The 57,671-nt window shown below is 44.2% G+C and carries 47 protein-coding genes, 2 riboswitches and 1 other annotated feature (2 of these 50 cut by a window edge); of the genes, 27 read left to right on the plus strand and 20 right to left on the minus strand.

What is annotated here, in order from left to right; all coding sequences use genetic code 11:
• From BUA78_RS13305 to BUA78_RS13315, 3 genes are all read left to right on the plus strand, one after another.
• Positions 1-604, plus strand: partial view of a methyl-accepting chemotaxis protein gene (locus BUA78_RS13305; protein WP_072915394.1) — the 3' portion only. 959 nt of this gene lie to the left of the window's left edge; only the last 604 of its 1,563 coding nucleotides appear in the window; the start codon falls outside the window, past its left edge; its stop codon occupies positions 602-604.
• Between the two features lie 211 nt (positions 605-815).
• Positions 816-1,835 carry an HD-GYP domain-containing protein gene (locus tag BUA78_RS13310; protein ID WP_072915507.1) on the plus strand — a complete coding sequence of 340 codons (1,020 nt, stop codon included), beginning with the start codon at positions 816-818 and terminating at the stop codon, positions 1,833-1,835.
• A gap of 91 nt (positions 1,836-1,926) precedes the next feature.
• Entirely contained in the window at positions 1,927-2,319 is a 393-nt protein-coding gene (locus tag BUA78_RS13315; RefSeq protein ID WP_072915396.1) for a transcriptional regulator, read from the plus strand.
• Between the two features lie 37 nt (positions 2,320-2,356).
• Here the strand turns inward: BUA78_RS13315 and BUA78_RS13320 are convergent, their stop codons facing one another.
• Entirely contained in the window at positions 2,357-3,715 is a 1,359-nt protein-coding gene (locus BUA78_RS13320) for an ATP-binding protein (protein WP_072915401.1), read from the minus strand.
• A 63-nt stretch (positions 3,716-3,778) separates the two neighbouring features.
• Positions 3,779-5,848 (minus strand): thioredoxin domain-containing protein, encoded by a 2,070-nt coding sequence (locus tag BUA78_RS13325; RefSeq protein ID WP_072915402.1) that lies wholly within the window; start codon positions 5,846-5,848, stop codon positions 3,779-3,781.
• 838 nt (positions 5,849-6,686) lie between these two features.
• On the opposite strand from BUA78_RS13325, the gene BUA78_RS13330 reads away from it, so the two are divergent.
• The 3 genes from BUA78_RS13330 to BUA78_RS13345 all read left to right on the plus strand — a co-directional run bounded on the left by BUA78_RS13330 (position 6,687) and on the right by BUA78_RS13345 (position 11,587).
• On the plus strand, positions 6,687-8,525 hold the full coding sequence (locus tag BUA78_RS13330) for a methyl-accepting chemotaxis protein (RefSeq protein ID WP_072915404.1): 1,839 nt from the start codon (positions 6,687-6,689) through the stop codon (positions 8,523-8,525).
• Between the two features lie 883 nt (positions 8,526-9,408).
• On the plus strand, positions 9,409-9,816 hold the full coding sequence (locus tag BUA78_RS13340; protein ID WP_072915407.1) for a winged helix-turn-helix transcriptional regulator: 408 nt from the start codon (positions 9,409-9,411) through the stop codon (positions 9,814-9,816).
• A 298-nt stretch (positions 9,817-10,114) separates the two neighbouring features.
• Positions 10,115-11,587: an aminotransferase class I/II-fold pyridoxal phosphate-dependent enzyme gene (locus tag BUA78_RS13345; RefSeq protein WP_238456822.1), complete on the plus strand. Its 1,473-nt coding sequence runs from the start codon at positions 10,115-10,117 to the stop codon at positions 11,585-11,587.
• A gap of 238 nt (positions 11,588-11,825) precedes the next feature.
• On the opposite strand, the gene BUA78_RS13350 is transcribed toward BUA78_RS13345, so the two are convergent.
• A complete protein-coding gene (locus BUA78_RS13350; RefSeq protein ID WP_072915412.1) occupies positions 11,826-12,320 on the minus strand; it encodes a hypothetical protein in 495 nt (164 codons plus the stop codon).
• 488 nt (positions 12,321-12,808) lie between these two features.
• Here BUA78_RS13350 and BUA78_RS13355 point away from each other — a divergent pair, with 488 nt between their 5' ends.
• The 9 genes from BUA78_RS13355 to BUA78_RS13395 all read left to right on the plus strand — a co-directional run bounded on the left by BUA78_RS13355 (position 12,809) and on the right by BUA78_RS13395 (position 23,583).
• Complete coding sequence (locus BUA78_RS13355) at positions 12,809-13,285, plus strand: (2Fe-2S)-binding protein (RefSeq protein WP_072915414.1); 477 nt, start codon at positions 12,809-12,811, stop codon at positions 13,283-13,285.
• A 1-nt stretch (position 13,286) separates the two neighbouring features.
• Positions 13,287-14,138, plus strand: coding sequence for an FAD binding domain-containing protein (locus BUA78_RS13360; protein WP_072915416.1), 852 nt, complete (start codon positions 13,287-13,289; stop codon positions 14,136-14,138).
• A 128-nt stretch (positions 14,139-14,266) separates the two neighbouring features.
• Positions 14,267-14,366, plus strand: a riboswitch (purine riboswitch).
• 174 nt (positions 14,367-14,540) lie between these two features.
• A complete protein-coding gene (ade, locus tag BUA78_RS13365; protein ID WP_072915419.1) occupies positions 14,541-16,307 on the plus strand; it encodes an adenine deaminase in 1,767 nt (588 codons plus the stop codon).
• Between the two features lie 11 nt (positions 16,308-16,318).
• A complete protein-coding gene (locus BUA78_RS13370) occupies positions 16,319-18,430 on the plus strand; it encodes a xanthine dehydrogenase family protein molybdopterin-binding subunit (RefSeq protein ID WP_072915421.1) in 2,112 nt (703 codons plus the stop codon).
• An 84-nt stretch (positions 18,431-18,514) separates the two neighbouring features.
• Positions 18,515-19,549 carry a BMP family protein gene (locus BUA78_RS13375; RefSeq protein ID WP_072915424.1) on the plus strand — a complete coding sequence of 345 codons (1,035 nt, stop codon included), beginning with the start codon at positions 18,515-18,517 and terminating at the stop codon, positions 19,547-19,549.
• Between the two features lie 57 nt (positions 19,550-19,606).
• On the plus strand, positions 19,607-21,139 hold the full coding sequence (locus BUA78_RS13380) for an ABC transporter ATP-binding protein (RefSeq protein WP_139257380.1): 1,533 nt from the start codon (positions 19,607-19,609) through the stop codon (positions 21,137-21,139).
• Positions 21,133-22,227: an ABC transporter permease gene (locus BUA78_RS13385; RefSeq protein ID WP_072915426.1), complete on the plus strand. Its 1,095-nt coding sequence runs from the start codon at positions 21,133-21,135 to the stop codon at positions 22,225-22,227. Before BUA78_RS13380 ends, BUA78_RS13385 begins: the two co-directional genes overlap by 7 nt.
• Positions 22,172-23,113, plus strand: a complete 942-nt coding sequence (locus tag BUA78_RS13390; protein WP_072915430.1) for an ABC transporter permease — start codon at positions 22,172-22,174, stop codon at positions 23,111-23,113. Before BUA78_RS13385 ends, BUA78_RS13390 begins: the two co-directional genes overlap by 56 nt.
• Before the next feature lie 17 nt (positions 23,114-23,130).
• A complete protein-coding gene (locus BUA78_RS13395; RefSeq protein WP_238456823.1) occupies positions 23,131-23,583 on the plus strand; it encodes a hypothetical protein in 453 nt (150 codons plus the stop codon).
• A gap of 266 nt (positions 23,584-23,849) precedes the next feature.
• On the opposite strand, the gene BUA78_RS13400 is transcribed toward BUA78_RS13395, so the two are convergent.
• Positions 23,850-24,098: a DUF2164 domain-containing protein gene (locus tag BUA78_RS13400; protein WP_072915432.1), complete on the minus strand. Its 249-nt coding sequence runs from the start codon at positions 24,096-24,098 to the stop codon at positions 23,850-23,852.
• Positions 24,099-24,355: 257 nt separating this feature from the next.
• Positions 24,356-24,625 (plus strand) — a binding site (T-box leader).
• A 103-nt stretch (positions 24,626-24,728) separates the two neighbouring features.
• On the opposite strand from BUA78_RS13400, the gene trpS reads away from it, so the two are divergent.
• The gene (gene trpS, locus BUA78_RS13405; protein ID WP_072915434.1) at positions 24,729-25,742 is read left to right on the plus strand and encodes a tryptophan--tRNA ligase; all 1,014 of its coding nucleotides are present in this window, start codon (positions 24,729-24,731) and stop codon (positions 25,740-25,742) included.
• A gap of 149 nt (positions 25,743-25,891) precedes the next feature.
• Here trpS and BUA78_RS13410 read toward each other — a convergent pair whose 3' ends face one another.
• From BUA78_RS13410 to BUA78_RS13465, 12 genes are all read right to left on the minus strand, one after another.
• Positions 25,892-26,809, minus strand: a complete 918-nt coding sequence (locus tag BUA78_RS13410; RefSeq protein ID WP_072915436.1) for a DMT family transporter — start codon at positions 26,807-26,809, stop codon at positions 25,892-25,894.
• Positions 26,810-26,811: 2 nt separating this feature from the next.
• On the minus strand, positions 26,812-27,663 hold the full coding sequence (locus BUA78_RS13415) for an AraC family transcriptional regulator (protein ID WP_072915438.1): 852 nt from the start codon (positions 27,661-27,663) through the stop codon (positions 26,812-26,814).
• 159 nt (positions 27,664-27,822) lie between these two features.
• The gene (locus tag BUA78_RS13420; RefSeq protein WP_072915515.1) at positions 27,823-28,548 is read right to left on the minus strand and encodes an ABC transporter permease; all 726 of its coding nucleotides are present in this window, start codon (positions 28,546-28,548) and stop codon (positions 27,823-27,825) included.
• 5 nt (positions 28,549-28,553) lie between these two features.
• Positions 28,554-29,390 (minus strand): ABC transporter ATP-binding protein, encoded by an 837-nt coding sequence (locus BUA78_RS13425; RefSeq protein WP_338011622.1) that lies wholly within the window; start codon positions 29,388-29,390, stop codon positions 28,554-28,556.
• Between the two features lie 49 nt (positions 29,391-29,439).
• Positions 29,440-30,855, minus strand: coding sequence for an ABC transporter substrate-binding protein (locus BUA78_RS13430; protein ID WP_072915441.1), 1,416 nt, complete (start codon positions 30,853-30,855; stop codon positions 29,440-29,442).
• Between the two features lie 68 nt (positions 30,856-30,923).
• A complete protein-coding gene (locus BUA78_RS13435; RefSeq protein ID WP_072915442.1) occupies positions 30,924-31,844 on the minus strand; it encodes a sirohydrochlorin cobaltochelatase in 921 nt (306 codons plus the stop codon).
• A 12-nt stretch (positions 31,845-31,856) separates the two neighbouring features.
• On the minus strand, positions 31,857-32,624 hold the full coding sequence (locus tag BUA78_RS13440; protein ID WP_072915444.1) for an ABC transporter ATP-binding protein: 768 nt from the start codon (positions 32,622-32,624) through the stop codon (positions 31,857-31,859).
• An 11-nt stretch (positions 32,625-32,635) separates the two neighbouring features.
• Entirely contained in the window at positions 32,636-33,694 is a 1,059-nt protein-coding gene (locus BUA78_RS13445; protein ID WP_072915445.1) for a FecCD family ABC transporter permease, read from the minus strand.
• Positions 33,681-34,406 carry a precorrin-2 C(20)-methyltransferase gene (cobI, locus tag BUA78_RS13450; protein ID WP_072915447.1) on the minus strand — a complete coding sequence of 242 codons (726 nt, stop codon included), beginning with the start codon at positions 34,404-34,406 and terminating at the stop codon, positions 33,681-33,683. Before cobI ends, BUA78_RS13445 begins: the two co-directional genes overlap by 14 nt.
• Before the next feature lie 140 nt (positions 34,407-34,546).
• Positions 34,547-34,728: riboswitch (cobalamin riboswitch) on the minus strand.
• A gap of 210 nt (positions 34,729-34,938) precedes the next feature.
• A complete protein-coding gene (locus BUA78_RS13455) occupies positions 34,939-36,105 on the minus strand; it encodes an MBL fold metallo-hydrolase (RefSeq protein ID WP_175549022.1) in 1,167 nt (388 codons plus the stop codon).
• Positions 36,106-36,355: 250 nt separating this feature from the next.
• Positions 36,356-37,645 carry a B12-binding domain-containing radical SAM protein gene (locus tag BUA78_RS13460; RefSeq protein ID WP_238456824.1) on the minus strand — a complete coding sequence of 430 codons (1,290 nt, stop codon included), beginning with the start codon at positions 37,643-37,645 and terminating at the stop codon, positions 36,356-36,358.
• A gap of 202 nt (positions 37,646-37,847) precedes the next feature.
• Positions 37,848-38,984: a PRK06851 family protein gene (locus BUA78_RS13465; RefSeq protein ID WP_072915450.1), complete on the minus strand. Its 1,137-nt coding sequence runs from the start codon at positions 38,982-38,984 to the stop codon at positions 37,848-37,850.
• A gap of 390 nt (positions 38,985-39,374) precedes the next feature.
• Here BUA78_RS13465 and BUA78_RS13470 point away from each other — a divergent pair, with 390 nt between their 5' ends.
• The 4 genes from BUA78_RS13470 to BUA78_RS13485 all read left to right on the plus strand — a co-directional run bounded on the left by BUA78_RS13470 (position 39,375) and on the right by BUA78_RS13485 (position 46,700).
• The gene (locus BUA78_RS13470; protein WP_072915451.1) at positions 39,375-44,582 is read left to right on the plus strand and encodes an S-layer homology domain-containing protein; all 5,208 of its coding nucleotides are present in this window, start codon (positions 39,375-39,377) and stop codon (positions 44,580-44,582) included.
• Positions 44,583-44,705: 123 nt separating this feature from the next.
• A complete protein-coding gene (locus tag BUA78_RS13475) occupies positions 44,706-45,758 on the plus strand; it encodes an FAD:protein FMN transferase (RefSeq protein ID WP_072915453.1) in 1,053 nt (350 codons plus the stop codon).
• Between the two features lie 21 nt (positions 45,759-45,779).
• On the plus strand, positions 45,780-46,160 hold the full coding sequence (locus tag BUA78_RS13480; RefSeq protein WP_072915456.1) for a NusG domain II-containing protein: 381 nt from the start codon (positions 45,780-45,782) through the stop codon (positions 46,158-46,160).
• Positions 46,161-46,187: 27 nt separating this feature from the next.
• Entirely contained in the window at positions 46,188-46,700 is a 513-nt protein-coding gene (locus BUA78_RS13485; RefSeq protein WP_072915458.1) for a Gx transporter family protein, read from the plus strand.
• Positions 46,701-46,837: 137 nt separating this feature from the next.
• On the opposite strand, the gene tatA is transcribed toward BUA78_RS13485, so the two are convergent.
• The gene (tatA, locus tag BUA78_RS13490) at positions 46,838-47,029 is read right to left on the minus strand and encodes a twin-arginine translocase TatA/TatE family subunit (protein WP_072915461.1); all 192 of its coding nucleotides are present in this window, start codon (positions 47,027-47,029) and stop codon (positions 46,838-46,840) included.
• 193 nt (positions 47,030-47,222) lie between these two features.
• Here tatA and BUA78_RS13495 point away from each other — a divergent pair, with 193 nt between their 5' ends.
• Positions 47,223-48,530, plus strand: a complete 1,308-nt coding sequence (locus tag BUA78_RS13495; RefSeq protein WP_072915464.1) for a TrkH family potassium uptake protein — start codon at positions 47,223-47,225, stop codon at positions 48,528-48,530.
• A 16-nt stretch (positions 48,531-48,546) separates the two neighbouring features.
• A complete protein-coding gene (locus tag BUA78_RS13500; RefSeq protein WP_072915466.1) occupies positions 48,547-49,221 on the plus strand; it encodes a potassium channel family protein in 675 nt (224 codons plus the stop codon).
• A gap of 31 nt (positions 49,222-49,252) precedes the next feature.
• Here BUA78_RS13500 and asnB read toward each other — a convergent pair whose 3' ends face one another.
• On the minus strand, positions 49,253-51,100 hold the full coding sequence (gene asnB / locus BUA78_RS13505; protein ID WP_072915469.1) for an asparagine synthase (glutamine-hydrolyzing): 1,848 nt from the start codon (positions 51,098-51,100) through the stop codon (positions 49,253-49,255).
• A 326-nt stretch (positions 51,101-51,426) separates the two neighbouring features.
• On the opposite strand from asnB, the gene BUA78_RS13510 reads away from it, so the two are divergent.
• From BUA78_RS13510 to glnA, 4 genes are all read left to right on the plus strand, one after another.
• Positions 51,427-52,005 carry an ANTAR domain-containing response regulator gene (locus BUA78_RS13510; protein WP_072915472.1) on the plus strand — a complete coding sequence of 193 codons (579 nt, stop codon included), beginning with the start codon at positions 51,427-51,429 and terminating at the stop codon, positions 52,003-52,005.
• Positions 52,006-52,210: 205 nt separating this feature from the next.
• Positions 52,211-53,509: a glutamine synthetase family protein gene (locus BUA78_RS13515; protein ID WP_072915474.1), complete on the plus strand. Its 1,299-nt coding sequence runs from the start codon at positions 52,211-52,213 to the stop codon at positions 53,507-53,509.
• A gap of 54 nt (positions 53,510-53,563) precedes the next feature.
• Positions 53,564-55,141 (plus strand): FMN-binding glutamate synthase family protein, encoded by a 1,578-nt coding sequence (locus BUA78_RS13520; protein WP_072915477.1) that lies wholly within the window; start codon positions 53,564-53,566, stop codon positions 55,139-55,141.
• Between the two features lie 283 nt (positions 55,142-55,424).
• Entirely contained in the window at positions 55,425-56,759 is a 1,335-nt protein-coding gene (glnA, locus tag BUA78_RS13525; RefSeq protein WP_072915480.1) for a type I glutamate--ammonia ligase, read from the plus strand.
• 89 nt (positions 56,760-56,848) lie between these two features.
• On the opposite strand, the gene BUA78_RS13530 is transcribed toward glnA, so the two are convergent.
• Entirely contained in the window at positions 56,849-57,154 is a 306-nt protein-coding gene (locus BUA78_RS13530) for a DUF2508 domain-containing protein (RefSeq protein ID WP_072915482.1), read from the minus strand.
• 202 nt (positions 57,155-57,356) lie between these two features.
• Between BUA78_RS13530 and BUA78_RS20275 the strand changes: the two genes are divergently transcribed.
• The gene (locus BUA78_RS20275) at positions 57,357-57,500 is read left to right on the plus strand and encodes a hypothetical protein (RefSeq protein ID WP_175549023.1); all 144 of its coding nucleotides are present in this window, start codon (positions 57,357-57,359) and stop codon (positions 57,498-57,500) included.
• A gap of 98 nt (positions 57,501-57,598) precedes the next feature.
• Here the strand turns inward: BUA78_RS20275 and BUA78_RS13535 are convergent, their stop codons facing one another.
• Positions 57,599-57,671 carry the final stretch of a hypothetical protein gene (locus BUA78_RS13535; protein WP_072915485.1) on the minus strand. 215 nt of this gene lie beyond the right edge of the window, so the window shows 73 of its 288 coding nt (coding positions 216-288); its start codon lies beyond the right edge, outside the window — the gene reads right to left on this strand; the stop codon is at positions 57,599-57,601.

Raw genomic sequence — 57,671 nt, forward strand, 5'->3', positions numbered from 1 at the left:
GATAGGTAATCAGGCCGTTAAGCAAGCTGTGGAAAAAATGAGCTCCATTGTGATGCGAGTGGATAAGAGTTCCGGGCAGGTATCGCGGTTAGGTGAAAGATCCCGTGATATTGGTAAAATATCGGAGGTTATTACCGGCATAGCCGATCAAACGAATCTGTTGGCCCTTAACGCAGCCATTGAAGCTGCCAGAGCCGGCGAGCAGGGTAAGGGCTTTGCTGTGGTGGCGGAGGAAGTAAGGAAATTGGCTGAACAATCCTCCCAGGCAGCCAGGGAAATTGGCACTATCATTAAACAAATTCAGCAGGAAACTGCGCAGGCAGTACAGGATATGAACCTAGGCGTACAGGAAGTTCACGAAGGTACCCAAGTAGTTCAGACCGCCGGGCAGGCCCTACAAGAAATCTTAGAGCAAGTTCAACACACGGTAAGTATTATAGATGAAATTGCCAAAGGGGCAGAGATGAACAGCCAAGGTACTCAAAATCTGGCAGCCGCCACAGAGCAGGCCAGTGCCTCGGTACAGCAAATTGCCAGTGCCTCGCAAGATCTGGCCAAGATGGGAGGGCAATTCCAAAGTCTGGTTATTCATTTAAAAGTATAGTTATTTAGAGAAACGAAGCCTCCGCCAAGTTTTTAGATGTACCCTACCCGGGTATAAGTCGGCGGAGGTTTCGCTTGCGCTGACAACTAATTCACAACATCGTTTCAGTGTGCAACGGCTCCTTTTATAACGTAAAGATATTATTGTAATGTTTTGCAACAACCGTTAAAATTTTAATAGTAGATTCCCTGGGAGGAGTTCTTTGCCAAATATGAGTTATAGTAAAATTCCCCAGTTAGCTAATTTCACCAAAATGATTATGGCATCATCCGATGATTTAATCACTGTCGTTGATAAGCAGGGGATCATTATTGCCATGAATCCGGCCGTCGGCCGACTTCTGCGTGTAAATGTAGAGAAACTAATTGGTTTGCCAATTATTCAGACGGTTTACCAGGGGAGAAAGTTTGATTACCAGGGTAAATACCTAAGCCCAATCATAGAAACCTTAGAGACAGGCAGAGAGTTTAAGGATAAAGAGGTTGGTATTCAGGCCCCTTTACTGCTAAGTGATTTTATCTGTCGTACTACCACGGGCATTCTTCGGGACAGCTCAGGGAAATTGGCTGGCGTTTATTGCTATGATAAAGACATTACCAAGTGCCGCAGCTTGGAACGGAAAAATGAAAACTTACTCGATAAAATCAATACACAGCAACTTCAGACGGTGTTGGCCTTTTCAGAGGCCATTGGGGCCAGAGATGATTACACCAGGGGCCATTCGGAAAGGGTGGCAGAATATGCTCAAATGATTACGGCAGCTATGGGATTACAAGAGCTTAATGAGCTGGTTTATGTGGCCTCTCTGGTGCATGACGTGGGTAAAATCGGCATTCCGGAGCACATTCTAAACAAACCCGCAAGACTAAGCGAGGAGGAGTTCCAAAGGATCAAAGATCACCCGATAATCGGAGCCAATATCTTAAAACAAATAGATACTTTTTCATACCTAGTCTCTATTGTGCGTGCCCATCATGAGCGTTTTGATGGCAGCGGCTATCCAGACGGTCTAATTGCCGAGGAGATCCCCTTGATCAGTAGAATTATCGCGGTGGCCGATGCCTTTGAAGCCATGACCTCGGATCGTAGTTATCGGGAGCGCTTTTCTATTGACTATGCGGTGGAGGAATTAAAGCGTTGTGCCGGTAGCCAATTTGACCCGAGGATTGTGAGTCATTTTGTTACGTTAGTTTGTGGTAATGGGTTGGAAAAAGGCTTTACGCAACCATAGGATAAATGATGCAGGGTATAATAACCCACAGATCATAAGCTGTGGGTTTTAGAATGTGATACTACATATTGAATTTAGGAGGTTTTTGACCTTGGCCAAGAATGTTTATACGAAAGTACAAGAAATGCTTGATTTAAGAAAAATCAGTGTGGAGGAATTAGCCAAGAGGACCATGTTGGAGATTTCTGATATTGAAGGGTTGAAACAGTTTAATCCCAAAAAAGCTTCTCACCTTGCCATTGTACAAGCCATTTCCTTGGCTGTGGGCATCAATGTTTATTATTTCTTGGGGGATGATGTGGTGGGTCCCAAACAAATTCTCTCCCGTCTGAATGTATTTGATCAGCAAAAGATAATGAACGGTGATTTAGCTCCTTTCCTTCGCATTAGTAAAGAGCAAGCTAAACGAGGTATCACTGACCAAGAACTGGATAGTTTAATTCAGGTAATGTTAGAACAAGAAAGACATCTGGACGCCAAATAAGCGAGGCCCTTACACCGTTGTAAGGGCTTCGCTACTTTTACAGATTTTCCAGGTTGTCCCGATCCTTTAGGTGATCGATAAACTGGCGGGCCGTACGTCCCGAACGTTCATTATGCCAGAGAGTCCATTGAAGGGCCATTTTTTCTAAAGTCTCGGCATCTAGAGAGAGGTTTTCCTGCATGGCCAGTTCCCGAACAATCTTGAGAAAGGCTTCTTTATCTGGAGAAATAAAGGTAATTTTAAGGCCAAAGCGGTCTGCCAGAGAAAGTTTTTCCTGCATGGTATCGCCGGCGTGAACCTCTCCGTTATCCAACAGTCGATTTTCTCTTTCACCAAAGTATTCTTTAATCAGATTACGTTGGTTGGAAGTGACATAGATACACAAATTGGTCGAAGGTTGCTCCAGACTGCCTTCCAGTTGTGTTTTAAATTCTTTGTAATCGACCTCATTTTCTTCAAAGGAGAGGTCGTCGATAAAAATAATAAACTTTAAGGGCAGGGAACTTAAATAGCCGGTTAATTCCTGCAATCCCTCCAGGTTTCTTCGGGGTACTTGGATCAGCCGTAATCCCTGGTTACCATACTCATGCAATAACGCTTTGACAGTGGAAGACTTGCCAGTACCTCGATCTCCATAAAGTATCAGATTATGGGCAGGACGACCCAGTAGTAGGCGTTCAGTATTATCTAGTACTTGATTTCTCTGCCGCTCATAACCAATAAGCTGATGTAAACGGATCGGATCTGGCTGGGCAATTCCCTTCAAGTTGTAGCCGTCGGCTTCGGCCTCATAACGGAATGCCCGGTATAAGGCAAACTGCCCGAAACCGTTAGAATGATAAAAATGAAGCAGGGCAGGTAACTGCTCACGCCAGTCGGCAGACTGTTGCAAGCGTTGCTTTAGCTCAAGAATTTGCTTGCCTGCCGGATGAGAGCAGTCCTTAGCAGAGGAAGCAGCCGTTGTACCTGGCAATTTAAATACACCGGGCAAGTTGCCAAAAATCCGGGCTAAGCCAGCGAAGCCCTCTTGGTAGAGTACCTGGAGTTGGTTTAAATCGTGCAGGCAGGCGGCAAGCCACAACTGGGGCATTTCCTCCTGAGCGGTAGCCTGCCGGGCAAACCAGTTATCATCAAATAAAAGCAAATTTATTAAATGATCTTGCCAAGGATCTCCGATAGCAGGCAGTGAGCTTTGAGTAGTACGCTGCAGCAGTAGGCCCAAAAGTCTATGGTATTCGGATACTAGATGAATTGGTGACTTCGGTTTTTCGTCGTTCATTGCCGCTATGATTTGCGTAAAGGATTGGCATACTTCATCCTGCTTAATCCCTTGAAAGAGCACTAAACTATTCAGTGCTTGGTAAATCTTGTCCAATGTACATTCTTCTGTAAACATTTCCATCCCTCCGGTTGACTGGTAACGAATAAATTCTACATTATTCGCACAAGCCCCTTCCGGTTAGGCCGTAATTACTTTTTTTAGTTCGGCCAAGTCGCTAATTGGTGGTTGGCAAGCAAAGTTTTTACAAATATAAGCGGCGGCTTTACCTGCCACGGATGTTTTTCCCTGCAGCAGAGGGAGCACTGTCTCTAGCTGGGTATTATCTACATCATCATCTTTTACCAGCAGCACAGCGTTGGGAAGAAATTGCTGCTGGAGCAGTGAGATCATTTGCTTCAGTAAAGGGTCTTGCTTACTGCCGGCTAAAACAATCTCCAAGGGAGGTTCCTTATCTAGATAGGCTGCCATCATCAAGAAGGAGTGCCCGGGAGGGTAATGGCTTACATCTCCGGCAAAGGTGGTTAGTATTTTTTTAGCTAACTTTTCATAGGAACTATTTCCAGTAAGCCGACCTAGACGTAACAAATTTACTGCTGCGACTGAATTACCCGAAGGGATGGCCCCGTCGTAAACTTCCTTGGGCTGACTGATAAGCTGTTCACTGTCTTTACCGTAGAAAAAGAATCCTCCCTGTTCTTTATCCCAAAATAATTCAATCATTTGTTGTGTTAATTCTAAAGCGTGTTCCAAATAGCGGGTTTCAAAGGTAGACTCATACAGTTCTAACAAACCCCAAGCTAAAAAGGCGTAATCCTCCAAATAAGCCGGGTAAGCAGCATCACCCTCCCGGTAACGAGCCAATAGGCGACCATCCTCCCGGCGAAGTTTCTGCCAGATAAACTCTACGGCTAGGGCAGCAGACTCACGGTATCGATCGCTCTGGAACACCCTAGCTCCTTTGGCTAAAGCGGCAATCATTAAACCGTTCCAAGATGTCAGGATTTTATCATCCTTATAGGGGTGGATCCTGTTTTCCCGCTCCAGAAATAATTGCTGGCGGCACTTCTCCAAACCCTCCACTAACTCTGCCAGAGAAATATCCAGCTCCTCGGCAAATTTTAAAGGGTCTTGACCAATGAGATTCGGGATACTGGCCCCTTCAAAATTACCCTCCGGGGTGATGTCGTAATAACGGCAAAACAGCTCTCCATCCACAGGACCCAGGATATCCATGATTTCCTCCGGCTGCCAAACATAAAATTTACCTTCTTCTCCCTCGGAATCGGCATCCTCTGCGCTATAAAAGCCTCCTTCAGGAGACGTCATGTCTCGTAATACGTAATTAAAAATCTCTTTGGCAATCCGGCCAAACCTGGGGTTGTTAGTGATCTGATAGGTTTCCAGATAAGCAATAGCCAGTAGGGCATTGTCGTAGAGCATTTTTTCAAAATGGGGTACCAGCCATTTCTTGTCGGTGGAATATCGGGAGAAGCCAAAACCAATATGGTCGTATAGGCCGCCTCGATGCATGGAATCCAAGGTTTCCGCTACCATCGTGAGGGCCTTATCTTGCTTCGTTTTATCCCAATACCGCAAGAGAAACAGCAAATTGTGTGGGGTGGGAAACTTGGGTGCCGAGCCAAAACCACCGTAAGTCTGATCAAAACTGCGCTGGAACATCTGGTAGGATGTAGCCAAGATATCCGGCGGTAAATCACCGGGCTGGCTCTTCACGTTTTGCTGCAGATGAGAAGTCAGTTTCTCACCAATTTCAAGTAAGCGATCCCGATCTGATTTCCAGAGCTCGGCAATTTGTTCTAAAATTTCTATCAGACCGGGTCTGCCGTAATTAGCCTGTTTAGGAAAATACGTCCCGGCAAAGAAAGGTTTTTGCTCCGGCGTCATAATAATGGTTAAGGGCCAACCGCCAGAACCGGTTAAAGCTTGACAAACATTCATATAAATGTGGTCAATATCCGGTCGTTCTTCCCGGTCTACTTTAATTGACACAAAATGTTGATTTAAGATAGCGGCTACATCTTCAGATTCAAAACTTTCCCGCTCCATGACGTGACACCAATGGCAGGTGCTGTAACCGATTGAAAGGAAGATGGGCTTATCCTCTTGCTTGGCTTTATCGAAAGCCTCCTGCCCCCAGGGGAACCAATCCACGGGGTTATGGGCATGCTGCAACAGATAGGGGCTTTTTTGATTAAAAAGCCTATTGGGCTTCTCTGTGAGTTGCAAGGGCGCACCTCCAAAAGATATATTTTTAATATAATACCCTTGAAACATATTGCCTTACTATAGTTTGGCTAAAGTTTTTCGTAGCTAACGTCGAATTTTTGATCGTCAGACCAGGATTTTAGAGCAACTCATCATCTCTTTGACGGTAGCATATCAGTCCAAAGGGTAACAAAAGTGCAATAAAATAAAAATGTAAACATGCCGCTTTGCGGCACCACTGATAAATGAAAATCTGTTTAATTTTCAGGGCAGGACTATGGGCATGTTCTAGTAAACATGGGTCCATAATATTATGTTATCCGAGCAGCAGATTATAAATAAGCCGTTATGTGCAATAATCCTATAAATTTGTTCATTCACTACCTTTTTTGAAGGCCAAATGGAGAAAAAGGAAACCAGGATTTCTGTAGAATAATCGAGGAATAGTTTACCGTTTTATGGGTGATTTTGGTAAAGTCTTTCATAACACTTAAGGAAGACTTAACAAAATCTTACATTTTGCTGCAATTCTTGTAAACATTTTAGGTATATACTATAAAAGGTCAAAGCCTATAGTAACACATAAGAAATTTTGCATGGTTTTGAGGCTTTAAAAAATATCTTCTAGTCAGTAAAGTGGAACCACAGCGATAAACCCAATAATGAGGGGTGGGCAATACTACAAAGGAGGTTGTTATTAGTCCAAACGATTTTATTTTCAAAGAATTCAGTCTATGATCAATTGTGAAAGAATGAACAGGAAAATTAAGGTAATTGGCTATTGGTCCGTTCTAGGCGATCGTTAGATTTGGCGAACAAGATTTTAGGGTTTTCGTGTTTAGTAAGGAGTGATATTAAAATGATTAAATTTAATAGTCTTAAATTTAAATTAACCTTATTTGTGTTAACGATGCTGATGATTAGTATTTTTAGTGTAGCAGCCGTATCTATAACCTCTTTTGAAAAAGGGGTAAAAGAAGATAAAATTCAAAATTCTGCCCTTGCCAATAGCTTAATTGATGAAAATATAAGTACATTTTTGAATAATGCCAAGGCAAGCGTATCTATTTTAGGGTCTTCAGAACAAGTGCAAGCCCTAGACTTTCCGGCAATGATGCGTATTTTTGAACAAACCAGAAAGGAAAATGGATTCCTTTATACATATATGGGTACCATCGATGGAAAGATGATTGACCCTGCGGAAGACGTAGACAACAACTATGATCCACGGACAAGGGATTGGTACAAAGACGCAATTGAAAAGGGTGAAATGGTTGTGTCTGATGTTTATCCCGATATTGTGACCAAAGAATCTTGCATCACAATATCAATGCCCGTAAAAGATAAGAATGGCCAAATTCTTGGTGTTTTAGGGGTTGACCTAACCCTCAACAAATTAGGGGAATTTACTAAAAAACATAAATTTGGCAATACTGGGTATTTTTATGTGGTATCTAATGGCAAGATCATTGTTCACCCGGACAGTAAAAAACTAAGCATGGATTTATCTAAAAGGCCCTATGTGATAGATGCAATGGCCGGAAAACAAGGACTTACTGAGTATGTGAATAGCGATGGTAATAATATGGCGATCTATTATTCCAAGATGAAATCTACAGGATGGGTCATTATTACCCAACAAACGGTTTCAGAGGCTTACGGCCAGGTTTATTCAACAATTAATAAGGTTATCCTTATTTCTATCATTATTGGAATACTGATTTCATTGTTGACAATGTGGCTAATTAAAAAACAGATAAAACAAATTGATTTCTTAGAGAAGGGTGCTAAATTAATAGCCGATGGTGATATGCGAAATAGCATAGCGAAGCTCAGTAATGATGAAATGGGAAGTTTGACCGAGGCTATTAACGTAATGATCTCTAATCTAAAACAAATGATCGAGAAAATTAGGGATTCTGCTAATACCTTAAACGGAACTAGCAAATCCTTGGATAACTATAGTTTAAATATCCAAAAATCTGTTCATAAACGGACAGAAGAGATTACTCAAATAGCAGCAACGGTAGAGCAAATCTCAGCATCCTCGCAAGAAGTGACGGCTTCTTCAATAGAAATGACTAATTACACAAAGGGTGGCAAGGAAAAGATCCAAGAGGCTGTTTATGCCATGAATAATATCACTCAATCAACTAACGAAATATCGGAAGCAGTAAATAATATTAACCAAAAGGGACAGGAAATTGGAAGAATTATTGACATCATCACTAAAATAGCAGACCAAACAAACTTACTAGCACTAAACGCAGCCATCGAAGCTGCCAGGGCTGGAGAGCATGGGCGTGGCTTTGCTGTGGTGGCCGAGGAGGTTAGAAAGCTATCCGATGAAACCACCTTAGCCTCACAGAATATAACTCAATTAGTACATGATATCCAACAAAGTACAAATTCTGCAATTGGGTTAGTGAAAGAAAATACATCTAAGGTGGAGATAGGCGATTTATCAATCAGTGAAACAGGGGTGCTGTTGGATCATATTTTTAATGTTATTGTTTCCCTAAATGAACAATTCCAACAAACTAACGAGGCAACCCAGGCAATGGCTGGAAGTGTTCAACATGTAGCTTCAATGTCGCAAGAACAATTAGCTGTAATTGAGGATATGCAGGCTATGGTCAATAAGCTCTCTTTAATGGCGGAAGACTTAAAGGTCTCTGTTCAAGTATTTAAATTATAATAAGTAAATTTCCTAAAGATTTGACAAAAGTAAATCGCGGTAAACTTCATTCCATTTTAAAATGGGGTGATAACTGTATGATAACTGCATCCTAAGGAAGGAACGTACTAAGTTACCCAAAGAACGCAACGAGTTGGACCTGTTAATAAATTGCAGAATATTAGCCAAATTGGCCAATGCTCCGCAATTTGTCAACAGGTCCAATTTTTGTATTGCAAATTGGCATTTGCGTGTAGATATTCAGCCCTAATCTTAATGTAAATCCACTAAGTTTTTAAGCCACAAAAAATATTGTCCGAGTGTTTTGGGGTCGCCCTTTTTCACAAAAAGAATAGTAACCAGTTGTTCCTCCGACGGATTGAGAATAGGCTGCTCTCTGATTATTTGATTAATATCTGAACGTAATCCTCGGCGTACTATTTTTTTTGTTTCCGAACAATCTATTTGTGATAAAACAATGCTAATATATTCTTCTACATTTCTGCACATAACCACACCCCAAACTTAGTTATTGGCTTAACACCTCATTTGTGTTCAGTTTTTCCGCAGTAATGTTTTGGTTAGTTAAAAATGGATTTGGCTACATTAAATACACCTACTCTGTTAAGAAAACCGCCGGTCACTTTTCATAATATAACCTCCCTCTTGCGCTGCCAGTGTGGGCATGGCAAACTCATCCTTGATCTACGTTACACTACAAAGCATGGCGAGTAGTAGGTTGTTATTTTTAGATTTAAAATAGCTTTAGCAATAAATTGTAAAAATTTCGTTGTGGTGTAAGTAATATCATATTACAATATTATCAATCAATATCTTTTTAGCAAATAGATACTTTTTTGTGCTATAGTACCCAAATAGATACTTGAAGCATTGGGGTGAAAAAATGATTATTGATAAAGAGAAAAAGCATGAGAAATGCCACATGAACGAAAAATGTTTAAAGTATGATATATGTCCCATGATCTTGGTGCAAAAGATAATTTCCGGCAAATGGAAAATATTGATCCTGTGGTATTTAAGTTACAACACACTTAGATTTAATGAAATCAAAAAAAGATTACCCTATGCAACTCAGAAAATGCTTACGCAGCAATTAAGAAGTTTAGAGAAGGATAAACTTATATTCAGGAGGGTTTATCCTGTTGTTCCCCCCAAAGTAGACTACGGGCTCACAGAAATTGGAAAAAGAATCATTCCCATTTTAGAAATGATGCATGGTTTTGGAGCCGAGTATTTAGAACAAGGATATGGTGCGTCTGTGTTCCAAGACTTTGTTACCGATGAAGAGTAAATGCTTGAAGGATTTTGAAAGGTCTAAGCCAGTTGAAGAAACATGGTTGAAAATAGCATCACGCATAGGGTTTTAGAAATAGCCTTTTTAATAATGTTCAATACAAGAAATATAAAGGAAGGTAGCTCATCTTTGGCAGCTACCTTCCTTTATATGTAAAACAAAACATAATGCTTGCCCCGCGGTAATATGCCAAAAGTGAACTAATTTCAACATTATCTTGCATTGTGCTGCCATTCAGCTTAAAATTGTAAGCGTGCCTATTTAGGTAAAATACAAAGGGATTAGGGGGATGATAATGTCACAAAAAACACCTATCATTGATGCCTTAGAGAAATACTCGAATGATAGGACCATAAGGTTTCATATGCCTGGCCATAAGGGAAGTAAAACTGCAAATAGTAAAGCGATGTCCTTGTTAGGTAGTCAAGCCTTTGCGGCAGATGTAACGAATGTACCGGGTATGGATGATTTACACCAACCGCACGGTGTTATCAGAGAGTCGCAGGATTTGGCCGCAGCAACCTTTGGTGCTGACAAAACATACTTCTTAATCAATGGTAGTTCATGTGGTCTTCAGGCCTTGGTAATGGCAACTTGTAATCCTGGTGAGAAAATTTTAGTTCCCAGGAATATTCATCGTTCTATTTTAAGCGGTATTATTTTAAGCGGTGCCATTCCTGTATTTTTTTTACCGGAATATGATTATGAGTATGGCATTCCTTTAGGAATCTCCCCGGAGAGCATTGAAAACTGCCTCAAAGTGCACCAGGATGCGCGGGCTGTTTTAGTGGTTTACCCTACCTATCAGGGCGTAGCTTCAGATATAGAAGCCATTGCCCGGATCGTTCATAAGTATAATATTCCCTTGTTAGTGGATGAGGCCCACGGGCCACACTTTGGTTTTCACGAAGCCTTACCAAAGACTGCTTTAGAAGCAGGTGCCGATGCTTCGGTACATGGAACTCATAAAATGCTGACATCTTTTACCCAGGCTTCTATGCTTCATGTTAAAGGGAAGCGTATTAACAGGCAAAGATTAGAAGCCACCCTAAAAATTCTGCAAAGCACCAGCACATCCTATCTGTTGTTGGCTTCACTGGATGGGGCCAGAGCCCAGATGGACTGTCAAGGGAGAGAGTTCGTTCAGCAGGCCATAGATACGGCGATGCTTCTAAGAGGGGAAATTAAAAAGTTATCGAATTACCAAGTTCTTGGTGAGGAACTTCTTGGAAAACCGGGAGTATTTGCCATCGATCCCACGAAGATCAACATTGGTTTAAATAAACTTATGATTAGTGGTCTTTGGGCGGAACAGTGGCTAAGAAAAACGTATCATATTCAAGTCGAAATGGCAGATATTTTTAACTTGCTCCTTCTTGTTACCTCTGGAAATACAGCTAGTGAGGCCAGCTATCTGTTGCAAGCACTAGGGAAGTTGTCTGATTATGTTGAGTCAAACAACGAGCTAACGAAAGCCTATTCAGACATACGAGGGATTAATCCCTTTCCCTATATCCCAGAGCTTGCCATGTCACCTCGGGAGGCCTTTTTAGGGTCCGCTACGCCTCTTTCACTGGATGAGGCCGAGGGAGCTATAGGTGCTGAGGTAATAACCTGCTATCCGCCGGGTATCCCCGTAATTTGTCCGGGTGAACGGTTTACCTCCGAGATTATTCGCTATCTCAAAGCCATGAAAGAATTAGGGATTCATTTTCAAGGGTGTTACGATACCGAATTGGAGACGGTTTTAATCATAAAGGATTACTAGCAAAATAAATTGTATTCATATTTTTAGCCCCTGCTGCATATAGTGATATGGTAGTCACTTAGTGAAGGGGTGAAGAAAAATGAATAAGGATTTGATCAATGAAATACTGGACAGTATTGGCCTGGAAAGTATTCGGGAAAATGACAGTCGCATGGAAACCTATTCCCTAGCAAAGGGTAATAAGGAATAAAAAACCGAGGTTGGCACTTTAGCCCGCCTCGGTTTTGTTTTTAATAATTTATTTGCTTGCAGAAGAAAATGCTTTGGGAGAAAACTTAGGTGGTCTGGCACTGACCAGGCAGCAGGAATTTCCCTTTGCCGCATCTTGAATGGTCTGAGCTGTAGACTTAAGGGTGGTACAGAGATGGGGAGAGATTTCAATGTTTAATTTGGCATGATGCATGGTATAACGAGTGTTGGCAGGACAGTTTTTGCATTTCTCCTGCTGATTTTTCATAAAATCCATTTGCCGTGAGGTAGGTCTAATGTAACCACGGTCACAATGCTCAAAGAAATCCTTGATACCTAGAGGATCATCCTCTACGGGACAATTATAGACAATCTCCACAGACTGAGGCTCCGTAGTAATGTGAGAGGTAACAAGTTCACAAACGGTCATACCAAGGGTACCCTTTGCCTTAAGAGGGCAGGAACAATTATCACAGGAGTTGTTCTCTTTGTCACAAGACTTCCTAATATCAACTACTTCTCGAAAAGTGCTTACTTGTATCATATTTGACCTCCGTCATCTAAGGATCATTTCTATAGAATGCTTCAATAATGACAAAATATAGATGGCATTAGATAAGGTTTTGATTGACAACTTTCGACACCCAGAAGAGAAATCCTTTTTTCTAGAAGGATTTTTTTTGAAGTTTTTTAAATAGTTACAAAAAACATATCTATATAATTGAGAATTTTTAGACATTACATACAAAACTGAAAACTTCATGTGGTTCTTCTAATATTAGTAACTTTAAATTATTTTATATAATGTAGTATAATTAGTTTATCAAGGATTTAGAATCAAATAAAATGGACGTGTTTTTCATATGTCAAAAAGATTGCCCTGCTTTCCGGAATAACAAGAAACTCAGGTAACGCTTGAAAATGTATAATTTTGCTACTATAATTTTTATAAAAAGTCCTTCGGTATTGACCGAAAGACTTTTTTACACTTTTAGAGAGAATATTTCAAATACAACTGCAAAGGGGAAGAACATGGCTGTCTATACATTCACCCTAAATGGGAAACAAACCAGTGTCGAGGTCCCGAGCGACACCACACTTCTGGAAACCTTGCGAGAAGCGCTAGGCTTGACAGGTACCAAGGAGGGTTGTGGCAAGGGCGAGTGTGGTGCTTGTACGGTTATCGTTAATGGGAAAGCGGCTAACGCCTGTCTTATAATGACCAGTCAGCTAGCGGGAGCGGATATTCGTACCATCGAAGGATTGGGCTCTGATGGTGTCTTAGATAGTTTACAAACAGCTTTTGTGGAAACTGGAGCGGTGCAATGTGGTTATTGTACACCCGGCATGCTGATGTCTGCTCGAGCCTTGCTATTGAAAAAAAGTAGCCCTTCTACGGAGGAGATCAGAGAAAGTATTGCGGGAAATCTCTGTAGATGTACCGGCTATGCTAAGATCGTAGAGGCCATCCGTAAGGCAGCGGTATCCGCCAGAGAACGAGGTGTTTAACATGGATGTGATTACCCCACAAAATTTACAAGAAGCCCTAGAGGAACTAGCAAAAGATCCCTGCGCCGGTGTGCTAGCCGGCGGTACTGATCTACTGGTTAAATGGAAAAGTAACACCATCAACCCACCCAGGGTCTTTACTATTCTTGGCCTACAGGAATTGAACTTTATTCGGGAAGAGGAGGGGCGTCTATGCATCGGCCCCTTGGTCACCCACCAAGACCTGGCTGAATCAGCCGTTGTGCAGCGGCACGCACCGCTTCTCGCTAAAGCCTGTGCCCAGGTCGGTTCACTACAGATTCGTAACCGAGGAACCATTGGGGGTAATTTAGTGACGGCTTCGCCGGCTGGGGATACCATTCCAGCCTTGGTGGTTTTAAATGCTTCCGTAGTGTTGCAAAGTGCCCAAGGCGAGCGGCAAGTGCCCCTACGGGAGTTTATAACAGGTCCCGGTAAAACAGTTCTTCAACCGGGGGAATTACTAACGGCTGTTTCATTCCCCTGCATGGAAGCGACCGAAGTGGGTTTTTATCGCAAGCTGGGACAAAGACAGGCGATGGCGATTTCCATCGTTAATCTGGCCCTTAAGGCAACGCTGGAGAATGCTGTCATAAAAGATATTTCCATTGCCTGTGGCTCGGTAGGGCCCACTGTGGTGGAGCTTAAAAGAACTGCCAATCGCTTAAAGGGTCACAGCCTAGATACCTCGGAACTCCGAAATATAGTGGTCAATGCCGGGGATGAAACAAATCCCATATCCGATATCAGAGCCTCTGAGGAGTATCGCCGGCAGATGGTGGGTGAGCTGCTTTATGAAGGCCTGCAAAGTTTACGTAGGCAATCGGCAGGATAAACTTTCAATATGCCTCAGAGAAAACCAAGACAAATTCGGCTAAAATCGAGGATTTACGCATTTATTTGCTAAATTCTAGTATATTTTTCGTCAACGAGTTGACAAATGTTGGCTACCTTGCTAGTATGAAATTACAATTGCACACATTCCGTATATGCTTGGGAATTGGCCCAAGTGTTTCTACCAGGCAACCGTAATTGCCGGACTACGGAGGGAAAGTGTACCTAGGGTTCCACAACTGTAGAGTTGGTTCGGTCCAAGCGGTACAGGCGCGGTTTGCGCTACACCTATAGGGATAAAAGCCCAGGCGGTAGGTTTCACTCTTTAGAGGATGAAATCTGCCAGTCTGGGCTTTTTTGCATCTAAATTTAAGTAACTGACAGAAAAATATGAGGTGAAACAATGCAGAAGGATGTTGCTGCTTTAGCGCAAGAGTTGAGAGTAGCTTCCAACCAGGAACCAGCAGATTTGTTTATTACTAACTTGCAAATTGTCGATGTTTTTACAGAAACAGTTTTCCCAGGTTCTCTCGTTATCAAAAATGGTAAGATTGTGGCAGTTAACCCAAGTTGGCAAGTTACCGCCAAAGAGGTTTTTGACGGGGCAGGACGCTATGCGGTGCCCGGTTTTATGGATGCCCATATCCATATTGAACCCACTTTATTATCTCCCGAAGCTTTGGCCAGTGTAATTGTCCCCTGGGGAACCACCACCCTTTTTGCTGACCCCATGGAAATTGCCAATGTGGCTGGTATAGCGGGGGTCGAAGCTCTGCTCAGTAACACAGAAAACTTACCTTATCGTATTTACATAGAGGTACCTTCCAGGGTGCCCACCGCCCCAGGACTGGAAACCACCGGTGGGGTGTTGGGAGTTCAGGAAGTTAACGAACTTTTAGCCAACAACATAGCCGCCAGTCTGGGAGAGTTGGACCCCTCCAAGATTTTAACCATCCGGGAAGAGTATTTGGCTAAAATAGTAAGTGCTAGGGCCAAAGGCAAAGTGGCCAACGGACATGCCATTGGCCTTAACTGGGATCAGCTTAATGTCTATGCGGCGGCCGGTCTCTCGGATGACCATGAGTCGGTGGAATTTAAGGAACTCTTTGAACGCTTGCGTTTAGGTATTAAAGCCTTAATCAGGGAAGGCAGCACCGAACGGAACGTAGAGGCTTTGGTGAAGGGTGTTATTGAACACAAGTTACCCACCGACAATCTAATCTTTTGTACAGACGATAAACATGTTAATGATATCGTCCGGGAAGGGCATATCAGCTACAACGTACAGAAAGCCATTAAGTTGGGCTTAGACCCCATTAAGGCAATCAAGATGGCCACCCTCAATACAGCCCAACATTTTCGCCTAGACCACGAACTGGGAGCCATCACACCCGGTAGAGTAGCAGATATTGTTCTGTTGGATAATTTAACAGAAATCAAGCCAGCCTGCGTATTTAAGCAGGGTGAATTGGTAGCCCGTGACGGTAAGCTAACCCGTGAGATGTCCATGGCCCAGTATCCAGAATTTTTAAATGCAACGGTTCAGCTTTCTGCTGACTTGTCACCCGCATCCTTTGCTCTGGAGTCCGCAGGAAAAAGGTGTAAAGTCAAGGTCATCAATCTTTATCCAGATCAAATTATCAATTATGCCACAGAGGAATGGCTCAGTGTTGCCGATGGTGAAGTTCAGGTAGATACAGAGCAAGATATTTTAAAACTGGCTGTGGTTGAAAGATACGGTAAGAACGGCCGGGTGGGTATTGGGTTTGTCAGAGGGTTTACATTAAAAGCCGGTGCGTTAGCTTCTTCCGTTTCACACGATCATCACAATATTGTTATCGTGGGGACTAACAACGAAGATATGTACCTGGCTGCCCAGGAGATTGCCAAGCAGCAAGGTGGACTGGTGGCAGCTCAAGCTGGCAAGGTGTTGGGGGTACTGCCGTTGCCCATTGCCGGTCTGATGAGTCCGCTACCCGCAGAAGAAGTTATGTCGCAAATTGATCAACTGAATGAAAAGGCAGTCAGTTTGGGATGCAATTTACCCGCTCCCTTGATGACCCTTTCCTTTATTTCCTTACCAACGGTACCCGAATTGGGTCTAACAGATTACGGCCTGATTGATGTTTTAAAACACCAAAAGATTGATACCGTTCTTGCAACGGAGTAGGAGGTTTGAAAATGCCAGGAGTTGTTGGGCGTTCGATACCTCGGATAGATGCAGTTGGCAAAGTGACTGGTCAAGCCCTGTATGCCAGTGACTATTACCTTCCTGACATGCTGCATCTGAAACTAGTCCGTTCAACCCAGGGACATGCTTGTGTCTCCCGAGTTGATACCAGCGCCCTGGAAGGGTTGACGGATGTCTACGTTTTTACAGCTAAGGATGTGCCTGTGAACAGCTTTGGTCAAATCCTCAAAGATCAACCGGTATTGGCAGATGAACGAGTGCGATTCTTTGGTGAACCAGTGGCTGTGGTAGCAGCCAAAAGTCGCAAGTTAGCGATAGAGTATAGTCAATTGGTAAAGGTTAAATACCAGCCCTTAACAGTGGTGGAAGAGCCGGAGCAGGCTTTACAGCAGGAGGCCCCGCAAATTCATACCGAGGGCAATCTATTGCAGCATTTTGCTTTTCAAAAGGGGAACTCTGAAAGTGCTTTGGACAAGAGTGAGCTAATCTTGGAAGATACCTTTACCACACCGGTGGTGGATCACGCCTATCTTGAGCCGGAGGCGGGAGTTTCCTTCCTGGATGAGGCGGGTGTACTCAATATTATTGCCGGCACCCAAAATCCTTTTTACGATCAACAAGAGATCGCCCGTTGTTTGGGTATTCCTAAAGAAAAAATTCGGGTGAGAACCGCCAATATCGGTGGTGGTTTTGGGGGGAAAGACGGTAATACCGTCCAACTCTATCTGGCGTTAGCTACTTGGCAAACAGGCCTGCCGGCCCGCTTGGTGTTTGACCGGGAAGAATCCCTCGTGGCTTCTTACAAAAGACACGCTGCCCGGGTTTGGGTGCGGCTGGGTTTCAGTAAAGAGGGACTGATTACAACTTACCAAGGAAAAATATATTACGATACCGGTGCCTATGCGGCGTTAGGCCCTGCAGTTCTTGGCTTGGGCGTGGAACATGCGGCGGGACCCTATGTGATTCCCAATGTGCAGATAGATGGCTATCTTTGCTATACCAACAAGCCTCCTGCCAGTGCCATGCGGGGATTTGGTGCTCCACAAACGGCCTTTGCCACAGAAACGCTGCTGAACAGAGCGGCAAAACAGCTCCAATTGGACCCCGTGAAGCTCCGTCTAAAGAATGCCTTGTCCAAAGGTGCCGAGGGGAGCTTGGGTCAACCCATGAACCATTCAGTTGGCCTTAAAGAAGCCTTAACGCTATTGGAAAAATCTCCTCTTTGGCAGGAAAGATTACAGCCTAACGACCCCGATATTGGCTACGGAATGGCTGCAGGTTTTCTCAGCTGTGGTATGGGAAAAGGCATTGAAGATAAGGCCAAGGTAGAAATTCAAAAACTGCCCGATGGTATCTATGAGGTCAGAATTGGCACGGTAGAAATCGGACAGGGAAGTAACACCGCCTTTGCTCAATTGGCAGCCCAGGCCCTGGGAGTTTCCCTGCAGGAGATCCGGGTGATCATGGGGGACACCGCCCTTACCTATGACAGTGGCTCGACAGCGGCCTCCCGAACCTCCTATATCTCGGGAAATGCCTTGCTGTCTGCGGTGGCAGATTTAAAAAGACAAGAAGAATTGGGTGAGGTTTATCCCAAGGGTGTCGGGGAAGCTGTGTTCCCGGAAGTTAAAGAAGTCAATTTAGGCATTGGCTTACCGCACAGCATGTACACCTTCATTGCCCAGGCCGCCAAGGTAAAAGTAAATCGGCGGACCGGGGAAGTGAAGCTGCTGCAGGTATTTGCTGTCACAGAGGCTGGGAAGATCATAAATCCGATGGCCCTGGAGGGACAAATTCAAGGTGGCGTTGCCATGGGAGCAGGTTATGCATTGCTGGAGCAAATTGGCTTTGTCAGTGGTCTGCCCAAGCAAATCAATTTATCAACCTATCTGTTGCCCACCAGTCTTGACCTGCCGGAGATAGAGACCGCAGTGGTCGAGGAGTATGAAGAGTCGGGTCCGATGGGGTTGAAAGGGGCTGCGGAAGTGGGAACGGTGGTGATTGCTCCGGCCATTGTGGCAGCCATTAACGAAGTGATTCCGTTGCCCATCAATAAATTACCGATTTCCCGGGAGCAAATAGCTGGCTATCAGGCAGTCTAAGTAAACAACGAAGCTTTTTTAACGGCTGTAATTGAATGGCTGGCAAGAAATTAATTGGTTACATAAAAAGAGGAGGGCTAATCAATGAAGGTTAAAGGTTATTTATTGCTAGTGGCAGTACTGCTCATGAGTTTGTTGCTGACAGGTTGTGGTGGCGGTGATAAGCAAGAGCCGGCCAAACAAGAGGGCAACCAAGAAAAGAAGCCCCTTAAAGTGGCCTTGATCTTACCCGGTAAAATTGATGATGTTTCCTTTAACCAAGCGATGTACGAAGGTGTTAAAGAACTGGAAAAGGAATATGCCGGAAAAATTGAAGTTACCTACACCGAACAAGTCTATGAAGTTGCCAACATTGAACCTGCCCTAAGAGATTTCGCTTCTCAGGGTTACGACTTGATCATTGGTCATGGTTTTCAATTTATGGAGCCCATTATCAAAGTGGCAGGAGAATTCCCTAACACCAAATTTGCTTTAGGAACAGGCTTTAAGACCCTGCCCAACACCTGTGTTTACGATGTCAAGCTGGAAGAAGGCGGTTACCTAATGGGAACTTTGGCGGGTCTGACAACTAAGACCAATAAACTTGGTGTAGTTGGCGGTGCAGACGTGGCCGAAATTTACCGGGGTCACGAGGCTTATAAACATGCTGCCAAACTGGTGAACCCCAACGTACAAATTCAAGAACTTTACACCGGCGATTGGCGTGATGCTGCTAAAGCTAAGGAAGGCGCCATATCTATGTATGATGCCGGAGTCGATGTGGTTTGGCACTCCGGTGATGGGATTGGTGTAGGTGTTGTGGATGCCGGTAAAGAGAAAAACAAAACAGTGCTGGGTAACGTATCGGACCAAAACGTACTGGCACCTAACAATGTATTATCCGGCATTGCTTATAACTGGACCCCGGTTGTTAAACAAATTGTCGATGATGTTTTGAATGATAATTTTACCAACCGCAATGACAAGTTTTACTGGCTGACTGTTGCCAATGGTGGTATAACGGTAGCACCCTTCCACGGGTTAGATAACACCGTACCCGCAGAAGTGAAGGCAAAGATGGAAGAAGTTAAAAAGGGATTGGCTGAAGGCAAAATTGAAATGCCTAAATTTGAGAAGTAAGACAAAGGGGGCCTGTGGCCAGGCCCCCTTATTATCTTTTCCAGGGGTGAAGGTAGTTTGCAATCATATGCTGTGGAAATGCAAGGCATTACTAAGCGCTTTAAAGGAAATGTAGCCAATAATCAGGTGGACTTTCGTCTGATAAAAGGATCTATTCATGGTTTGCTGGGTGAAAACGGAGCCGGTAAAACAACCCTGATGAATATCCTGTTTGGACTTTACCAACCGGAGGAAGGTCAAATTAAAATCAATGGTTCAGCGGTTGTCCTCAATAATCCAACCCAGGCTATGAACCTAGGCATTGGTATGGTGCACCAGCATTTTATGTTGGTAAGGCCGATGACCGTTGTTGAAAACATGATGCTGGGGTTGCCCTCTCAAAGAGGCCCTCTTTTAGATAAAGCCAAGGTTGAGGCATCCCTCAGAGAACTCTCAGGGAAATATAACTTAAAAGTAGATCCTAAGGCGAAGATCAGACAGCTCTCCGTCGGTGAACAACAAAGGGTGGAAATATTATCGGTGCTCTATCGGGGTGCAGAAATCTTGATCCTGGATGAGCCTACAGCTGTCTTAACGCCCCAGGAAAGCACGGAATTATTTAAGATTCTCAAATTAATGCGGGATGATGGTAAGTCCATTATTCTTATTACCCATAAATTAGAAGAAATTTTGGAGATTGCCGATGAAGTAACGGTACTTAGAGATGGCTGTAGAGTGGGCGGCGAACCCATAACCCCCGCCACCACCAAAAGTGACTTAACCAACCTGATGGTAGGGCGTGAAATTGTCTGCAATTTTGCGGAGAAACCGCCTTGTACCGGAAAAACCAGGCTGGTTGTTGACCAGCTTATGTTAAAGGATGAACATAAGCTGCCTGTTTTAAACGGTATTAATTTTTCCATTCGGGAGGGAGAAATAGTAGGCTTGGCCGGTGTGGACGGTAACGGTCAAAAAGAGTTATGTGAAGTTCTAACAGGCTTAAAACCCTCGTCCTCTGGGAAAATCCTTTTGGATGGACAAGAACTGATTGGCAAAAAACCCAGTGGATTTATTAAGGAAGGAATTGCCCATATTCCTGAAGACCGTCATAAAACCGGTCTGGCCATGGGCTTTGATATAGCCACCAATTTAATTATCAAAGAATATCACAGTCCGCGCTTTTCCTTTAGGGGGCTTTTAAATTTTAAAGCCATTCAGGATAATGCCAAGAGACTGTTAGAGGAATACAAAATTAAAGCCAGTGGCCAGGAGGCCAAAGCCAAGGACCTCTCTGGTGGTAATCAACAGAAAATCATTCTGGCCCGGGAAATTACTTCTTCCCCCCGGGTGATTATCGCCAACCAACCAACCCGTGGCTTAGATATTGGTGCCACCATGTATGTGCGGGAAAAGCTGATGGAGCAAAGGGCACAGGGTGTCAGCATTTTACTGATTTCAGCGGATTTGGAAGAAATTCTTCAGATATCCGATCGGATAGCCGTTATTTATGAGGGACAGATCAAAGGGATTATGGATAACAAAAATGTCAGCATCGAAGAGATCGGTATGATGATGGCGGGTGTGGAAAGTGGGGAAAAGGCAGCATGCTAAGCAGCACGGGGTTTTTTAAAAAAACATTAGTTAGTATTGCACCATCAATCATCACCATCAGCTTGGCTATTCTGGCCAGCGCCCTGTTGCTACTCCTAACGGGTCAAGACCCGGTGGAAGCCTTCCAGACCTTGTTTTGGGGTGCCTTCGGGTCTACCCACAGGATTGCAGAAACCTTGGTTAAGGCAACTCCTTTGATGATTATGGCTCTGGGTACATCCATTGCTTTTAAAAGCCAACTTTGGAACATTGGGGGAGACGGACAGTTTACCCTGGGAGCTATTTTTGCGATGACAGTGGCTCTAAACTTTTCGGCCCTGCCAAACATGCTGCTATTGCCCTTATCCTTTGTGGCAGCTTTTTTGGGCGGCGCCCTCTGGGGTGGCTTGGCAGGTGTTTTCCGAGCAAAATTTAATGCCAACGAAGTAATTACCACCCTCATGCTCAACTACGTGGCCGTTCACCTGTTATCTTGGGTGGTGCGGGGCCCGCTTATTGACCCTAAGGGCCATGGCTTTCCTCAAACGCCTTTGCTCGATGAGGCCTTGAAGCTGCCTATTTTGCTGAGCGGCACCAGGCTACATTTGGGGATTATCATTGGCGTACTGATCATTTTGGCAGGCTATCTTTTCTGGCGTTCTACCTTGGGGTTTCGCATCCGGCTCATGGGGGAAGGGCACCATGTGGCGCGCTATAGCGGCATCGAAATTTCCCCAACCATTGTTTTAATCATGGTTATCTCTGCGGGCTTGGCAGGGGTAGCTGGTTGGACGGAGGTTTTTGGCATCCACTATCGTTTGATGGATGATATTACCGCAGGCTATGGCAGCCTGGCTATTGTGGTGGCCCTGTTAGGCAACCTCAACCCGCTGGGGATTGGCATATCCTCCTTCTTTTTTGCCGCGTTAATCGTGGGTGGCAGCACTATGCAGCGGATGGTAGGAGTACCCTTTTCTTTAGTTAGTGTCATACAGGGTTTGGTCATTATCTTTGTGATTAGTCGGGTGATTTACACACAATGGAGGGATCGGCGTGACGGAAGTATTAACCCAGGGGTTTCTAATAAGTCTACTGGCAGGAGCTATTAGAACCAGTGTGCCCATTCTTCTTACTGCCTTAGGGGACATCTTTACGCAACGTGCGGGCATACTCAATCTTGGTTTGGAAGGAATTATGCTCATGGGGGCCCTGGGTGGTTTTGTGGGAGCCTATTTTACAGGCAGTTTGTGGCTGGGTGTTCTGCTGGCCATGCTGATTGGGGTTCTTTTTTCACTGATTATGGCCTTTTTAAGTGTTACTGTCAAAGCCAATCAGGTTATTGCGGGAACGGCGTTGACCATTCTGGGGACAGGGCTTTCTGCGTATCTGTATCGCAGTATTTTTGGTGTGCAAAAGCTGCCCCCGCAAATTGAAGCCTTTCCGGCCATTAAAATTCCCTTGTTAGGGGATCTACCCTTTTGGGGACCGGTGCTTTTTGAACATAACATTTTGGTTTATTTGACTTTGGTTCTCGTCTTCGTAACTTACTTTGTGATGGAAAAAACCACCTTTGGACTAAGTGTCAGGGCTGTGGGGGAGCACCCACGGGCAGCAGATGCCAAGGGCATTAATGTACAGTTGGTTCGCTATATTTGTGTCATGATTGGCGGTGCCCTGGCAGGATTGGGTGGGGCCTTTCTTTCCATTGGTTTCATGAATACTTTTTTAGATCAAATGGTGGCAGGTCGTGGTTTTATCGCAGTGGCGGTGGTCATCTTTGCTCGTTGGAATCCTTACCGGGCTTTGGGTGCTGCTTTGCTTTTTGGTGGTGCCAGCGCCTTACAACTGAGGCTGCAAGCAATGGGAGTACCGGTACCGCACCAGTTCCTCCTAGCCATGCCCTATATCTTAACCATCCTGGTTCTCCTGAGCGTTTCTAAAAAGGCCCAGTTTCCCGCGGCTTACACAGTTCCCTACTCCAGAGCAGAACGGTAATGGAAAGAGGGGTTACGATGCCAGCTAAACAGGGGCGGGTTTCTTTACGAGTGATCCTAGGGATTATCATAGTTCTGCTGCTGGGTGGACTGGCGGTATCCTGTTACCCGGGGCAATGGCAGGCAGCCCAGCGAGTTCAAGGGTTTATTGATGCCGTCAACGAAAACAATTCCGGAGATGTGTACCCCTACTTACTACCTCAGTTGCGTGAGCGGATCAACAAAGAGGATTTTGTGCGTAATTTTGCCAAAGAAAGATCCTATCCTTACCTAACGCCACTTTATCTATATCTCGATGAAGTAAAACTGGCCCCAGATCGATACACCGGGGAGGCCGTTCTCACAGTGGCGGCAAGATTGCCCGGAGAAAAGATGCGTGTTCAGTTATACTACTATCGGGGTAAATATTACATTGCTGCCTTTGAGGATATTGTGGATGGTACTTTCGAGGAAAAATTTAAAAAGCTATAGGTTTTGCTAGCATGTCGGAAAGTATAAAACTTTCCGACATGCATAAGGGCAAGCTAAGCTTCCGCCGGCGTCTAAAGACTTGGCGTACCCTAAAGGGCATAACCTAAAGGTCACAAGTAAACAAGCCAAGTTTTTCTAACAGAATAAAAGGCACCTGTTAAACCCTGCAGATGGGGTTATCAGGTGCCTTTTATTGCCGGGAAATCTTTCCAAAGCGTTCGGATTGTAGATGGCTGTGGCCTGCAAGCTAGCTGGTTATAAGTCTGTTAGCGTTTCAGTGTTGGACTAGATTTTTGAATTCCTAATAAGTCCTCTATTCTTTCGTTCATGTAAATATAGGAATCATAAACTCCTTGATTATAGAATTCAGAGGCTAACTTTTCTATGAAAAAATCTAAAATAAGCCCAGCAGCCAAATCTCCTAAATCTTCGTCTCTTTCCTTTTGAAAATAGGTTTTAATTTCAGAAATCAGATACTGTCTGCTCTCGTTATTTAATTTAATTATTTCTTTCAAATCAATTCCCACCTTTAAAAAATTATCCTTACTTATAGTACATCAATGATCATAGATAAGACAAATGTTATCCTCCCCAATTAACCTACTAAGAAATAGCGAGCTAACAGGCCAATCACCACTCCAATCACCACTCCAATCACAACAGAAGGAAGAAATGCATTGATTATTTTAATTGTACGGATAAAATGGTATACGTTAAGATAGCGTTGCCAAAAACGGATATTATAGTTATACTAATTAGTACTAAAACATTGCTAACAACCAGGAAGAAGAATAGTAGGTATCAGAGACGTTACCACAGAGAGTCGGCAATTGGTGTGAGCCGATGTGCGTCTGATACAGAATGGGCTTCAGAGTTGCTTTGCAGAACCACGTAATTTACGTTCAGTAGGTAAAGCCGGAATGGTCTCACCGTTATCAGGAGACAGGCATGGCATGAAAAATTTTATGCTCTGTGCCTACTAAAGTGCGTCGAATAGCAAGTTCGACGAAATAGGGTGGCAACACGGTCCCACGTCCCTAACCGGATGTGGGATTTTTTTATTTTTTAAGGGAGGTGGTAGTGCGTGAGCGATGGTTGGTGGTGGCGTTTTATAAATAAAGAAAACGTATGGAGGCATGTTGACAATGACGGAAAAAAGACAAATCAAAGATCGGGTTCTTACCGGCGACCGCACTACCGGAAAATTGCATCTAGGACATTATGTTGGTAGCCTTAAGAAGCGTGTGGAAATGCAGGATAAATATGAAACCTTTGTCCTGTTAGCCGACGTACAGGCATTAACAACTCATTTTGATCAACCTCAGCAAATCCAGAAAAATGTTAGGCAAATTACGGAAGACTATTTAGCAGTTGGCATCGACCCGGAGAAAGCAGTTGTATTCGTGCAGTCCCTAATTCCAGAAATTGCAGAGCTTACAATCTACTTCTCTATGTTTGTTACTGTAAATTCGTTACGACACAACCCAACGATCAAGTCTGAAGCGGCTGAACGTGGTTATAAGGATTTGTACTATGGATTTCTTGGCTATCCTGTCAGTCAGGCAGCCGATATTTCTTTTTGTAAGGCAACTTTAGTTCCCGTGGGGGAGGACCAAATTCCTCACATTGAACAGACTAGAAAAATCGTGCGCCGGTTTAACGAATTGTATAAACCCATCCTTGTTGAGCCCAAGGCCGTTGTAGGAGAAATACCCAGGTTGCAGGGTCTGGATGGAAAGTCTAAAATGAGTAAAAGCATGGACAATGCTATTTATTTGGATTCATCACAGGAAGAGGTTATGCAGAAAATACGAAAGGCTCTAACAGATCCCGCTCGTATTCGAAAAGATGATCCGGGTCACCCCGAGATATGTCCTATCTTCTCTTACCATGAGGCTTTCTCTAAGGAAACTTCAAATGAGATACTTGAAAGCTGCAAAGCCGGTAAGATTGGTTGTGTAGAGTGTAAACAGTTAATTGCTGGCCGAATTAATGTAATGATGGAACCCATGCGGGAACGTCGCCAGATATATCGTTCCAGACCTTCTCTGATAGACGAGATTTTACTTGCTGGAACTCAAAGGGCTAAAGGTATTGCAGAAGAAACTATGAAAGAAGTCCGAGAAGCCATGGGTATTAATTACTTTTATAATCGATAAATTTATTCAATTTTGCCCTTCTGTTCTAAAGAAGGGCATTTTAATTGAGAAAATATTAAAGATAGTACTAGCTAATGAATGTACCTAACTGGCAAACAAAAAAGAGTGGTCAAGTTTAGGGTAGCCACTCTTGTAAGAAATAGCATGTTTTATTTGTTTACTATAATTTTCTCCTTCAAAATCGCATTTGGTTTTCTCTCTGAAATGTACAGCCCTACCAAGGTGAGAAATGCTCCTCCTAAAGCTACCTCTGTGATTTTCTCTTGAAGAATAAGGGAGGCCGCCACAATTGTAATCACAGGGACAATATAAATATATACACTTGTTTTTACGGCACCCAAAACCCCTACAGTCCAATTCCAACTGACAAAGCACAATGCGGAAGCTCCGAATCCTAAGTATAAAAGGTTAAATAAATTAGGTAAAATTGTCAATTTATCAAAAACTAAGTTGAATTCCAAAAGGAATAGCGCGGGTATCATAAAAAGCAGTCCGTAGAAAAATACCCTGCGAGTGCAACCAATGGTATGATAGCCGAGCTTGCTTATTTTGCGCATCAAAACGGAATAGGCTGCCCAAACGATTGATGCGAAGGCAGCTAATATGTCCCCGATTGGGTTTAGCTTTAAAAGAAAACTGCCGTTAAACCCAATTAACATAATTCCTATGATAGCGATAACAAAGCCTGCAAAAAATTGTGGATGCAGTCTTTCGCCCTCTAAAAAGAAGTGTGCTAAGACTGCTGTAAAAAACGGCGCAATGGAAACAATCACACCGACATTGGAGGCAAGGGTGTAGGTAAGGGCGATATTTTCCAGTAAAAAATACAAAGTAACACCACAAAGCCCTGCCGCGATAAAAAGCAACTCCTCGTTTAAAGCTCTTATCTTTAATCGACGTGGATACACAAGTAGTAGTGTAATGTAGCCAATGATAAATCGAAAGAAGAGTATTTCGAGGGGTGAAAAATCAGTCAATAGTATTTTGGTAGATATAAAGGTTGTCCCCCAAATTAGAATGGTAACGAAGGCCAACAGGTGTCCGGTAGCGATCCTGCGGTCATCCATCATCAATCCTCCGAACCCTTCGACAGCCGCGATTCTATCTCGTCTACAAATATCCTCATATATTGTTTAGGTGTTAAACCAATCAGCTTTTTAAAAAAGTTTGAAAAATGGCTTTGGTCGCTAAAGCCTGTTTGAAAGGCAACATCGATGGGCGGGGTGCCTTGTTCCAAAAGTTTTTTTGCATTACCGATACGAATTGTTTCAAGATAACTGTAGGGTGAGATTCCTTTTTGCTTGGTAAAAGACCGCAGTAAGTGGTATTTGCTTAATCCCGTTAAGGCACTCAAGTAATTCAGCGTAATTGTTTTGGCATAGTTTGACTCTAAATAATCGCAGACAGTTTTGATTTCAGTGGTCGGTTCCTGGGCAGCAGGGGCAGGAGCTGTATCCGAGTATTCTTGAATAAGTTGCTCTAGAAGAAACAGAAACAGCTCTTCCTTTTTGAAATCAGGTTCTTCCTCGGTAATCTTTAGGTGCAGTTCCCGCAGGGAAGCCGCCAATTCACTGCGATAGAGAACGGCTTGGGTGAAGCGGGGCAGGTACTCCTTGCCTGTAATTTCCGCTACAGTCTGACGCATAATATCCGGCTGGATGTTAATACACCGATAGTCCAGAGTTTTTCCATCCACCTGCTCGCAAGTGTGGGGCTCCCGGGGATTAAAGATGGTAATATCTCCAGTGTTGATAATGTATTCCTGATTTTGGCATAACAAATACCGCTGCCCCTTTTCTATAAAGCCAATAACATAATAGTCATGAAAATGGTTGGGAAACTTTTGCATAATGCCTTCAAAGCGATAAGCTTCTATTTTTAAATCCTTATCAAAGCAGACCGTTCGGACTTCATTAGCCATTTGAGCAATTCTCCTTTTTCGTTCATTTAGTAGTAAGCATATCATAGAGATAAGGACAGTTCTTGAATGATGTTGCTCAAATACAGCTTAACTATTGCCGATTCTCAAATAAAAATACCAGGGTGATAATACACCCCGGCATGTTTTTAAGGTATTTTATTACTCAACCTTACGGTAGGCATATAATCCTAGGGCAATGAAAAGACACAGATAAATTAATTGCAGGGTGGGGGCATACCAGGCGAATTCCTGACCCAGGGCGAGGGAACGCAATCCCTGGCTGGCGGGGGTCAATGGCAATAGCTTAATGAAGAACTGTAACAGCGGAGACGTGTGCTCCGGAGAAAAAAAGGTACCTCCAAGAAAGATCATCGGGGTGATGACAAAACTATTGAATCGGGCCATATCCGGGTGTGATTGTATCTTAAGGGCGACTAAAAATCCTAGACTGGCAAATACCAGGCAGTTTAACAGGGCTAATGTAATAAAAGCTAAACTAATTTTAAATTTGGCACCGAAAAGAAAAGCCACCACCAAAAGTAACAGGCCCACATACATGCCTCTCAGAGCCCCGGCCAGGATTTTACCGGCAGCAAAGGAAAAAAGAGTTATGGGGGATACCAGATATTCTTCTAGGGTCTTATCGTAGAGGCGGGCAATGGATAGCGGTGTGGCTACCGAGTTGAAGCTGGCATTCATGGTACTTAAGGCGAGAATGCCTGGTACAATGAAATCAATGTATTGTACCCCGTCCATAGTAACGACTCTGCCCAAGCCCCAGCCAAAGGCGATTAGATAAAGTAGCGGTGACACCAGGGAACTGGCGGTAATGGACCAAATTCTTCTTTTGAAAAATAGATACTCTCGCCACAAAACTGCCAGCATACCATTCAATTTATATCCACCTTTTCTTCTGTCATTTTTACAAAAACATCTTCCAGAGAGGTTTGCCGGATGGTGAACTCTTCTTTTAATCCGGAGACGAATTGCAAAGCCTGGGCTTGTTCCTGAAAAAAGTGCAGTATTGTTTTATCCTGGACAAATCTCTCCACCACCACAGGACCCACCACATCACGCAGGTTCTCTATGCTGCCGGTCATAATCAGCCGGCCTTTTTTTAATAAGCCAATTCTGGAACAAAGATGTTCTGCTTCTTCGAGATAGTGGGTGGTTAATAAAATAGTGATGCCGCGAGTATTTAAGGACTTAATTAAATCCCAGACCCTGCGACGGGAAAAAACATCTAAGCCTACGGTGGGCTCATCCAGCAACAATAATTGGGGGCTATGCATCAGGGCACGAATGATTAAGACTTTGCGCTTCATGCCACCGGAAAGAGTGTTAACCAGTGTTTGACGCTTATCCGTCAAATCGGCGAACTCCAACAATTCCGTAATCTTGTCCGCTATGGCACTTCTTTTCATGCCATACAAGATGCCATGCAGGTAAAGGTTTTCTGCTACGGTTAATTCTGGTTCCAGATTTATATGTTGGGGTACCAGGCCGATTTGGGATTTGTAGGAGGGATTATGGCGACTGACAAGCTGGCCGTTAATGGTGATGTTGCCGGCAGTGGGGATGGTGAGGGCAGTAAGCATACGGATGGTAGTTGTTTTACCCGCCCCATTTGGTCCCAGTAAGCCAAAAAATTCACCATTGGCAATATGCAAGGACAGTTTATCTACGGAAAGGGTCTCTTGGTATTTTTTGGTTACTTCATTTAGCACAATCAATTTGCCAGCCTCTTTTCCATGAAACTACCCACCCCACTGTTTTCTAAAGCTGTTGCAGTCTGTTTAACGCTGCCAATGCTTCCTGGACGGAGACAGTGGTAGAGGGATTAAACTGTTTCTGTTGATCCAAGGTAAGAACCTGATTTTTTACTATTAATTCGACAATTCTAGGTTTTTCACACAGGCTAATATCTTTAATAGTAACGTCCGTTGCTGTATCCTTTAAGTCTGCCAACAGAAACAATACCTGACTTAATTCATCTCGAGTGACGGCCCTGTCAGGCTCAAATTTATTTCCCGCCCCTTCCAGATAACCAGCTTGAACAGCGGTTTCAATATAATTAAATGCAGGGTGGTCCAAGGCGACATCAACAAAGCTGCCGTATAGGTGTCCACTGGTTCTATTATAATGCTTGGAGGTGGGGGAGAAAAACTCCTTGTGCTTATATTTTACCACCATCTCTGCCAGTTCTTGACGGCTTAGCGTAGTCTGCTGCGGTAATTGGGTAAATTTATCAAAAGCCTCCGGGTAAAGCATTCTAGCAAGTTGCTTAGCCCCCAGGGCTAGGCGGAAGGTTGGGCTAGAAACCAGCTTCTCATCGACATTATAAATCTGGTTTTCCTGCACCGCCTTAATCTCGTTAAAAGCTGGCCTGATTTTTATCGACGCAGGGGATCCACCGGCGTTCATGGCACCACTTTGGGCAATATAAACATCAATTTCTGCTGCCCGGGCCAGAATTTTTTCTACTCCGTAGGAAGCAATACTACTTTCTTTGCTGACTGCCTTTGCATCAGCAGCTACATTAATGCCGCCGGCTAGCTGGAGGAGGTTGGCCGGTATACTATCGGGAGTAATAGTGCGGTATTCTGTTTCGGTGGATTCAAAAAACACCCTTTTCTTTGGTGAAATGTTTGCGGTTTCTTGCTGAATCTCATCTAACTGCTGGTGAAACTGCTTAAGTTTCTCCTCTGCCACCGTTTCTTTACCGGTTAGCAGGGCCAGTTTTCGGATGTAATCATCAAAGCGGCTAAAGTTTTCTGGATATAAACAAACCACGTTAATGTTGGCATTCTCCAGAGCCTTGACAAAGTCCGGCTTACTTTTTTGGATAAAAGGACGTATCAGTACTAAATCTGGTTGTTGAGCTAAAATTTTCTCGGGGTCGCCGTTGTAGTCGAAGGCTGGTTTTTTGACAGAGGCTGGGGGATAGGTTTCCTTGCTGCTGACACCGATGATTTCCTGCTCCAAACCCAGGTCAAACAAGTTCTCCGTATGTGCTGAATATAAAGAAATAATTCGCTTGGCTGGCTGTTGCAAGACGATGGTTTTACCTAGATCATCCACCACCTGGATTTTTCCCTCCTGGGGAGCAGAGGTAGTAGGACTGCTGCCACAGCCGGCTAATGCCAGAGCCAACAGTAACGAGAACATAAGGACGATTATTTTTCTTATCATATTTTTACCACTCCCTTAAAGGGGAAGCAAACAGTGAAAACTGTTTGCTTCTATAAGAATGAATTTTGTTATTTGTTCAATTGATCTATGGCATCCTGAGTATGCTGGACAAAGATAGCCTGGATGGCTTCATTTTCCCCCAGCCCGTGCAAATAAGGGGTTACTGTATAACCCTCTTTTTTCAGTTGCGTTTTCCAGGAATCCTCTTCGTCACCAGCCATGTCATTGTTGGCATGATCGCCGGCTACCAGCATCAAGGGCATCAAAGTTACGTCCTGAACCTGTAGCTGTGCTAAAGATGCTTTTACCTCATCTAAAGTAGGACTACCCTCGACAGTACCGACGATTGCCGGCAGATTAGCTTGTTTTATCGTATCATTCATCATTTGATAAGCTGTATTGGACTGATGTTCTGTTCCGTGTCCCATGAAGACGACAATTTGTTTTTCTTGTAAGGCTGGTAGTTGCTTTTTGAGGGCATCCACGGCTACATCAAAGTCCTTGGTATTATTGGAATCAATTTGGTAACCTAACAGCGGACGGCCCAGCACAAGTTTGTCAAAGGCTTTGTCTGCTGCAAACTTGTCTACCACCGCCTTAAGATCGTCAAATTCCTTGCCGGGTATAATATGCAGCGGCTGTACAACTACCTGTTTGTAGCCTTCCTGCTGTAGCTTTGTCAAAGCCTGTTCCGGATCATCAACCATTAGTTTATCTCGGTCGGCCAGTTTCTTGATAATAATATCCGAGGTGAAAGCCCGGCGGGTTTGATAATCCTTAAAGGTATCTTTGATTTTGTTTTCAGTACTTTCAATGCAAGCTTTTCTGGCATCAGGATAGCTGGTGCCAAAGCTTACCACCAGAATAGCCTTTTTGTCCTGAGAGGCCGGGGGTTCCTTGGCTTGATCGTTGGTTGCGGTGCTGCCGCAGCCAGTTAGCAACAAACCTACCAGCAGAGGCACGAGAAAGTAAAGAGCGATTTTTTTCAATGGTAAGACCTCCTATTGTTCTATGTCAGGCAGTACAGCCAGCCCGCGAGCACCGGCCTTAACCACCTGAACTTGAAATACTTCTCTGATTACTTCTGGCCTAAGCACCTCTTCAGAGGGGCCTTGGGCAAAAAACCTGCCCTCTTTCAGCACAATGCTGTAGTCACAGAAATTACTAACCAGATTTAAATCATGCATGATGCAGACGACAGTAAGATTTTCTTCTTGCACCAATTTCTTTAATAATTTCAAAGATTGGATACCTTGATAGGTATCCATGTTGGCAAAGGCTTCATCCAAGAGTAGCAGTTCAGGGGTCTGAGATAAGGCTTTAGCCAGCATAACCCGTTGTTTTTCTCCACCACTTAGATGAGTAATGAGGGTACCGGCAAATTTCAAGGTATCGGTCATGGACATGTACCGCCAAACCAGCTCCATATCCCGTTCTGACAGTGACTGCAGGCGTCCTCGATAGGGTATGCGACCCAGCATAACCATCTCCAAGCAGGTATAGGGAAAACGAATCTCCCTTTGCTGAGGTATCAAGGCTAAATTTTGGGCCAATTGCCGTAGCGGATAGGAGTGCAGGGGCTTGTTATGATAAAGCAGTTGGCCGGCGGTGGGGCTCAAACTACCGTGCATTAACTGGAGTAGAGTGGTTTTGCCGGCACCGTTAGGACCCACAATACCATAGAAATACCCTTTTTTTATTTGACAGGTGATGTTTTTTAAGATTTCCCTGGTGCCATAAGTAAAACTGATGTTTTCTAGATGAAGCATGGATCAGCCCTCTATTGAATGGATTTATTCCTGGTTTTAAAAAGGTAAAAGAAAAAGGGTCCCCCCAGCAGGGTGGTTAACACTCCCACCGGTAGTTCAATATTGTCCAGCGAGCGGGCAAAGGTATCTGCTGCTAGCAGTAATAGGCCACCGGACAGGGCACTCAAAGGAATTAGCAATTTGTTATCCGAGCCCACTAACATTCTCAGTAGATGGGGCACCACCAGACCTACAAAACCGATAATGCCACTGATGGATACACAGACTGCCGTAAGTAAAGCACCACAGGAGATTAAAGCAATTCTTAGTTTACTGCTGTCAATGCCCAGATTCCTGGCTTCTTGATCCCCGAGGGAGAGGATGTTCAGTTCCTCGGCAAAATAGTGGCAAAAACAGTAACAGATGATGATTAAAGGAAAGCCAAAGGTAACATACGGCCAGCCTCTGGCAGACAGGCTGCCGATCAGCCAGGAGACAATGGCAGCCACTTCTTCCCCGGCTAAACTTTTAATGAGGCTAATGGCTGCAGAAAGGAAGCAGCCAACAATGATGCCGGCAATGATCAAGTTTGTGGAGGAAACATGACCGTTTACCCGGGCTATGGCCAATACTGCGAAAAGTGTTAAGAGGGCACCACCGAAGGCAAAGGGTGTAATGGGCAAACTTACATTCCCTAGTAAGTTGCAAAAAATAGCGAAACTAGCCCCAAAAGCAGCACCGGTGGAAACACCCATTGTGTACGAATCCGCCAGGGGATTCATTAATATGGCCTGAAAAACTGTCCCTGAAACAGCCAAGCCGCAGCCAACCAGGATGGCGCAAAGAATGCGGGGAAACCGAATATCCCAGATGATGGCTACCATGGCTGGTTCCAGTTGGCTGTACCAGGCACTGTTGCCGGTTACTTTGCCGCAAATAACAGCCAGCACATCTGTGGCACTTAAGTTAGTCCAGCCCACTGTGACCGAGGTGGCTGCCAGCAGCAGCAGGGAGGCACCTACTATCAGGCTGCTTAGCTGTGCCTTTCGTCTTTTTCTGTGGATTAATTGGGCTAACTCACTCTGATTCATGTCTCAGCTGTTTTGTCCGTTTCTTAGCTAATATCGTGGTCAGGTAGTTTACCTGTGCCTCTTTGGTCTCCGCCAAATTAGGGGTAATTTTCTCACCAGCCAGACCATAGTTGCTAACCATCACTGCGTCAGATAGAAACCCATGTTGCTCCAGCTGATCAAGTAATTTGGGATAGTTTTTGTAAACTTTCATTAACACCAATTTATCAGCTATTTCCAGCATTTGCTCCAGATCGCCCTCGTCGGCGGTAGCAGGGGCCACGCATAATATGTCATTTCCTTCTGCCAGAGGATAATTAAGCCTGCTGGCGATGGCGCAAAAGGATGTAACACCTGGAATCGTGAAAATGGGGTAGCCGCAATCTTTAAGCAAACGGTGCATATAGATGTAAGTACTGTAAAGCATGGGGTCCCCTAGGGTTAAGAAAACCACCTTTTTCCCCTGTTGTAAAAAATCCAGGATACTATTTTTGTTGTTTTCCCAGGCCTGAGAAAGGGCGTCGGACTGGTAAACCATAGGGAACACCAGTTGAAGAATTTTGGCTTCTGCTTGGATAAAATCACGGGCAATGGCCAGGGCTGAGCTATCCCCCCTTTTTTCCGTACGCGGAGCAATAATTACATCCGCCTGGTTGATGGTCTTGACTGCCTTTAATGTTAAGAGTTCAGGGTCTCCGGGGCCAACTCCCACACCGTAAAATATACCTGACATATGGACCTCCCTTGATGATAAAATAATAAAACCCCCAACTCCTGTAAGGTTGGGGATTGGACTGTTGCGGGCACACAAAGATAAACGTATCTAAACAGAAAGATACCCACATAAGCACCAACCTTTACTCGGAAGGTTATGCACAGAAAATATAGTAGGCAGGTTTCCTGACTTATGGGTCAACGCGGTTTCAACCTTCCCAGACTTGCTCCAGTGGCCTTTAGAAACCAGCTCGCCATTTACAGTGGCCGGACCGTTCGGGACTTGCACCCGATTCCCTTTTCAACCCCGTATAGGGGTCACCTAACACTAAGATTATTTAATTTCCAAATAATAATAGCATTATATGGAAAGAGTGTCTATAGAATTCTTGTTATTATCGCAGTGGCTAAAAGAGCAAGAACCATATGGCTGTTGGTCTACCATAAAAAATACCCCTAAAGTTTCCTTTAGAGGTAAGCTCGACGGATATTTCCTAATAATTTTAGATTGTCAACAGTCTAAGGAGATCATTCAATCCTCCTATTTTTGACTAAGCAGTTATTGGAAAACTCAATTCCTTCCATTGATGCATACCCAAATCAAGGCTTCTTACATGCGAATATCCATACCCTCTAAGGAACATAGCTGCATAGGCTGATCTTGCTCCACTGTGGCAGACTGTAATAATTGGCAGTTCAAGATTTGCCGGAAGTTCTTTAACCTTTATAGGCAAGTCACGAACGGGTAAGTTGACTGCCCCCGGTATGTGCCCTTCTTTGTATTCCTCTGGCTGCCTGACGTCCAAAATAAGAACATCTTGACTTTTCTTCGTAATGATTTCCAACATTTCCTTGCTGTTTACCAGATTCCAGTGCTGGGGAATCGTTCTAAAGTAATATTCCATGGCACTACACATCTGCCCCATCAGAGGAGTGGATGTAGCCGGAGGAGGTTGTTCCGCTACCGGTGCAGGTGCGGCAGGAGTTAGAGAACATTGAATTTTATCACCAGAACTAAAGCTTGGTAATTTAGCAAAGGATTCCTCGGCGAATTTGATAAATGCTTGCTTTGAACTATGTTTTAAAAAGGGGTTATTTACCAATTCGAATCCCATAACAGAGTTAATGTTTTTATTATAATCATGGGCAGGATAGATGATGCAGTCTTCGCCTAAGGGAAGAAGCTTATCAAATAAACTAGTATACATATCTTCATTACTGCCACCGGGAAAGTCCGAACGTCCACAACTGCCAATCATTAGAATATCCCCGGTTAATACTTTATTATCAACGAATAATGAAATACTATCCAGGGTATGCCCGGAAGTGTAAAGTACCTTGATTTCAACCGTTCCCAATGTAATTATTTCCCGATCTTGAGGGGTAATATCGACTTGAATTAGTGAATTATGGGCTAGGTGTTTTTCGATTGTTTTGTTGCCTGTAAATGCTGCCCCAAGTTTTCTTTGTTCTACGTATGCTGGGTGCATTAGCACCTTCGCTCCGGTGATTTTTGCCAACTCGCCGGATAAACTATCGTGATCCACATGGGTATGGGTATCCACTGCATAAACTAAGGTTAGTCCTAAATCCTTGATGGCTGATAAGTATAAATTCAGATCATGGTTTGGGTCAACTACGGCAGCAACTTTTTCCTGTTCACAATAGAGTAAGTAGGAATAACAACCTTCTGAATCCCTAAATTGTTTTAGGGGCATTGCGGCACCTCCAATTCTAGAACATACATAAATATATTCTAGATTAAAACAAATGTATACCAAAGCAAAGGTGGTTTTAGGATTTGTAATATATGTTAAAGATTTTTGTAACATCTTCATTAAGGCTGCCTGCAGCAGGGGCTAGTAATTTTTTATCCTGCACTGATGTGTTCTACTTGACGGGTTTTTGCATGGTTTGAATTTCAGATTATATGCGGTCAGACAAAAGGTCCTCTGGGCTTTGATGTAATTATTTCAGTGACCATCTGTATCCCAGGTTCATCAACAAGTTATGGAAGACGTTTGTTTTGGATACAGTTAATCTCCTTAGAATGGACCTTAATGAGTAAAAGTTTTTTCTAAACCACATATAACCTTCAAATAATTCTTCTGGGGTCATATGGTTAGGTTTAAAAGCTACGCTCGTTTTCCCGTTATAGTGGGACCAATCATCAGAAAGCAGTCTTCCTTTTCTCTTCAGTTCCTCGTATATGGGAGTTCCCGGAAGGGGGGTTAGGAGGCTGACTGTTGCCCCATCTATCCCTAACTCCTCACACCAACGGAGTGTCTTTTCAAAAACGCTTTTATCATCGGTATCAAATCCAAAAATGATTCCGGCCTGAACAGATATTTGGTGTTGGTGTATTAAACCAATGATTCTTTGATAGTCCTCTATTTTGTTGATCTCCTTATTGACAAGGGATAGACTTTCAGCTGAGAAAGATTCCAAGCCTAAGAAAAGATAAATACACCCGGAATCTCTGGCCATCTTTAATAATTCTACATCATTACAATCTTTCAAGGTGACTTGTGCGGCCCACTTTTTCCCGAGGCTTTTTAACTCTTTCATTAGGGATATGGCATACTGGTGATTGCCAAAGAAATTGTCATCCCAAAAGACGAAATACCGGCTGCTAATATTTCTGATGTCAGTTATTACCTCTTGGACGGGTCTGCATCTAAACTTTGGGTGATAAATTTGTTTAAGATTGCAATATGAACAGCAATAAGGGCAACCTCTGGAAGCGATGACGGCTCCTTTGGTTAAAATTCTGTTTTTTATCAAACCTCTTTTGGGAAGAGGTAAACCTTCTAAAGTGGGAGGCTTATCGGAGCTGTATTTTGGCTGTGCCTTTCCGTTATAAAACTCCTCGAGAAAGCGGGGCCAGGTTTCTTCAGCCTCGCCGATTATGACATATTCACAATGGACCATTGCTTCCTCTGGAAGTAATGTAACATGAGGACCTCCTAAAATCACACTGGCCCCGCTTTCCCTGAACCTCTCCGAGATAGCATAACAGTGAGCCGCGTTCGGGGTATTAACGGTTATGGCAATCAAATCGAACTTCTCGTGATAGGGTATCCTCTGATTATATTCGTCTACCAAAGTAATTTTATAATGATCCTCGTTAATAAACCCTGCTAGATAAGGCATTGTTAACTGGGTGAAGTTATTAAACTGCCGTCTTCTAATTCTGTGAATGTCCCGATTCTCTGGTGTTATCAAGAGAATTGACTTTTTCATAGTAGTTTGTTCCATTCATTTGCTTTTCCTTAATTATACATCACCTTACTTACGTTTTTAAAAAGTAGAATCTCAAGCTGATACTTTTTAAGTCCAATAGACTACGCTTAAGTTATAGTGGACTAGTTTTTAGGAAGAAGGGCAAAGTAGGTTTCTTAAATCAAAAAGGCACCTGTTAAACCCTTCTTTGTTGGGGTTTTCAGGTGCCTTTTTTGATCTAAGGAAGAAGTTTTTTCGAATACTTGAGAATTCTCTCCAAAATCTCATCTCGTTTGGCGTTAATTGCCTCGAAATCCATGGCGGGGACGTAGTATTGCTCCATGACATCATGCTCGGCTTTGGCTGCTGCGATGTAGCTGATGGCTCTGCCAATGGCAGAGGGGAGTCTTTCATTGCAACACTGAATCTCCTTGCCATAAACCGCCAAAACATCTGGATCCAGATGTTGATTAAGGTCTTTGATTTTTACTTTTTTTAGGCCCGGTAGGTCTTGAATTTTGAGATCGATACCGGGGATGTTTTTTAAAACAGCAATTTTTAATTCTGGAACGACAACTACATCCACAGCGGTGGGTTCAAAGGCACAGTGATAGACTTCGGTATCCATACCGTGCATATGCATAGCTCTAGCGATGGTGCCCACCACTTCAGAGCCGATGGTACTGGCATCACCTGTGATGAAGTACAGTTTTTCAAGGCCATGTAAGATCGTATCAAGGTAGTGAGCCTGCCCCTGCGGGGTAAAGGCTGTGGAAAATAGGTGTCTATCCTTAGGTTCTTTGGCAAATTGCAGCTTATCATCTTCTACGACATCTTCCAAAATATCTTCGGCAATGCTATGGATAATACCATTAACACCACCCATATTAATGGCTTCCGCATAGTAGCTGTCTAATTCGTTTCTAATTGCCTTGGCTTCGGCTAGCTGGTTGTAAGCAATTTTAAATAGTTTTCCTACACGAGCGTTTGATTTCAGTATTAACGCCTTATTTTCCACGATCTTGTCTTCATTCCAGAAGTCTCCTAAGTGAATAATCTCATCTACTGCACCAGGATTTTTGGGATCTACTATGTGGGGAGAGGTGCCATCTAACAGAGCTACACCAATGGCAGGAATGCAGACACCATCTAAGGAACCATTATCCGATGAACAGCAATGATATTCCACATCGTAGCCTAGATCCAGCATTTTTTCACCTATATAGCGCATAAAGGTTGATTTGCCAACTCCGGGACCGCCCTTAAGGGAAAAAATCCTTGTGGCATTAGGCTCAATGATGTGATCGTAATAGGAGAAAAAGCCGCGACAGGTATTGCCACCGGGGAATACTTTCTTAAGTTTACCCTTAGCCATAAATTTACCCCCCTCAAAAAACACCACAAATTTCTCTTTATATAGATAATTGACAGGAAGGTAAAGTATGACTGGTAAAAAGAGGAAATCTAGTGTTTCTATAAAAAAGTAAATGCTGTTGTCCTCATCAAAGGAACAGTCCTCGTGAGAAAAAAACTGGAAAAAAATACTTGACACTTAAATCTAGGTATGCAATATTAATAATAATGATTATCATTATCAAAGTTATTAAAAGGATACTATAAAAACTGGCTTTCGCCGGTCTAAAGACTTGGCATAAGCCAATTTTTTATAACTGATTAATGATAATGGATATCATTATCATATTGGGGAGGTGTAAAAAGAAGGTAAGTCGGCTGTAAAAAAGATTGAGGAGGGGTGTAATACACTTTGAAACTTACAAATCTGAAAAAGGAATTGAGAAGGTTTGTCGGGCTTATATTGGCAGTGGTAATTGTCATTTCGTCTGTCGCACCTGTTTATGCCGAGGAGGTTGAAACAGGGACAGGAAGTGCTGTGGTTTTACAGGAAAACGATGAAGGAGAACAGAACAGCCCAATACCTGAAGAAGAGTCTGCAGTGAACGACGAGGACAAAGATACCACCGAAAATGAAGGGGATGAAGAGTCTCAGAGTAGTATTATTCCGGAGGACGGGGCTGAGGATCCACGTTCAGAGATAACTCCTGAGGCAGACGAAGATACTATCGAAAATAAAGGAGATGAAGAGTCCCAGGATAGTATCATTCCGAAGGACGGGGCTGAGAATCAACCCTCAGAGATAGATACTGAGGCAAGTGAAGAAATTATCAGCGACGAACCAGATGTTGTTCCAAATCTGGTACAAATCCAGAGTACGGGTCTGGTAGGCGATTATAAAGACGGTACCTATGAAGGAACAGGTGAGGGACGCAACGGTGACATCGTTGTAGAGGTTACCATAGCGAATAATGCCATTACTAAAATAGAAGTAACTTCACAGAATGAAACCCCAAGTTATTGGCAAAAAGCTTTAGCGCTGGTGGATACAATTAAAGATGCAAATTCTACTGATGTAGACAGTGTCAGTAGTGCAACATTAAGCAGCGAGGGCATTAAGGCCGCTGTTAACAACGCTCTGGCCAAGGCTTTGCAAACCGTTTTTGAAAGTGGGGATGGAAGCAAGAGCAATCCCTATGAGATCAAGACTACAGAGCAGTTAACAGGATTTGCCAACGAGGTAAACAATGGTAACGCCTATCAAGGCAAGTACATCACACTTTCTGACGATATTGATCTTAGCGGTCAGGAATGGATACCCATTGGCATTACCGGGGCAGACTTTTCTGGCACCTTCAACGGAGCAGGCAAAACTGTGCAAGGCCTGACCATAAAGAACGGAACGGTACAGTACGCGGGTCTTTTTGGACAGTTAGGAACCGGAGCCAGAATTTCTGATCTTGAACTTACTGAGGTCGACATTGCAATTACTGTGGTTGAGGCGAGCTATGCGGGAGCCATTGCAGGCAGCACAGCAGCTGATGTTATCATCAACAATTGCAGAATTGACGGAAAGGTTGCAGCTTCTACCAGTGGCAGTAATAAAATAAGCCGGGTCGGCGGAGTAGTTGGCTCTTTAGGAATGGCAAACGTTGTTACCAACTGCTATACAAATGTTGCTGTCACTGCCCAGTCTGCAAATGGCAGTGCATTTGCGGGCGGCATTGCCGGGGTGTCGGGTAACCTATGTGTGGTTGTTAACGTTGCTGCTCTGGGAGATGTCTCCGCCCAGACAGACAGTAAATCATTGAGTGCAGCAGGCGGCATACTGGGCACACATGCAGGAACGGCTTATAATGTGTACGCTTTAGGGGAGGTTACTTCTGAAAGTGAGGATGAAGCCAAGCGTTTAGCAGGTGGCATCAGCGGTATGATTACAGCCAATACGGCGCTGATCAATGCCTATTATAATGACCAAAATGCCCAAGGGTTTATGACGGCTACTGATTCTATTACCGGTTATATTACGGACAATGTCCAGGCAGTCGAGCAGGGAGATATGAGCTCTGTAAGTTTTGCCGAAGGATTAAACAATGGGTTGAAAAAAGCATCCATATCTGCTGCGGCAGCAACCATTGCGGCAGCCAACAAACCCAATATGGGTGATTTGCAAAGTGTGGCAGGCTCTGTGAAATTCTATGCCTGGGAGCCCGGTAGCGGCAAGGTGGTGCTGGCCAAACAATTTTTTGCTGAGACCATCAATACAGCTATCTTTGAAAGTGGACAAGGGACAGCAGAGGACCCGTTTATCATTAAAACGGAGCAACAGCTGAGAGAATTTGCGAAATCCCTGTCAGACGATGTGACCTATGCAGGCATATACATTGCTTTGGCCGGAGATATAGATGTTTCCAGCGAGCAGTGGACTCCTATAGGACTGGGACATTATGATTTCTGTGGTATATTTGATGGCCAGGGTCATGTTATCAGGGGCATGTTCATCGGCTCCAGAAACAATAGCTATGAAGAACCAATCGGCGATACAAATGACACCAGTATAATGACTACTTTTTATGGTCTATTCGGGGTCATTGGCAAAAATGCTGTGGTGAAAAATCTTGGCATTGAAAACGCCACTGTTTCTGTCAAAAGAGAAGGAGTTTGCTACGCCGGGCTGATGGCGGGCGTTACAGACGAGAGTTATATTGATAGTTGCTATGCAACAGGCTATGTCTACAGTGAAACCACCCATCCATTAAAAACCGAGTCCTCAGAAAGAATCAATGCCTGGGCCGGCGGACTGATAGGAATGACGGTACGGGGCGGTATTATCAACTCATGGACGGACGCTGAAGTTTATTGCACTGCCGTAGGAGGGCTGGCTGAATCCGGAGCCTTTATCGGTATGAGCAACAGAAGTGTGGTAGCCAATTGCCTGGCCCTTGGTGATGCGGGCGGCAGGGCAAGCAGAGACAACGGATATGAAGGGGCACCCGCTGTATCCTCCTTTATCGGTGTCAATGGGGGGAAAATGGCAAATTGTTATTCCCTTGGTAACATGAAGGCCGATTCCTTTTCGCAATATGTGGGTTCCATAACGGGTTGGGCCACGGGAATTGCCAGACAGTTTGTATCCTATTATAATTCTGATGCTGTCCAGAACAACAATGGTACAATCAATAAGCCTGTTTTAGATGTAGGATTTTTGGTTAGCGCCGGTGTAAATGACGAAGGTGAGCCCTATGATGGTACGTACCATGTGGGCATCTTGCCCAAAAACTCAGCCGAGCTTAAAAGCCAGGCCTTTGCAGATCTTTTAAATGCAAATCACAATGCCTTTCCCCTGGATATTGTCAATGGAGTAAGCTCCAACATAGGAGATCAGAATGCCATGGGGCTGCCGGATTTTATGAAACTCAAGGCTTGGCAGTTGGTTGACGGTATTGTGTTGCCTGTGGGTGGACCGGTTGCCATAACCTATAAGGATATGACGCCGGAATTTGAGCCTAATAAGCTGGATCTGGCGGACGGAACCTACTACGGCAGAGAGATAAGACCCAGCGGAAAAGATATCTATGTAGAGATTAAAGTTGAAAAAAGCCGGATAGTAGATATTCGCGTTACAGAGCACGGCGAGGGAGCTGCCCTTGACGACGTTAAGGCAGATGTCATTCAAGCCGTTATCGCAAGCCAGAACTACGCCAAGGAAGACAACGACAGTGACATTGTCAAGGCATTAAAAGGTGCCATAGCGACAGCGGCACAGAAGGCTGCCAAACGTGACCAGACAGGCTACGGAGAAGTCGACCCCTCTATATTTGCCGGTGGGAACGGAACGGAGACCAAGCCGTATCTGATTAACACAGCCAATCAGTTGAAAACATTTGCGGCATCTGTGAATGCCGATGAGCATTATGAAGGCAAATTCATCAAGCTGGGCAACGATATTTCCCTGGCAGGAATGAACTGGTTGCCGGTGGGAGGTTCGGGAGCTTATGGCTTCAGAGGCACCTTTGACGGCAATCATAAGGTCATTAGACATATGACCATCGGTTCCGCTGCAGCTCCGGAGGAATATTGCAAATCTGTTGGTCTTTTTGCCAATCTTGAAGCAGCAAAAATCAGAAATTTGGGACTAGAGAATGCTGCTGTTTATCTAAAGTATATGAGAGACGATCAAATAGCCTACGCGGGTCTTCTGGCGGGTTATGTAGCTGAGAATGCTGGAGACGGAGGATATATTGATTTTTGTTATGCCAAGGGAACAATCAACACTTTCACGGCCAAGCAAAATGACAGCGGAGGTCTGGTAGGAGGTATTAACCGCGGTACCATAGCAAACTCCTATGCCGATGTGACAATCGATGCGACAAGCAGGGACAACTATAGCTATGCCGGGGGGCTGGTCGGCTTACCTAACCGGGCGGCCGTGATCAACAACTATGCCTCTGGCAGTATCATCGGTGCAGGAAATGGTGCCAGGGTCACGATAGGCGGTATCGCAGGCTTAAATGCTGGGGTGGCTATCAATAATTACGCCAATGTAAGCCTTGTCTCAAAAAATACAACAGAGGATATCGGAGGTTTTACAGGCAGAACCACGGGGATTAGTTATATTGAGCAAGGCTATTATAACGCAGGAGCCGAGCAGGTTAGCGGAAAAGCGGTTATTTCTCCTGCCAAAGGGGTAGGAAGGATTGTGGCAGGAAATGATTATGGCAAAGGAACTGTCATAGCCCTTGAAGGAAAAGCTTTATCCGAGCTTAAGAGTACTGCTCTGGCAGACCGGCTCAATACCAACAAGAACGACAGTGCTCTCATCGCCAGAGCCAATGCTGTTCTGGATGGGTTTGGCGGCAAAATTGCTTCAAGTGTAACATTGCGTGATTGGGCCTATTCATCAAAGGAGCGAGCTGTGATATTTAAAGATAGAATGGTATCATCCCCTTCGAATTCAGGAGGGAGAGGCTCGTCCTCAGGTTCAAACAACCAAAATACGGATGAAAAGGATACGGCTGCAGAGGATAAACAAGAAACTAACAATGGTTCGGCTGCTTCAGCCGGTGAAACAGCCGCCAAATTATTCTCGGATGTCAATAATCATTGGGCTGCTGCTACGATCGGAAAGGCAGTGGACAGGAAGCTTTTTGCCGGTGTAGGCCCACAAAGCTTTGCTCCGGATAGTACCATGACAAGAGAGATGTTTGTTGCCGTACTGAGAAACCTCGCTAATGCTGAGACTGTAGAACCAGTTAATTTTAAAGATGTTGAAAAAAATTCCTGGTATGCAGGCTCTGTGGGTTGGGCTAACCAAGCGGGTATCGTAAGTGGTATCAGTTCTGAAGAATTTGGTATAGGCAAAGCTGTGACAAGAGAGCAGATAGCTGTTATGCTATATAATTTTGCCAAGGCCAAGGGCTTGCAAATGTCTGAGGGAGGAAACGTGGGCTTTGCTGATCAGACTTCCATAAGCGACTGGGCAAGGACAGCGGTTACCTCCATGGCCAACGAAGGCATTATTAGAGGCAGGGGCAATGGAAACTTTGATCCGCAGGGCCAAGCTACCAGGGCAGAAGCTGCTGCCATGACTGTCAACTTTATGGAGAGATATGGTCTATAGAGCCAAGATTTTCTTGACTCTACTGGTTACATGAAGAAGCTAAAGCCGCAGCCCTTTGAGGTAAAAAGAGTTGCGGCTTTAGCCATGATTTTGCAAATGCTCCATTTTTCAAGAGGTGATGAGATGCGCTGGCCTTTGGGAATATGTTTTTTCATCTTGCTATTTGTATCAGGCTGCGGCCAATCCAGTGCTTTACAAGAAGTTATAGATGAAAGATTTATGATGGATACCTTGGTTAAGATTACCGTGTTTTGTGAGGACAAGCAGCAGGGAAAAGCCGCGTTAGAAGCTGCCTTTGCGGAATTTGAGAGGATTAGCATACTAACGAATCGTTTCCCCCAGGGCAATGGGAGTTCTGCCTTGGGGGATGTGCTGCTGGCAAATAAAAATTCAGGCTTAAAACCCATCAAAGTTAGCAACGATACTGTTGCTATTTTGGAACGCTGCCATTATTATGAGCAGCTAAGCGGCGGAGCCTTTGATGTGTCAGTTGGCCCAGTTATGGAACTTTGGGGTTTTGGCGGTAGTCAGAGAGTGCCGACTGATGCTGAAATCAAGCAAACTCTGGATTTGGTGGGTTATCAAAAGATACTGCTTGAACCACAACAAAAAACCGTTTATTTAACGAAGCGGGGTATGGGTATCGATTTAGGTAGTGTGGCGAAGGGTTATGCCACCGATCAGGCGGCTGCGGTGTTGAAAAAAATGGGTATCAAACATGCCCTGATCAATGCCGGGGGGAATATTTATGCTCTGGGCAGTAAAGCAGATGGCTCACCCTGGCGGGTGGGTATTCAGGATCCACGCAATCAACAAGGTTTAGTAGCCATTGTCTCGGTTAAAGATGCGGCGGTAGTGACCTCAGGGGATTACCAACGTTATTTTGAGGAGGCTGGGGTACGCTACCACCATATTTTAAATCCTGCTACGGGCAAACCCGCCAGAGAGGTTATGCAAACCACAGTGCTAGGGGCTTCGGCCACCGATGCAGATATTTTATCAACAATTTTATTTGTCTTGGGACCGAAGCGAGGGATGGATTTCGTACAGGGGATTCAGGATACCCAAGCCATCTTTATCACCCCGGACAAACAAATAACCATGACCAATCAACTTACGAAGCAACTAGAATTTACCGGAGCAGATGGGTATCGGATCATTCATGACAATTCATAAACAATGATGCCAGGTGAACGAATGAAAAAATTAAATTATTACCTAACAATTGGCTTTCTGGGGCTGGTCTTACTCAGTACAGTAGGGCTATATCTGCCGCAGTACAGGGGAGCAGAGCAAACTCTGTTCTTGGAAATACATAAGGATGGTCAGTTACATCAAAAAATTCCTTTGTCCACGGCAGCTAATCAGGAAATCAAGGTTACTGATGAAATGGGACATTATAATCTAATAGAAATCAAGGCGGGCCAGGCTCGGGTGAAGCAAGCGGATTGCCCGAACCAAGTATGTGTGAATGCCGGCTGGCTGAGCAAACCCAACCAAATCACCTTTTGTGCTCCCAATAAACTGAAGATTAAGCTGACAGGACAGGGGAATAACCTAGATGCCACTTCCTATTAAAGGCAATCAAATAGGGGGGAATGAAAAATGAAGACCAAACGTATCTTACTTATTGCTTTATTTATTTCCCTGGCGGCAATCCTTAGTATCGTGGAGCGGTCTATCATCATCCCTCAGGCGCACCCCGGTGTTAAGCTGGGCTTGGCCAACGTAATTACCTTACTGTCCATTATCATGCTGGGGTATAAAGATGCTTTTTTGGTGGTGCTCCTGCGGTGTGTTTTAGCAACCCTAATAGGGGGAAATCCAGTCAGCTTTTTATTCAGCATTACCGGAGGATTGTTTAGCACCTTAGTCATGGTGCTGTTGTGGAGAACTTTCAACCAACACATCAGTATTGTTAATATCAGCATTATCGGAGCTATCTGCCACAATCTAGGCCAATTATTTGTGGCCAGTTGGTTGGCTCATGAACTCTTGCTCTACAGCTTGTTACCAATCTTAATGATTTCCGCTGTTATAACCGGTTACGCCGTGGGCGTGGTAACCAAACGGGTTTACAAGTCCCTGCAAGCCCGACAGGTCAAGGTATATAGCTAACATAGGCTTAGGCTGATACACTTAGAAAAAGGTATTGATTTTTAAGAGAGTAGTCATGGCTCTAAAAATAGTCACAAAACTAAGAGGGGTTGTCACGGTTCGCTATGAACTGTGACAACCCCTTAACCATAGCAAAATTACTTTGTTTCTGGTTTGCTCTCAATCTCAATCTTTTCTACTTTTTCATCATCATTGTTTACTGCTTTTTTGAAGTCATGTAAACCTTCTCCCAGGGATTTGCCGATACCCTTTAATTTGCCAGGGCCAAAGATGATTAGGACAACAATTAAAATTAAAATCAGGTGAGTAGGTTGAAAAGCTCCGTACATGCAATCTACCTCCTTTACATCTTTAATAATAAAGCAAGTTGTCCCTGGGGTCAATATAAGTGTAAAAGTTAACATAATTACAAATATCTAAACTAAATAGATATTCGGATTTAAATGGAATTTTGTTACCGGATTAGGTATTATATAGTGTGTCATACAAACGTTTTTTAAATTGTAAAAATGAGGTAAGACAATGAATAATAGATTAAGACCCGGACAGATTTTGGTGCTTAGTTATATAGCGGTTGGCTTGCTGGGTAGTTTATTACTAATGCTGCCCGGGGCTTCCACGGGTCCTACTGGTTTTTTGCAGGCTTGGTTTACGGCAATTTCTGCTTTAACAGTAACAGGGCTTACGGTAGTGCCCACCGATTCCCACTGGACGATCTATGGGCAAACCGTAATTCTGATCCTGATGCAGATTGGTGGCTTAGGATTAATGGTTTTTACTACCATTTTTTTAATGATTCTTGGCACGAGGATACAGCTTGGGCAGCGGGCTCTTATAGCCCAGGATAGAAATTTTTTTAATGTTTCGGGGATTCTTCGCCTGGTGCGGAACGTAGTATTTCTAACGCTGATCATTGAAGGCAGTGGGGCAGTGTTAATGGCTTTTCTCACCCCCCATTTGTGGGATAAGGGCTTGGGAGTAGGAGTCTTTTTTGTCATATTTCAGACTGTCAGTGCTTTTAATGGTGTGGGATTAGGTTTGACTGGACAAAGCCTGGAGATATACCGTTTATATCCCTCCTTAATTTTTGTTTATACGGCTTTAATTTTTTTAGGGAGCTTGGGTTATGTTGTGTTACAAGAACTTTTGGTACAGCACAGGTGGCAGAGAATGAGTCTGCATACTCGGTTGGTTTTATGGGTTACAGGGTTTATTATTTTGATTGGCAGTGGTTTTTATTTTATCAGTGAATACAATCGATTAATGACAGGACTATCATTACCCAATAAGATCGTAGAAAGTCTGTTTCAAGCTGTAACCAAAACGGCGGGTTTTACTACGGTTCCCGTTAGTAGTTGGAGTGAACCCTTTGTTTTTCTGGCGCTTATGATGATGTTTATTGGTGCCAGCCCCGGTTCAGTAGGTGGAGGAATTAAAACAACAACCATCGGTACCATTGTTTTGGCAATTTGGGCCGTTGCGCGGGGTAGAAAGGAAGTCGTTATTTGGGAGCGGGAAATTGCACCGGAGAGTGTGACGAAGGCCTTTACAGTGGCGATTATTGCTTTCTTTTTAGTCAGCTTTAGTACCCTTGTGTTAATGGTGATAGAAAACCTGCCCTTTCTGCCAGTGCTTTTTGAAGTGGTTTCCGCTATGGCCACAGTGGGGTTATCCATGGGGATTACCGAGCAGTTGTCTCCCCTGGGACAGGTTCTACTAACTGTCTTGATGTTTGTTGGGCGGATTGGCGTTTTATCGCTGGTGATTTTCTTAGCAAAACAAGAGCAGCCGCGGGTACGTTATTTAAAAGAAGATATATTAATCGGTTAAAGGGTGGTATTTAGGAATGAAAAAGTCGTTTATTGTAGTTGGTGTGGGCAGATTTGGACGTGGGGTTATAGAAGGGCTTTATGAAAAAGGCCATGATATTTTTGCCGTTGATGTAGATGAAGAAGCTCTGGACCCGGTCAGAGAGATGATTGTTTCCGGTGCTATTCTTGATGTGGGAGAGGATGATGAAGAGTTAATAAAAATTGTGGGAGAAAAGAATTTTGATGAAGCTGTAGTGGCTATAGGTCAGGAGTTTGAAGGAGCTCTAATTGCTACTCATATCTTAAAGGAGGCCGGTATCCCGGTATCGGTCAAAGCTTCCTCCGAAAGACGGGGCAATGTATTGTCTAAAATGGGTGCGGACAGGGTTGTTTTCCCTGAGCGAGATATTGGACGACGATTGGCACACATCATATCCAATGACACAGTCATTGATTTGTTGGAATTGCCCCAGGGTTTTGTGGTAGAGCAAATAGAAGTAGGAATAAGATTTACCGGTAGAACCTTTGTGGAAATGGATATACCCAAACGCTTTGGGGTTTATATATTATTAGTCTATAGAGGTAATGAAACGATCCAGCCAGTGGCTGCTACCGTTCTCAAGGCAGGAGATGAGATAGTAGTCTTTGGGGAACGGGTAAAATTAGCTGAGTTTGAAAAAGAGAATTTTAAAGAAAAGAAGGGGCGTTAAGCCCGTTCTTTTCTTGTGCATAAATAATTCTCTATGGTAAAATAACCACCCGGTATTCTTTTAACCATTCATTAACTTGATAGAGAAAAGCGAACAGTTGCGGACCGCTCATCAGTTGACCAAACCAAGGCTGGCTAAGACTATCCCCTTCGGTTTCTACCAATTTACGAACGTAGGACACATCGATTAACGGAAGCAAGGGAGCAGTGGGATCATCGAGAATCTCCAGCAGTATTTGACGAACGGCCGCCAGATAGGCGGGGTTGTGGGTTTTGGGGTATGGGCTTTTACGCCGTTCCAGCACGTCTTCCGGCAATACGTCGGCCAAAGCCAAGCGTAATAAGCCTTTTTCTCGGTTGTTAAAGTATTTCATAGACCAGGGCACGTTCCAGACGTATTCAACGATACGGTGATCACAGAAGGGCACCCGTACCTCCAGCCCGGTAGCCATACTCATACGGTCCTTGCGATCCAGTAGGGTTTGCATGAACCAAATTTGGTTAAGATAAAACATCTCTCGCCGTCTGCCGTCTGCCGCAGCTTCACCCAGCAGACGGGGGACTTCTGATAGGGTTTCCTGATAGCGATTAATTACATACTCAACAAGGTTTACTGGTTCCCGTATTTCCGGAGCCAGCAGTTTTTCCCGGTAACGAACGGACCTGGACCAGGGAAAGGTGGGGGCGTTTAAAAGATCCTCCCTGTGAAACCAGGGGTACCCCCCAAATATTTCATCAGCACATTCACCGGAGAGGGCCACGGTAGCATCTTTTTTAATTTGTTGGCAAAAGAGATAAAGAGAAGCATCCACATCGGCCATGCCCGGCAGGTCCCGGGCCAACATAGCAATGCGCAAGGCCTCGACCAATTGCGGCGTATCCACAGTAACATAGTGATGTTGGGAGTTTAGAAAGGTTGACATACGCTCTATCCAGGGAGCATCGGAATTAGGCTGATACAGGCTTGCCTGAAAATAGCGGTCATTATCTGTATAATCCACCGAATAGGTATGCAAGGGACCCTGGCCAGCACCTTTGTAGGTTTTGGCGGCGAAGGCCGACAGGGCACTGGAGTCTAAGCCGCCTGAGAGGAGGGTACATACCGGAACGTCCGCTACCAATTGGCGGGAGATGGAGTCCTCCAACAGTTCTCTTACTTTATGAATGGTCGTATAAAGATCATCCTCATGGGGGGCAGTTACTAACTGCCAATAGGGTTTGATAGTAAGGGTATTATTCTTGTAAAAAAGGCTATAACCGGGACGTAGTTCATGAACATTTTTAAACACAGCGTGACCCGGCGTACGGGCAGGACCAAGGGCAAATATTTCTGCCAGTCCGTCTGCAGCAACTTCTGGTTTTACCAGCGGATGGGCTAGTAAAGCCTTTAATTCACTGCCAAATAGAAAGGCATTTTTTCGCTTGGTATAAAACAACGGTTTTACTCCCAGGCGGTCCCTGGCCATAAAAAAACTTTGTTCTACCTGATTCCAGATGCCAAAGGCAAAGATACCGTTACATTTCTCAACACAGCTGGGTCCCCATTCCATATAAGCGGTTAACAGAACTTCGGTGTCGGAATGCCCCTGAAAATGATGCCCCCGTAAGGCCAATTCCCCTCGAAGTTCCGGGGTGTTATACAATTCACCGTTATAAACAATGACAAAGGTTTGTTCACCCAGAGTACGAACCATCGGTTGGCTACCGCCCACAGGATCCACCACGGTGAGGCGCCGATGCCCTAGGGCTGCCCGGTCAGAAATCCAGTATCCTTCAGCGTCCGGGCCCCGATTGGTCAAGGTTGCAGTCATTCTTTCCAGAATTATGCGGTCTTGGGGTAACTGTATTTTTTCATCAATCCAACCCGTAATACCACACATAAACAATTCCTCCTTACGGTTACTAACCAAAATTTTACTACCAAGTAAGCAGCTAGATTGGACAGCTAGCAATAAAAAAACCACCAGGAAAAGGGTAAACAACCCTTTTTGCCAGGTGGCGCCATTGCCTCTCTGCTACTAACTCAGATATTCTGTTTTAATAATTCATATTACGTGCCATACCATAAAAATGACATTGAAAAAGAAAAGAAATATCTGGTTGGCAATTCACAAAAAAATAGTACGAATAAGCTCTTGGTGATGGACTTTTTCCTATGGACAGGATTATTATTTAAATAAGAGTGTCTTTTTTTGGGGGGTACTAGATGTTTGGCAGGCGCGTTCTGCTAGCGGACCCGGATGTGGATTACCGGAAAAGATTGAAAGACTTACTGGCACAACATGGTTACCTGGTGGTGGCTGAAACTGAAGACAGTCAGAGTACTCTCCAGGCAGCTTTTCAAACTGAGCCGGATATCATTATCATGGAAGCAAAGCTGCCGGGGAGTAAGGGTTTGGAAGTTGCTCGGGTGATTGAAGAACACCATCTGGCTCCGGTTGTTTTAATTACGTCTTTTAATGACCGCGAGATCATTGAAGAGGCCAAGTTTTCTGCTGTATTAGGGTATCTAATCAAACCGATAGATGAGGCCAGTTTAATTCCCACCTTGGAAATGGCCATCGGGATATTTAAACGGTTAGTTCGGGTGGGCAAGGAGAACAAGCGGTTAAAGAAAGAATTGGAAGAACGAAAACTGGTAGAACAAGCCAAGCGACTTTTGATGGAGAAAAAAGGGCTCTGCGAACAGGAGGCGCATCGGTACTTACAAAAACTAAGTATGGATCGTTGCAGTTCCTTGCCTAAAATTTGCCAGCAAGTTATAACGAGCCTGTCTAAAAACTAAACATAGAGACTTTGTTTAAAAGGATAATTGTATACAATATATCTATCTGTTGTTTGTTGACTGAGCCAAAAAAGAAATGTATAGTACTGATTACAGGTTAATAATGTACCGGGGCAAAGACGTCCCAACTAGACCTTTGATTTTTGAAGGGTCTAGTTGGGACGTCTTTTTTGTTAGTATCAGCTAGTTTCAGAGGAGGGTTATGATGCAGCCGCTAACGTCTCAGGATGTAATTGAAAGAGCCCAGGAATACCATGTGAAGTTTGTACGCTTACAGTTTACAGATATTCAGGGTAATTTTAAAAATGTGGCTATTACCGTAGAAGAGCTAGAAAGGGTACTGGCCAACAAAATTAGCCTTGACAGCGCGGTGTTGGAGGGAAAATACGGACCAAAACAGACGGATGTTTTTCTAAAACCAGACCCGAGAACCTTTCAGGTTTTCCCTTGGCGTCCCCGTGAAGGGGCGGTGGCTCGACTCATCTGTGATATGGTTTCTGCCGATGGTCAACCCTATGCTGGTTGCTCCCGCAGCAAATTAAGAGAGTCACGGGCTACCTGGGAAAAAAGTGGTTTGGAACTAGCCGTGGGTGCAGAGATTGAGTTTTTCTTATTTCACACCGACCAGCAGGGTCACCCGGTTGCCCAAACCCATGATAATGCGGGACTTTGCGATTTAACTCCGGTGGATTTGGGTGAAAATGCCCGTCGGGATATGGTGCTAACCCTGGAGGAAATGGGTTTTCAAATTGTCTCTAGTCATCATGAAAGTGCCCCTGGTCAGCATGAAATTGTGCTGCGGGAAGAAGACCCCTTAAGTATGGCAGATAAGATTGCCACCTTTAAATTTGTGGTTAGAACCATTGCTCAAAGACATGGCTTACACGCCTCCTTTATGCCGAAACCCTTGCCTGGACATAATGGCTCGGGAATGGCCCTTAGTCTTTGTTTGTATCAGGAGGCTGAAAACGCTCTGGCGGATAGCACTGCCAGCAATGGACTTAGTCATTTAGCAGGCAGTTTTACCAGCGGTCTGGTTAGCCATGCCGCAGCCTTAACGGCCATTGTCAATCCCCTGGTCAACTCCTACAAGCGATTAGGAAATTCGGAGCTGGATCGGGTACTGAGAGGATGGTCCGAAAGTAACAGGAGATCGATGATTAGAATACCTTCTCAGCGAGGTAGTGATACCCAAATTGTGCTACGCAGTCCGGATGCCACCTGCAATCCATACCTGGCCTTGGCTCTGGTGATGCAGGCCGGTCTAAAGGGCATCAATGATAAGTTGCCACTACCGGTATCTTTGGATGAAGAGGGAAGCTGCGAAAGAGTACCCCGCAACCTAGGGGAAGCACTTTGGGCCTTGACACAGGATCAATTCATCCAACAAGCCTTGGGTGAACTAATTTTCAATCGCTATCTGGAGGTTAAGAACAAGGAATGGGATGAATTCCATTACCATGTGCATCCCTGGGAGTTGGAGCGATATTTAACGAATTACTAATAACGTCAAAGGTGTAATCTAATAAATTTGAAATGTATCAGGAGGTAATGAAAGATGACATTAAGTAAAGGTATCAATGCCAGCACCGCAACCATGACCAAATTACGTACCCCCGAGAGCTACTGTGCCTTCAGTGGCATGTGCACCACCTGCCTCGACGGCTGTCCCGGTTTCTGTGAAATCGGTAAATCCGCTGTGCGTGGTAAAGAAGTGCTGTATCCCCAGCCCTTCGGTAAAACCACCTCTGCTTCTCAAAAGGATTATCCCATTGATTATTCCCACTTTAATATTATGGGTACTGCCGTAGGTGCTCACGGTATTGAAGCTGATTCCGATAAAGCGATTTTTCCGGCTGTAAATTTAGAGACCTGCTTAGGTTCTAACAAAGATCTCAAGCTTACTCTACCCATCATCGTAGCGGCTATGGGTTCCACCAATGTAGCTGCAGATAACTGGAATCACTTGGCTGCCGGTTGCGCTATTGCCGGTGCCGGTATTGCTATCGGTGAAAACGTTTGTGCCATGGACCCCAATGTAGAAATTAAAAATGGCCGCGTGGTTCACTCTCCCAACCTAGCCAGAAGAGTGAAGGACTTCCAAGCGTGGTCCCAAGGTGCAGGTTTTATAGCTGTGCAGGCCAATGTAGAAGACACCAAACTGGGTGTGCAGGAATATGCTTTGGAAAAGCTGGGTGTCGATGCTGTTGAGGTTAAGTGGGGTCAGGGTGCCAAGGATATTGGTGGCGAAGTGAAGTTAGACAGCCTGGAACGTGCCCTGCAGTTAAAGAGCCGCGGTTATATTGTACTGCCCGATCCGGAAGATGCCAAAGTACAGGAAGCCTACAAGGCCGGTGCTTTTAAAGAATTTGAACGTCACTCTAGAATTGGCATGGTTTCTGAAGAAAGTTTTGTTAAGCGGGTAGAAGAACTGAGGGCAGCCGGTGCTAAATATGTGTTCTTAAAGACCGGAGCCTATCGTCCGGCAGATTTAGCCCGTGCCGTGAAATTTGCCTCCTTAGCGAAGATTGATCTGCTTACCGTTGACGGCGCTGGTGGTGGTACCGGCATGAGCCCTTGGCGGATGATGAATGAATGGGGTGTACCCACCGTTTATCTTCAGTCCTTGTTAACCCAGTATTGCGATAAGTTGGCTGCCCGTGGCGAATATGTGCCGCCCATTGCCATGGCTGGTGGTTTTACTTTAGAAGATCATCTGTACAAAGGTATGGCTCTTGGTGCTCCCTATGTGAAAGCCATTGGTATGGCCCGTTCCGCTTTAACCGCCGCCATGGTAGGCAAGAACATTGGTGAAATGGTGAAGAGTGGCAAGATACCTAACGAATACAAAAAATATGGTGAGACCCTAGAGCAAATCTTCATTAATACTGCAGTACTCAAGAATAAGCTGGGGGATCGTTTTGCAGATCTGCCCGTTGGTGCCATTGGTGTTTACACCTACTTTGAACGTTTAGCCCAGGGGCTGCGCCAGTTTATGTGTGGTGCTCGCAAGTTCTCCCTGGAGTACATCACCCGGGATGATCTGGTGGCCTTAACTCCCGAAGCTGCGGGGATTAGTGGTATTCGGTATGTTATGGAAGCCGATGCTGATGAAGTAGCCAAAATTCTTGGCTAATAGAATCTCTAATAACTAATTAATAAGAGTGTAATGTTTTGATTAGATGTAGCCCAGACAGGAGTAAAATCTGTTTGGGCTACACTGTTTAATCATCAAAGAAGGGCTAGATTTTTGTAAAGTATTGATGTATACTAAATGAATAATTGAAGAAGCATAGGATGTGCTAATCACAGGGCAATGAAGCCTACGTACAGGTTGTGAAATTTTTACAACCTGCATGTAGGCTTTTCGTTTTGTGATATACTAAGTCTTGGAGATTTTAGTAGAAAGGTGTGTTATTGTGGCTAAGCTGACTAACGATGATGTTAGGCAATTATGTAAGGAGTTACATGTTAAGTTTGTTCGACTGCAGTTCACAGACATTTTTGGGGTATTAAAAAACGTAGCCATTACGGTGGAACAACTGGATAAAGCACTGGAAGGGGAGATGATGTTTGACGGATCTTCCATTGAAGGTTTTGTGAGAATCGAAGAATCTGATATGTATCTCCGTCCAGATCCCAATAGTTTTGTGGTCTTTCCCTGGAAACCCCGGGAAGGCGCAGTGGCTCGCTTGATTTGTGATATTTATAATCCTGATGGCACACCTTTTATTGGTGATCCCCGTTATGCACTGCGTCGGGCCATTGCCGAAGCTGAGGCAATGGGTTACACCATGAATGTAGGTCCCGAGGCCGAATTTTTCCTATTCCATGTGGACAGTGAGGGACGTCCCACCACGAAAACCCACGACCGGGCCAGTTACTTTGATATGACACCCATTGACCTAGGTGAAGATGCCCGGCGCGATATGGTCTTAACCTTGGAACAAATAGGTTTTGAAATAGAAGCTTCTCACCACGAGCTGGCTCCCGGACAGCACGAAATTGATTTTAAATACTCCGATGCTTTGGATGTGGCCGATAAAATTGTTACCTTTAAGCTAGCTGTACGAACTGTCGCTCAGCGCCACGGTCTACATGCCACCTTTATGCCCAAACCTGTCTTTGGTATGGCCGGTTCCGGGATGCACTTGAATCAGTCCTTGATTACCAAAGAGGGCAAAAACGCTTTTTACGATCCTAATGCCCCCATTGGCATGAGTGAAATTAGTATGAACTATATTGCCGGACTGATGCATCATATAGAGGCCATTACAGCGATTATCAACCCTACCGTTAACTCCTATAAACGGTTGGTTTCTGGTTATGAAGCTCCGGTTTATGTGGCTTGGTCTTCCCAAAACCGTAGTCCTTTGGTTCGCATTCCGGCCAAACGTGGTATGTCCACCCGTGTGGAACTGCGCAGCCCGGACCCGTCCTGTAACCCTTACTTAGCTTTGGCAGTATGCTTACGGGCAGGACTTGATGGTATTAAAAAGGGTATGGTACCACCACCACCCTGTGATAGAAACATCTACGAAATGACCTTGGCTGAACGCCAGGAACTGGGGATTGGCAATTTGCCAGAAAATCTTTCTGAAGCCATAAAGGCATTAGAGGCCAATCAAGTGATTAAAGAAGCCCTAGGGCCCCATATTTTTAATCGTTATGTTGAGGCAAAGCTTATTGAATGGGATCGTTATCGTATGCAGGTAAGTGCTTGGGAGTTAGAAGAGTATTTAACCAAGTTCTAATTACTTGCTATCTACCTATTCTAAGCAGGCTGCCCCAGGGAACAGCTCCTGTGCTGTGCTCCTGGGGCAGTTTTTTTCTAATTTATTATCTATCGTTGTCCTCGGAGTAGGCTGTTCATATCCCAGACCTGATAGCACTGATTTTTAGCCTGTTGTAGCAGAGCAATATAACGCCTTTCGCAAGCAGTGGTCTTTAAGATCGTTGCCTCTAACATATCTTTATCGGCCCAATGCATTTGCTCCTGTGCTATCTGCCAGGCTCTTTTGGCCTGCTCTATTTGTAGCACCAGTGCATAACGCTCATCAGAGGTATTATTTTTTAATATGGCCTTTTTTAGATTGCTCCAGGAAAAATCCTTTAGAATACAGTGTAAAATTCTCCTATCTCCCCGCATACCAAAAGCCCCCTCCTTGTCCCAGTTTGTTAATGTGTATTACAAACCATTAACCGATAGTACAAAAAGGGGAAAATTAAAATAATTCAGGTTTAGAATTAATTGACTTATTTTACAATTGGGATTACGGGCTAAGGTATTGAATCTTTAGTTTGAGCTTGTTATAATTTTCTCAATCAAAGAAATTCAGGAGGTGGATGTAATGTCAAAACTGATTGGTAAACTTAAAATCGTTAACGGGAAAGTGCAACTGATTAGAATTGGTGATGGTCAGGAAAAACTTAAAATGGGTTGTGGATATAGAATGTACGCGGCATTACGCCAAGTAAAAGGCAGAATAAAGTAGACATAAAAATTTTAAGGTTTGGGAATTAAATCCCAAACTTTTTTATTTTTAGCAGATAATGTATGTGAAATTTATATCAAATATTTTGAAAATAGAAATTATTTAATGAGTTTCTGTGTCCACTTAAAAAGTTGACCTAACCAGTTACTTTTTTTGCTGGAGACTGCAGCA

The organism is Desulforamulus aeronauticus DSM 10349, assembly GCF_900142375.1.
GTDB lineage: Bacteria > Bacillota > Desulfotomaculia > Desulfotomaculales > Desulfotomaculaceae > Desulfotomaculum > Desulfotomaculum aeronauticum.

What these genes read in the sequence shown, in the direction of transcription:
- BUA78_RS13395 (WP_238456823.1), top strand. Translation starts at nt 23,131, where the DNA reads ATGCCAGCTAAACAGGGGCGGGTTTCTTTACGAGTGATCCTAGGGATT.
- BUA78_RS13420 (WP_072915515.1), bottom strand. Translation starts at nt 28,548, where the DNA reads ATGCTGGCAGTTTTGTGGCGAGAGTATCTATTTTTCAAAAGAAGAATT.
- BUA78_RS13510 (WP_072915472.1), top strand. Translation starts at nt 51,427, where the DNA reads ATGTTTGGCAGGCGCGTTCTGCTAGCGGACCCGGATGTGGATTACCGG.
- BUA78_RS20275 (WP_175549023.1), top strand. Translation starts at nt 57,357, where the DNA reads ATGTCAAAACTGATTGGTAAACTTAAAATCGTTAACGGGAAAGTGCAA.
- asnB (WP_072915469.1), bottom strand. Translation starts at nt 51,100, where the DNA reads ATGTGTGGTATTACGGGTTGGATTGATGAAAAAATACAGTTACCCCAA.
- BUA78_RS13460 (WP_238456824.1), bottom strand. Translation starts at nt 37,645, where the DNA reads ATGGAACAAACTACTATGAAAAAGTCAATTCTCTTGATAACACCAGAG.
- BUA78_RS13445 (WP_072915445.1), bottom strand. Translation starts at nt 33,694, where the DNA reads ATGAATCAGAGTGAGTTAGCCCAATTAATCCACAGAAAAAGACGAAAG.
- BUA78_RS13430 (WP_072915441.1), bottom strand. Translation starts at nt 30,855, where the DNA reads ATGATAAGAAAAATAATCGTCCTTATGTTCTCGTTACTGTTGGCTCTG.
- BUA78_RS13375 (WP_072915424.1), top strand. Translation starts at nt 18,515, where the DNA reads ATGAAGGTTAAAGGTTATTTATTGCTAGTGGCAGTACTGCTCATGAGT.
- BUA78_RS13530 (WP_072915482.1), bottom strand. Translation starts at nt 57,154, where the DNA reads ATGCGGGGAGATAGGAGAATTTTACACTGTATTCTAAAGGATTTTTCC.
- ade (WP_072915419.1), top strand. Translation starts at nt 14,541, where the DNA reads ATGCAGAAGGATGTTGCTGCTTTAGCGCAAGAGTTGAGAGTAGCTTCC.
- BUA78_RS13350 (WP_072915412.1), bottom strand. Translation starts at nt 12,320, where the DNA reads ATGATACAAGTAAGCACTTTTCGAGAAGTAGTTGATATTAGGAAGTCT.
- BUA78_RS13480 (WP_072915456.1), top strand. Translation starts at nt 45,780, where the DNA reads ATGAAAAAATTAAATTATTACCTAACAATTGGCTTTCTGGGGCTGGTC.
- BUA78_RS13455 (WP_175549022.1), bottom strand. Translation starts at nt 36,105, where the DNA reads ATGCCCCTAAAACAATTTAGGGATTCAGAAGGTTGTTATTCCTACTTA.
- BUA78_RS13475 (WP_072915453.1), top strand. Translation starts at nt 44,706, where the DNA reads ATGCGCTGGCCTTTGGGAATATGTTTTTTCATCTTGCTATTTGTATCA.
- tatA (WP_072915461.1), bottom strand. Translation starts at nt 47,029, where the DNA reads ATGTACGGAGCTTTTCAACCTACTCACCTGATTTTAATTTTAATTGTT.
- BUA78_RS13345 (WP_238456822.1), top strand. Translation starts at nt 10,115, where the DNA reads ATGTCACAAAAAACACCTATCATTGATGCCTTAGAGAAATACTCGAAT.
- BUA78_RS13415 (WP_072915438.1), bottom strand. Translation starts at nt 27,663, where the DNA reads ATGGCTAATGAAGTCCGAACGGTCTGCTTTGATAAGGATTTAAAAATA.
- trpS (WP_072915434.1), top strand. Translation starts at nt 24,729, where the DNA reads ATGACGGAAAAAAGACAAATCAAAGATCGGGTTCTTACCGGCGACCGC.
- BUA78_RS13385 (WP_072915426.1), top strand. Translation starts at nt 21,133, where the DNA reads ATGCTAAGCAGCACGGGGTTTTTTAAAAAAACATTAGTTAGTATTGCA.
- BUA78_RS13410 (WP_072915436.1), bottom strand. Translation starts at nt 26,809, where the DNA reads ATGGATGACCGCAGGATCGCTACCGGACACCTGTTGGCCTTCGTTACC.
- BUA78_RS13355 (WP_072915414.1), top strand. Translation starts at nt 12,809, where the DNA reads ATGGCTGTCTATACATTCACCCTAAATGGGAAACAAACCAGTGTCGAG.
- BUA78_RS13320 (WP_072915401.1), bottom strand. Translation starts at nt 3,715, where the DNA reads ATGTTTACAGAAGAATGTACATTGGACAAGATTTACCAAGCACTGAAT.
- BUA78_RS13340 (WP_072915407.1), top strand. Translation starts at nt 9,409, where the DNA reads ATGATTATTGATAAAGAGAAAAAGCATGAGAAATGCCACATGAACGAA.
- BUA78_RS13515 (WP_072915474.1), top strand. Translation starts at nt 52,211, where the DNA reads ATGCAGCCGCTAACGTCTCAGGATGTAATTGAAAGAGCCCAGGAATAC.
- BUA78_RS13500 (WP_072915466.1), top strand. Translation starts at nt 48,547, where the DNA reads ATGAAAAAGTCGTTTATTGTAGTTGGTGTGGGCAGATTTGGACGTGGG.
- BUA78_RS13310 (WP_072915507.1), top strand. Translation starts at nt 816, where the DNA reads ATGAGTTATAGTAAAATTCCCCAGTTAGCTAATTTCACCAAAATGATT.
- BUA78_RS13485 (WP_072915458.1), top strand. Translation starts at nt 46,188, where the DNA reads ATGAAGACCAAACGTATCTTACTTATTGCTTTATTTATTTCCCTGGCG.
- BUA78_RS13360 (WP_072915416.1), top strand. Translation starts at nt 13,287, where the DNA reads ATGGATGTGATTACCCCACAAAATTTACAAGAAGCCCTAGAGGAACTA.
- BUA78_RS13465 (WP_072915450.1), bottom strand. Translation starts at nt 38,984, where the DNA reads ATGGCTAAGGGTAAACTTAAGAAAGTATTCCCCGGTGGCAATACCTGT.
- BUA78_RS13495 (WP_072915464.1), top strand. Translation starts at nt 47,223, where the DNA reads ATGAATAATAGATTAAGACCCGGACAGATTTTGGTGCTTAGTTATATA.
- cobI (WP_072915447.1), bottom strand. Translation starts at nt 34,406, where the DNA reads ATGTCAGGTATATTTTACGGTGTGGGAGTTGGCCCCGGAGACCCTGAA.
- BUA78_RS13330 (WP_072915404.1), top strand. Translation starts at nt 6,687, where the DNA reads ATGATTAAATTTAATAGTCTTAAATTTAAATTAACCTTATTTGTGTTA.
- BUA78_RS13370 (WP_072915421.1), top strand. Translation starts at nt 16,319, where the DNA reads ATGCCAGGAGTTGTTGGGCGTTCGATACCTCGGATAGATGCAGTTGGC.
- BUA78_RS13440 (WP_072915444.1), bottom strand. Translation starts at nt 32,624, where the DNA reads ATGCTTCATCTAGAAAACATCAGTTTTACTTATGGCACCAGGGAAATC.
- BUA78_RS13520 (WP_072915477.1), top strand. Translation starts at nt 53,564, where the DNA reads ATGACATTAAGTAAAGGTATCAATGCCAGCACCGCAACCATGACCAAA.